Origin of the sequence: Novosphingobium indicum, from assembly GCF_014645195.1 — a bacterium.
GTDB classification, from domain to species: domain Bacteria; phylum Pseudomonadota; class Alphaproteobacteria; order Sphingomonadales; family Sphingomonadaceae; genus Novosphingobium; species Novosphingobium indicum.
This window is the reverse complement of the sequence record NZ_BMLK01000009.1, coordinates 113,124-170,271: the sequence shown is the minus strand read 5'-3', so window position 1 is coordinate 170,271 and position 57,148 is coordinate 113,124. Positions and strand designations below refer to the sequence as shown.

50 protein-coding genes and 1 riboswitch (2 of these 51 only partly in view) are annotated in these 57,148 nt (G+C 64.8%); of the genes, 31 read left to right on the top strand and 19 right to left on the bottom strand.

The genetic code is table 11. The annotated features are described in order from the left end of the window. A protein-coding gene (locus IEX64_RS11605; protein ID WP_188819825.1) for a sensor histidine kinase crosses the window boundary here: on the top strand, positions 1–46 show its 3' end. It extends 941 nt beyond the left edge of the window; only the last 46 of its 987 coding nucleotides appear in the window; its start codon lies beyond the left edge, outside the window; it ends in the stop codon at positions 44–46. A gap of 165 nt (positions 47–211) precedes the next feature. After that, positions 212–1,615, top strand: a complete 1,404-nt coding sequence (locus IEX64_RS11600; protein WP_188819824.1) for an OprO/OprP family phosphate-selective porin — start codon at positions 212–214, stop codon at positions 1,613–1,615. A gap of 12 nt (positions 1,616–1,627) precedes the next feature. Here the strand turns inward: IEX64_RS11600 and IEX64_RS11595 are convergent. Beyond that, a protein-coding gene (locus IEX64_RS11595) for an IS5 family transposase (RefSeq protein ID WP_373290140.1) occupies positions 1,628–2,382 on the bottom strand; the annotation gives its coding sequence in 2 pieces (ribosomal slippage) (positions 1,628–2,038 and positions 2,041–2,382; 753 coding nt in all). 433 nt (positions 2,383–2,815) lie between these two features. On the opposite strand from IEX64_RS11595, the gene IEX64_RS11590 reads away from it, so the two are divergent. The 9 genes from IEX64_RS11590 (at position 2,816) to IEX64_RS11550 (ending at position 12,025) form a co-directional block, all read left to right on the top strand. Continuing rightward, positions 2,816–4,198 carry an OprO/OprP family phosphate-selective porin gene (locus IEX64_RS11590; protein ID WP_188819822.1) on the top strand — a complete coding sequence of 461 codons (1,383 nt, stop codon included), beginning with the start codon at positions 2,816–2,818 and terminating at the stop codon, positions 4,196–4,198. A 255-nt stretch (positions 4,199–4,453) separates the two neighbouring features. After that, on the top strand, positions 4,454–5,500 hold the full coding sequence (locus IEX64_RS11585; protein WP_188819821.1) for a substrate-binding domain-containing protein: 1,047 nt from the start codon (positions 4,454–4,456) through the stop codon (positions 5,498–5,500). Between the two features lie 20 nt (positions 5,501–5,520). Continuing rightward, on the top strand, positions 5,521–6,894 hold the full coding sequence (gene pstC, locus IEX64_RS11580) for a phosphate ABC transporter permease subunit PstC (protein WP_188819820.1): 1,374 nt from the start codon (positions 5,521–5,523) through the stop codon (positions 6,892–6,894). After that, positions 6,887–7,774, top strand: coding sequence for a phosphate ABC transporter permease PstA (pstA, locus tag IEX64_RS11575; RefSeq protein ID WP_188819819.1), 888 nt, complete (start codon positions 6,887–6,889; stop codon positions 7,772–7,774). Before pstC ends, pstA begins: the two co-directional genes overlap by 8 nt. Positions 7,775–7,778: 4 nt before the next feature. After that, on the top strand, positions 7,779–8,540 hold the full coding sequence (pstB, locus tag IEX64_RS11570; RefSeq protein WP_188819818.1) for a phosphate ABC transporter ATP-binding protein PstB: 762 nt from the start codon (positions 7,779–7,781) through the stop codon (positions 8,538–8,540). Positions 8,541–8,553: 13 nt separating this feature from the next. Continuing rightward, positions 8,554–9,249 carry a phosphate signaling complex protein PhoU gene (gene phoU / locus IEX64_RS11565; RefSeq protein WP_188819817.1) on the top strand — a complete coding sequence of 232 codons (696 nt, stop codon included), beginning with the start codon at positions 8,554–8,556 and terminating at the stop codon, positions 9,247–9,249. Continuing rightward, positions 9,246–9,932 carry a phosphate regulon transcriptional regulator PhoB gene (gene phoB, locus IEX64_RS11560; protein ID WP_188819816.1) on the top strand — a complete coding sequence of 229 codons (687 nt, stop codon included), beginning with the start codon at positions 9,246–9,248 and terminating at the stop codon, positions 9,930–9,932. The genes phoU and phoB overlap by 4 nt, the downstream gene beginning before the upstream one ends. 268 nt (positions 9,933–10,200) lie before the next feature. Continuing rightward, entirely contained in the window at positions 10,201–11,211 is a 1,011-nt protein-coding gene (locus tag IEX64_RS11555) for an LLM class flavin-dependent oxidoreductase (protein ID WP_188819815.1), read from the top strand. Positions 11,212–11,218: 7 nt separating this feature from the next. Beyond that, positions 11,219–12,025, top strand: coding sequence for an IclR family transcriptional regulator (locus tag IEX64_RS11550; RefSeq protein ID WP_229710208.1), 807 nt, complete (start codon positions 11,219–11,221; stop codon positions 12,023–12,025). 148 nt (positions 12,026–12,173) lie between these two features. Here the strand turns inward: IEX64_RS11550 and IEX64_RS11545 are convergent, their stop codons facing one another. The 4 genes from IEX64_RS11545 to IEX64_RS11530 all read right to left on the bottom strand — a co-directional run bounded on the left by IEX64_RS11545 (position 12,174) and on the right by IEX64_RS11530 (position 17,405). Then, entirely contained in the window at positions 12,174–13,469 is a 1,296-nt protein-coding gene (locus tag IEX64_RS11545; RefSeq protein WP_188819814.1) for a hypothetical protein, read from the bottom strand. Further along, on the bottom strand, positions 13,466–15,361 hold the full coding sequence (locus tag IEX64_RS11540; RefSeq protein WP_188819813.1) for an outer membrane protein assembly factor BamB family protein: 1,896 nt from the start codon (positions 15,359–15,361) through the stop codon (positions 13,466–13,468). Before IEX64_RS11540 ends, IEX64_RS11545 begins: the two co-directional genes overlap by 4 nt. Before the next feature lie 74 nt (positions 15,362–15,435). After that, the gene (locus IEX64_RS11535) at positions 15,436–16,506 is read right to left on the bottom strand and encodes a glycosyltransferase family 4 protein (RefSeq protein WP_188819812.1); all 1,071 of its coding nucleotides are present in this window, start codon (positions 16,504–16,506) and stop codon (positions 15,436–15,438) included. Then, positions 16,503–17,405, bottom strand: a complete 903-nt coding sequence (locus tag IEX64_RS11530) for a UDP-2,3-diacylglucosamine diphosphatase (RefSeq protein ID WP_188819811.1) — start codon at positions 17,403–17,405, stop codon at positions 16,503–16,505. The genes IEX64_RS11535 and IEX64_RS11530 overlap by 4 nt, the downstream gene beginning before the upstream one ends. Positions 17,406–17,591: 186 nt before the next feature. Here IEX64_RS11530 and IEX64_RS11525 point away from each other — a divergent pair, with 186 nt between their 5' ends. Continuing rightward, on the top strand, positions 17,592–18,266 hold the full coding sequence (locus IEX64_RS11525; protein ID WP_188819810.1) for a response regulator transcription factor: 675 nt from the start codon (positions 17,592–17,594) through the stop codon (positions 18,264–18,266). A gap of 128 nt (positions 18,267–18,394) precedes the next feature. Here the strand turns inward: IEX64_RS11525 and IEX64_RS11520 are convergent, their stop codons facing one another. From IEX64_RS11520 to IEX64_RS11500, 5 genes are all read right to left on the bottom strand, one after another. Further along, complete coding sequence (locus IEX64_RS11520; RefSeq protein WP_188819809.1) at positions 18,395–18,706, bottom strand: hypothetical protein; 312 nt, start codon at positions 18,704–18,706, stop codon at positions 18,395–18,397. 24 nt (positions 18,707–18,730) lie between these two features. Beyond that, positions 18,731–19,186: a YaiI/YqxD family protein gene (locus tag IEX64_RS11515; protein WP_188819808.1), complete on the bottom strand. Its 456-nt coding sequence runs from the start codon at positions 19,184–19,186 to the stop codon at positions 18,731–18,733. 43 nt (positions 19,187–19,229) lie between these two features. Then, positions 19,230–19,802 carry a TMEM165/GDT1 family protein gene (locus IEX64_RS11510; RefSeq protein ID WP_188819807.1) on the bottom strand — a complete coding sequence of 191 codons (573 nt, stop codon included), beginning with the start codon at positions 19,800–19,802 and terminating at the stop codon, positions 19,230–19,232. Positions 19,803–19,813: 11 nt separating this feature from the next. Further along, a riboswitch (yybP-ykoY riboswitch) is annotated at positions 19,814–20,010 on the bottom strand. Between the two features lie 99 nt (positions 20,011–20,109). Beyond that, entirely contained in the window at positions 20,110–22,788 is a 2,679-nt protein-coding gene (locus IEX64_RS11505) for a TonB-dependent receptor domain-containing protein (protein WP_188819806.1), read from the bottom strand. 90 nt (positions 22,789–22,878) lie between these two features. Next, positions 22,879–24,462: a beta-helix domain-containing protein gene (locus IEX64_RS11500; RefSeq protein WP_188819805.1), complete on the bottom strand. Its 1,584-nt coding sequence runs from the start codon at positions 24,460–24,462 to the stop codon at positions 22,879–22,881. A gap of 294 nt (positions 24,463–24,756) precedes the next feature. Between IEX64_RS11500 and IEX64_RS11495 the strand changes: the two genes are divergently transcribed. The 8 genes from IEX64_RS11495 to virB11 all read left to right on the top strand — a co-directional run bounded on the left by IEX64_RS11495 (position 24,757) and on the right by virB11 (position 32,721). After that, positions 24,757–25,134 carry a tetratricopeptide repeat protein gene (locus tag IEX64_RS11495; protein ID WP_188819804.1) on the top strand — a complete coding sequence of 126 codons (378 nt, stop codon included), beginning with the start codon at positions 24,757–24,759 and terminating at the stop codon, positions 25,132–25,134. Between the two features lie 242 nt (positions 25,135–25,376). Continuing rightward, a complete protein-coding gene (locus tag IEX64_RS11490) occupies positions 25,377–25,721 on the top strand; it encodes a TrbC/VirB2 family protein (RefSeq protein ID WP_188819843.1) in 345 nt (114 codons plus the stop codon). After that, the gene (locus IEX64_RS11485; RefSeq protein ID WP_188819803.1) at positions 25,721–26,002 is read left to right on the top strand and encodes a VirB3 family type IV secretion system protein; all 282 of its coding nucleotides are present in this window, start codon (positions 25,721–25,723) and stop codon (positions 26,000–26,002) included. Before IEX64_RS11490 ends, IEX64_RS11485 begins: the two co-directional genes overlap by 1 nt. 25 nt (positions 26,003–26,027) lie before the next feature. After that, entirely contained in the window at positions 26,028–28,463 is a 2,436-nt protein-coding gene (locus IEX64_RS11480; protein WP_188819802.1) for a VirB4 family type IV secretion/conjugal transfer ATPase, read from the top strand. Positions 28,464–28,468: 5 nt separating this feature from the next. Further along, positions 28,469–29,695, top strand: a complete 1,227-nt coding sequence (locus tag IEX64_RS11475) for a TrbL/VirB6 family protein (protein WP_188819801.1) — start codon at positions 28,469–28,471, stop codon at positions 29,693–29,695. Then, the gene (locus tag IEX64_RS11470) at positions 29,692–30,543 is read left to right on the top strand and encodes a TrbG/VirB9 family P-type conjugative transfer protein (protein WP_188819800.1); all 852 of its coding nucleotides are present in this window, start codon (positions 29,692–29,694) and stop codon (positions 30,541–30,543) included. The genes IEX64_RS11475 and IEX64_RS11470 overlap by 4 nt, the downstream gene beginning before the upstream one ends. Positions 30,544–30,546: 3 nt before the next feature. Beyond that, positions 30,547–31,635 carry a TrbI/VirB10 family protein gene (locus tag IEX64_RS11465; protein ID WP_188819799.1) on the top strand — a complete coding sequence of 363 codons (1,089 nt, stop codon included), beginning with the start codon at positions 30,547–30,549 and terminating at the stop codon, positions 31,633–31,635. A 57-nt stretch (positions 31,636–31,692) separates the two neighbouring features. Beyond that, a complete protein-coding gene (virB11, locus tag IEX64_RS11460) occupies positions 31,693–32,721 on the top strand; it encodes a P-type DNA transfer ATPase VirB11 (protein ID WP_229710207.1) in 1,029 nt (342 codons plus the stop codon). A 135-nt stretch (positions 32,722–32,856) separates the two neighbouring features. Here virB11 and IEX64_RS11455 read toward each other — a convergent pair whose 3' ends face one another. Further along, positions 32,857–34,338 (bottom strand): Ppx/GppA family phosphatase, encoded by a 1,482-nt coding sequence (locus IEX64_RS11455; RefSeq protein ID WP_188819797.1) that lies wholly within the window; start codon positions 34,336–34,338, stop codon positions 32,857–32,859. A gap of 54 nt (positions 34,339–34,392) precedes the next feature. Then, positions 34,393–36,573, bottom strand: coding sequence for an RNA degradosome polyphosphate kinase (locus IEX64_RS11450; protein WP_188819796.1), 2,181 nt, complete (start codon positions 36,571–36,573; stop codon positions 34,393–34,395). Between the two features lie 148 nt (positions 36,574–36,721). Between IEX64_RS11450 and IEX64_RS11445 the strand changes: the two genes are divergently transcribed. Genes IEX64_RS11445 through IEX64_RS11435 form a run of 3 tightly spaced genes read left to right on the top strand, consistent with a single transcriptional unit; the run spans position 36,722 to position 43,458 of the window. Beyond that, positions 36,722–40,090, top strand: coding sequence for a transglutaminase family protein (locus IEX64_RS11445; RefSeq protein ID WP_188819795.1), 3,369 nt, complete (start codon positions 36,722–36,724; stop codon positions 40,088–40,090). Positions 40,091–40,093: 3 nt separating this feature from the next. Then, complete coding sequence (locus tag IEX64_RS11440) at positions 40,094–42,577, top strand: circularly permuted type 2 ATP-grasp protein (RefSeq protein WP_188819794.1); 2,484 nt, start codon at positions 40,094–40,096, stop codon at positions 42,575–42,577. Then, entirely contained in the window at positions 42,577–43,458 is an 882-nt protein-coding gene (locus tag IEX64_RS11435; protein ID WP_188819793.1) for a transglutaminase family protein, read from the top strand. The genes IEX64_RS11440 and IEX64_RS11435 overlap by 1 nt, the downstream gene beginning before the upstream one ends. A 12-nt stretch (positions 43,459–43,470) precedes the next feature. Here IEX64_RS11435 and IEX64_RS11430 read toward each other — a convergent pair whose 3' ends face one another. Beyond that, positions 43,471–43,917: a hypothetical protein gene (locus IEX64_RS11430; protein ID WP_188819792.1), complete on the bottom strand. Its 447-nt coding sequence runs from the start codon at positions 43,915–43,917 to the stop codon at positions 43,471–43,473. A 280-nt stretch (positions 43,918–44,197) separates the two neighbouring features. Between IEX64_RS11430 and IEX64_RS11425 the strand changes: the two genes are divergently transcribed. Beyond that, on the top strand, positions 44,198–46,678 hold the full coding sequence (locus IEX64_RS11425; protein WP_188819791.1) for a bifunctional diguanylate cyclase/phosphodiesterase: 2,481 nt from the start codon (positions 44,198–44,200) through the stop codon (positions 46,676–46,678). A 105-nt stretch (positions 46,679–46,783) separates the two neighbouring features. On the opposite strand, the gene IEX64_RS11420 is transcribed toward IEX64_RS11425, so the two are convergent. The 5 genes from IEX64_RS11420 to ccmA form a co-directional block, all read right to left on the bottom strand. Then, entirely contained in the window at positions 46,784–47,182 is a 399-nt protein-coding gene (locus IEX64_RS11420; protein ID WP_188819790.1) for a cupin domain-containing protein, read from the bottom strand. A 72-nt stretch (positions 47,183–47,254) separates the two neighbouring features. Next, positions 47,255–47,881: a carboxymuconolactone decarboxylase family protein gene (locus IEX64_RS11415; protein ID WP_188819789.1), complete on the bottom strand. Its 627-nt coding sequence runs from the start codon at positions 47,879–47,881 to the stop codon at positions 47,255–47,257. A 35-nt stretch (positions 47,882–47,916) separates the two neighbouring features. Further along, positions 47,917–49,062, bottom strand: a complete 1,146-nt coding sequence (locus tag IEX64_RS11410) for a sulfotransferase family protein (protein WP_188819788.1) — start codon at positions 49,060–49,062, stop codon at positions 47,917–47,919. Positions 49,063–49,347: 285 nt separating this feature from the next. Continuing rightward, positions 49,348–50,007, bottom strand: coding sequence for a heme exporter protein CcmB (locus IEX64_RS11405; protein ID WP_188819787.1), 660 nt, complete (start codon positions 50,005–50,007; stop codon positions 49,348–49,350). Further along, positions 50,004–50,582 (bottom strand): heme ABC exporter ATP-binding protein CcmA, encoded by a 579-nt coding sequence (gene ccmA / locus IEX64_RS11400; RefSeq protein ID WP_188819786.1) that lies wholly within the window; start codon positions 50,580–50,582, stop codon positions 50,004–50,006. Before ccmA ends, IEX64_RS11405 begins: the two co-directional genes overlap by 4 nt. Positions 50,583–50,629: 47 nt before the next feature. On the opposite strand from ccmA, the gene IEX64_RS11395 reads away from it, so the two are divergent. The 5 genes from IEX64_RS11395 (at position 50,630) to IEX64_RS11375 (ending at position 54,962) form a co-directional block, all read left to right on the top strand. Then, a complete protein-coding gene (locus tag IEX64_RS11395; protein ID WP_188819785.1) occupies positions 50,630–50,920 on the top strand; it encodes a 4a-hydroxytetrahydrobiopterin dehydratase in 291 nt (96 codons plus the stop codon). Between the two features lie 92 nt (positions 50,921–51,012). Next, a complete protein-coding gene (locus IEX64_RS11390; protein WP_188819784.1) occupies positions 51,013–51,534 on the top strand; it encodes a DUF305 domain-containing protein in 522 nt (173 codons plus the stop codon). Continuing rightward, positions 51,531–52,025 (top strand): DUF6692 family protein, encoded by a 495-nt coding sequence (locus IEX64_RS11385; protein WP_188819783.1) that lies wholly within the window; start codon positions 51,531–51,533, stop codon positions 52,023–52,025. The genes IEX64_RS11390 and IEX64_RS11385 overlap by 4 nt, the downstream gene beginning before the upstream one ends. A 218-nt stretch (positions 52,026–52,243) precedes the next feature. Next, the gene (gene katG, locus IEX64_RS11380; protein WP_229710206.1) at positions 52,244–54,484 is read left to right on the top strand and encodes a catalase/peroxidase HPI; all 2,241 of its coding nucleotides are present in this window, start codon (positions 52,244–52,246) and stop codon (positions 54,482–54,484) included. Positions 54,485–54,557: 73 nt separating this feature from the next. Then, a complete protein-coding gene (locus IEX64_RS11375; RefSeq protein ID WP_188819782.1) occupies positions 54,558–54,962 on the top strand; it encodes a c-type cytochrome in 405 nt (134 codons plus the stop codon). A gap of 374 nt (positions 54,963–55,336) precedes the next feature. On the opposite strand, the gene IEX64_RS11370 is transcribed toward IEX64_RS11375, so the two are convergent. After that, the gene (locus tag IEX64_RS11370) at positions 55,337–55,954 is read right to left on the bottom strand and encodes a DNA-3-methyladenine glycosylase family protein (protein WP_188819781.1); all 618 of its coding nucleotides are present in this window, start codon (positions 55,952–55,954) and stop codon (positions 55,337–55,339) included. A gap of 106 nt (positions 55,955–56,060) precedes the next feature. On the opposite strand from IEX64_RS11370, the gene IEX64_RS11365 reads away from it, so the two are divergent. Continuing rightward, positions 56,061–56,378 carry a 2Fe-2S iron-sulfur cluster-binding protein gene (locus IEX64_RS11365; RefSeq protein WP_188819780.1) on the top strand — a complete coding sequence of 106 codons (318 nt, stop codon included), beginning with the start codon at positions 56,061–56,063 and terminating at the stop codon, positions 56,376–56,378. Between the two features lie 120 nt (positions 56,379–56,498). Continuing rightward, positions 56,499–57,148: the 5' portion of a cysteine synthase A gene (locus IEX64_RS11360; RefSeq protein ID WP_188819779.1), read on the top strand. 349 nt of this gene lie beyond the right edge of the window; 650 of the gene's 999 nt are visible here — the first part of the coding sequence; the start codon lies at positions 56,499–56,501; the stop codon falls past the right edge of the window.

Sequence of the window (57,148 nt, the reverse complement as noted above, 5' to 3'; positions counted from 1 at the left end):
CTCGGGTACGACAGCTTCCCTTATGTTGCCGCTTAAGGAAGCTTAGCTTCTTTCTGGCAGTGTCACCCTAGTCCGTTGTCACAGCGTGCGACAGCGGGGCGGGGGTCGGCACTGAATTTTCCTCAATGGTGGAAGGTTTTGACCTGCGTCAGCCGCGCATGCGCGGCCCTGTGCGCTGGAAAAAACAAGGTTCACGGAAGGAACCCGACTAGTGAGGAAAACCCTTCGCATTTCAGCGGTCGCGCTGGCGGTATCGGCCGGATGGGCCCTGCCGACGCAGGCGAGTGCCGCCGATGCGGCCTCGGTTCAGGAAGAACTGGCCGCCATGCGCGCGCAGATGCAGGCCATGGCGCAGCGGATAGATAGGCTCGAGAGCGAACTGGCCGCCGCCAACGCCAAGGCCGACGCCGCCAGTGAAGTCGCCCTGACCGCGACCGAAACCGCCTCTGCCGCCAAGGTGGCCGCCGAAAAGGCGCCGCCGGTAAAGGTGGCCTGGAAGGGGGCTCCGCAGATCGAGGGCGAAGGCGGCTGGAGCTTCAAGCCGCGCGGCCGCATCCAGATCGATGCGGCCAGCTACAACGGTCCTTCGGGGCTTTCGGGCGGCGGCAACGATCATCTCGGCACGATCACCGAAATGCGCCGCGCCTGGATTGGTGCCGAAGGCACGATGGCCGGCAATGTCGGCTATCTCCTGGATGTGAGCGTCGGCGGTTCGTCGATCTCGCTGGCCGATGCGCTCATTACCTACAAGGCCGGGCGCAAGGTGAAGGTCATGCTGGGCAACCAGCGGCCCTTCACCGGCTTCGAGGACATGACCGCGAACCTCTATTCCGGTTTCATGGAGCGCAGCTCGGTGAGCGAGGCCTTCGTCTTCGAACGCCGTCTCGGTCTCGCCGCGCAGTACAGCGACAAGATACTGACTGTTCAGGGCGGCGTGTTCAGCGATACGCTCTCGACCATCAGCGACGATGCCGCGCGCAGCTGGAGCATGGATGGGCGTGTCGTGGCGTCACCGCGCGTCGCCGGCGGCATCCTGCATGTCGGCGGGTCGGTCCACTACCGCGAGCAGGGGGGTACCGTGGTCACCTCCCGCTATCGCGCCCGTCCGTTCGTTCATCCGACAAACCTGCGGCTGGCCGACACCGGCACCCTGGCTTCCGACGGCGAGACCCAGCTCATGCTGGAAGCCGGCTGGATTTCCGATCGCTTCTATGTGGTCGCCGAATCGCGCTGGATGAAGGTCAGCCGTCCCGGCATGTCGAATCCGACCTTCAACGGCGGCTATGTCGAAGGCGGCTATATGCTGACCGACGACAAGATCGCCTATTCGAACGCCGCCTTCGGCCGCATCAAGCCGCGCAAGGGCATCGACAAGGGCGGTATCGGCGCCATTCAGCTGAATACGCGCTATGAATGGCTCGATCTCGCCGATGCCGGCGTGACGGGTGGCCATCAGCAGACGGCCGGCCTGTCGCTGGTCTGGATGCCGACTTCGCACCTGCGCTTCTATGCCAACTATGGCCATACCTGGGTCGATGACGCGGTCGTCACCGCCAACGGCGACGGGTCCTACTCGCTCGATACGATGGCCATGCGCGCCCAGATCGATTTCTAGGGTCCGGACTCGTTACAGCCACCAGATGACGGCGGCGGCGAGGGCGATGGCGCCCATGAAGTTTTTGACATTGCGGTCGAAGCGGGTGGCGATGCGGCGCCAGTCCTTGAGGCGGCAGAACATGCGCTCGATGACGTTGCGCTGCTTGTAGATGGCCTTGTCGTAGTCGTACTGGATTTTGCGGTTCTTGCGCGGCGGGATAACAGCCTCGGTGCCGCGCTCGTCGAGCCACTCGCGCAGAGCTTGGCTATCATAGCCCTTGTCGGCGACGAGTTGGGTGGATGGCGGCATCGCCTCGATGCAAAGCTGCGCGACCTTGCAATCGTGGACGTTGCCGGGCGTCAGGAGCAGAACGACGGGGCGGCCTTTCGCGTCGCAGACGGCATGGAGCTTGGTGTTGCGTCCGCCTTTGGTGCGGCCGATACCATGAGCCAAGGCCCCCCTTTTCCACCACCGGCGCAGCGGTGGACCTTGATGCAACTGCTGTCGATGAACAGTCGATCTGGAGCGCCGCCGGCTCCCGCCAGCGCGCTGAAAATGCCTTCCCAGATGCCGCGCTCCGACCAGCGGACGAACCGATTGGAGAGCGTCTTCTTCGGACCATAGACGTCAGCACAGTCCGCCCAGCGACCGCCGCAGCGAAGCGCGTGGACAATCCCGCTCAACACTCGACGATCATCCGCGCGTGGCTTGCCGCGAACATCCGTCGGCAAAAGCGGCTCGATCCGAGCCCACTGTGCATCGGAAAACCAAAAGAAATCAGACATCTCACTGCCTCCTCGCAGAGGCAATGAATCACAATCCTGTCGTGGTGGGAATCCGGTTATTGGGTCCGGACCCTAGGCGTCTCGGCGCCTGAAGGCCGTGCCGGTTTCCGGAACGGCCACGTGACATCGCCTTTGGCTGGGGACCTCGGAGGAGAGGGGGATTGGTTCCCTCTCCTCCGGGGGGAACCCCGGCCGGGGGCGATTTGCGTTGCAGCGCCTTTCCTGCGGGTTGCGACGCCCGTTCCGCCATCGTTGTGAAGCCGGACGCGCCTAACCGTGTGTGTGCGTGGCTTACCGGGGATTGGTAATACTATATTCCATGGTATATAGTTTAAGTAGATCGAACTGCAGGCGGAGTGTCATTTAGCCGTAACAATGCAGTCATACGGGCGTCAGCGAAATGTAATCGAAGGTTCATGGAGGACCCAAAAAAGTGAGGAAAACGCTTCGTATTTCGGCTGTGGCACTGGCGGTTTCCGCCGGGTGGGCACTGCCGACTCAGGCAAGTGCCGCCGATGCGGCATCGGTTCAGGAAGAGCTGGTCGCCATGCGCGCCCAGATGCAGGCGATGGCGCAGCGGATCGATTCGCTTGAGGCCGAGCTGGCCACCGCGCAGGCCCAGGCGGAGACGGCGAACAAGGTAGCGCAGGCTGCGACCGAGACCGCAGTTGCGGCAAAGGCTTCCGCCGACAAGGCACCGCCGGTGAAGGTCACGTGGAAGGGCGCACCGCAGATCGAAGGCGAGGGTGGCTGGAAGTTCAAGCTCGGCGGCCGCGTCAACATCGATGCCGGCGTGGACAACGCGCCGAATTCGACGGGTCGCGACGACGGCTTCGGCAGCGAAGTGCGCCGTGCGCGTCTGCGCGCCGAGGGCAGCATGCCGGGCGGTGTGGGCTACAAGATCGAAGCCGACTTCGCCGGTTCGACCACGATCCTGACCGACGCCTATCTCAGCTTCAGCCACAAGGACCTGACCTTCAAGATCGGGCAGTTCAACACGTTCCAGGGCTTCGAGGAGCTTTCGAGCAGCCTGCATACCTCGTTCATGGAACGTGCTGCATTGACGGACGCCTTCAACTTCGAGCGCCGCATCGGTGCATCGGTGGAATACGAAAAGGGCGACGTACTGTTGCAGGGCGGTGTGTTTACCGACAACTACACGGCGACGCCCAACAAGAACTGGAGCGTCGACACGCGCGCCGTCTACATGCCCAAGATCGGCGATACGCAGCTGCACTTCGGCGGTTCGTTCCACTATGCGGACTACGAGAACGGTTCGACCATCCGCTACCGCCAGCGTCCGTTCGAACACTTCACCAGCGAACGTTTCATCGATACGCGCGCCTTTTCGGCCAAGAGCGAACGCGGCATCGGCCTCGAAACGGCGATGATTTCCGGCCGCTTCCACGCGGCGGCGGAAACCTACTGGCAGAAGGTCGCGCGCACCGGAATGCCCGACCCCACGTTCTTCGGCGGCTATGTCGAGGCCGGCTACTTCCTGACCAAGGGTGACAGCCGCGGCTACAAGAACGGCGTCTATGATCGCGTGAAGCCGGTGAAGGGCTTCGACAAGGGCGGCATCGGCGCGATCGAGATCAACGCGCGCTACGACCATCTCGACCTTACCGATGCGGGTATCGTCGGCGGTACGCAGAACGCCTACCAGTTCTCGCTGAACTGGTCGCAGACGGCCTATACCAAGATCATGCTCGACTACTCGCGCCTGCAGTACAAGGACGCGATCTATCCGACTGCGAGCGGCGATACGTCTTACGCTGTCGACGTCGTGGCGATGCGCGCGCAGATCGATTTCTGATGCGAATCCGGCGCGGACGGCACCTGAAAATGCCGTCCGCGCTTGCAACCGGATCGTCCGGGACCTAGAGGCGGGGCCTTGCCGCTATCGAGTCAAAATGGTCCTGCCGCTCCGGTTCGCGCTTTGGAAAAATTGCTGAAAACCAAGGTTTCTCAATAAATTCAGGGACAAGAAGGCAATGTCACGTCTTCGTCATGGAAGTGTCATTGTACCCCAATAGGGGCGTTCCAGGATAAAGCCCAAGGGGTAAGACTTATGCGTTCCACCAAGACTATCATTTTCACCGCAGTGTCCGCGTTTGCGCTCAGCGCTTGTGGCGGTTCGGGCGGTACCGGCTCCGGCGCCCGCGACTATGTGACCGCCGTCGGTTCCTCGACCGTCTATCCCTTCGCCACCGCCGTGGCCGAACAGTTCGCCAAGACCAGCGGCTCCAAGTCGCCGGTGATCGAATCGACCGGCACCGGTGCGGGCATGAAGCTGTTCTGCGCCGGCGTCGGCGCCCAGCACCCGGACGTCGAGGATGCCTCGCGCCGGATGAAGAAGTCCGAATACGAACTGTGCCAGAAGAACGGTGTCACCGAGATCGTCGAAATCCAGGTCGGCATCGACGGCATTGCTTTCGCGGAATCGAAGGACGGCCCGGGCATGATGCTGACGCCGACCGACATCTACAAGGCGCTGGCCGCCAATCCCTATGGCAAGCCCAACACCGCCAAGACCTGGAGCGATGTGAACCCGTCGCTGCCCAACGAGCCGATCCTCGTTTACGGTCCGCCCTCGACCTCGGGTACGCGTGACGCACTCAAGGAGCTGATCCTCGAAGCCGGTTGCAAGACCGACGATGCGATGAAGGCGCTGAAGGACAGCGACAAGGAAAAGTACGAGCAGACCTGCCACCAGATCCGCGAAGACGGCCCCTATGTCGATGCGGGTGAGAACGACAACCTGATCGTTCAGAAGATCTCGCAGAACCCCAAGGCTATCGGCATCTTCGGTTATTCGTTCCTCGAAGAAAACGCCGACAAGCTCAAGGGCGTGCCGCTTTCGAACGTCGAGCCGACCTACGAGTCCATCTCGGATTTCAGCTATCCCGGCGCCCGTCCGCTCTACATCTACGTGAAGAAGCAGCACCTTGCGCCGATCCAGGGGCTGCAGGCTTACATCAACGAATGGCCCAAGGTCTGGGGACCGGACGGCCTGCTCAAGAAGAAGGGCATGGTCATTTCACCCGATGACGTCCGCGCGAAGAACGCGGAAGTCATTGCCAACATGACCCCGCTCGATCCTTCTGTGCTCAAGTAAGAAGGACTTGACGGCCAGTCATGATTCTCACGGGGGTTCTCCTGGCCGTTATCGGCCTGGGCCTTGTCGGCTGGTTTGCCGCACGAGGCCGGGCGCGGCTGCTATATTCCGGCCGGGGCTCGATGCATTCGATGCCCAATTACCACGGCTGGCATATGGCGCTGTGGATTATCGTTCCGGCACTGATCGCCTGGACCGCCTGGTCCGCGATCATGCCGGGGCTGGTCGACGGGGTGGTCATGGCCGATCCGGCTGCCGCCTCGCTGCCGGCCGACGCCATGCACCGCAATGCGATCATGGCAGAAGCCCGCACGCTCGCAGCCAATCCGGATGCCGCGGCCTTCAACCCGGAAGCGCGCACGATTGCCGAGCCTCTGCGTGCGGCGACGACGCGTTATGGCCTGATCGGGGCGCTGATCATCGGTATCGTCGCCTTTGCCGGCGGCGCTTTCGGTTTCACGCGCATCCGTCCGGATTTCCGCGCCCGAACCCATGTCGAGCGCGCCGTGCTTGGTCTGCTGCTGCTGGCCTCGCTGATGGCGATCCTGACCACGTTCGGCATTGTCGCCTCGCTGCTGTTCGAGGCCGGGATGTTCTTCAAGGACGTCTCGCCGATCGCCTTCCTCACCGGTACGCACTGGTCGCCGGGCAATGCCATCGGCACCGATATCGACGACAACTTCGGTGCGGTGCCGTTGTTCTGGGGCACGATCTACATCGGCGCGATCATCGCCATGGTTGTTGCCATTCCGCTTGGCCTGATGAGCGCGATCTTCCTGACGCAGTATGCCTCGCACCGGGTCCGCCGCTGGGTGAAGCCGATCCTCGAGATCCTCGCGGGCATTCCAACCGTCGTCTACGGCTATTTCGCGGCGCTCACCGTGGCGCCGATCATCCGCGACTTTGGCGCGACGCTCGGCATGGCCAATCCCTCGACCGAGAGCGCACTCGCGGCCGGTCTGGTGATGGGCGTGATGATCATCCCGTTCGTCTCCTCGATGGCCGACGATGCGCTCGCCGCGGTGCCGCGCGCGATGAGCGACGGTTCGCTGGCGCTGGGCGCGACCAAATCGGAAACCATCAAGAAGGTACTGCTGCCCGCCGCGCTGCCCGGCATCGTTGCCGGTGTCATGCTGGCGATCAGCCGCGCGATCGGCGAAACCATGATCGTGGTCATGGCCGCCGGCGCCGCTGCGCGCCTTTCGGCCAATCCGTTCGCCTCGATGACGACGGTAACCTACCAGATCGTGCAGATGCTCACCGGCGACCAGGAGTTCAACAGCCCCAAGACGCTTTCGGCCTTTGCGCTGGGGCTGGTGCTGTTCATCGTCACGCTGGTGCTCAACATCATCGCCCTTCGGGTCGTGAAGAAGTTCCGGGAAGCTTATGACTAATCCGCACTGGCAAACGGACGTGGCCACCAGGCGCATCGAGCGCCGCAACGCCGCAGAACGCCGCTTCAAGCTGCTCGGGCTCGGCGCCATCGTGCTGTCGCTGGCGTTTCTCGCGCTGCTGCTGTTCATCATGCTCAAGAACGGTCTGGGCGGGCTCGACTGGGACTTCCTGTCGGGCACGGATTCGACTTCGCCCGATGTCGCCGGCGTGTGGGGCGCGACCAAGGGCTCGCTGCTGACGATGCTCGTCACGCTGCTGCTCTCGTTCCCGATGGGCGTGCTCGCCGCGATCTATCTGGAAGAGTTCGCCCCGAAGAACCGCTGGATCGACCTCGTCGAGGTGTCGATCAACAATCTCGCCGCGGTGCCTTCGATCATCTTCGGCCTGCTGGGCCTCGCCGTGTTCATCAACACGCTCGACATGCCGCGTTCCTCGCCGCTGGTCGGCGGCCTGACGCTGGCGCTGATGACGATGCCGGTGATCGTGATTTCCGGCCGCAACGCGATCAAGGCCGTGCCGCCTTCGATCCGCGACGCCGCGCTCGCCGTGGGCGCGAGCAAGGTGCAGACGGTGTTCCACCACGTGCTGCCGCTGGCGCTGCCCGGCATCCTTACCGGCACCATCATCGGCATGGCCCGCGCACTTGGCGAGACCGCGCCGCTGCTGATGATCGGCATGCGCGCCTTCGTCGTTACGCCTCCGGGCGGGGTCACCGATCCTTCCAGCGTGCTGCCGATGCAGATTTTCCTGTGGTCGGACGAAATCGATACCGGTTTCGTCCAGAATACATCCGCCGCCATTATCGTCCTGCTGGTCTTCCTGCTGGCGATGAACGGCATCGCGATCTACCTTCGAAACAAGTTCGAAGTGCGCTGGTAGGGACATGAACGAAACCAAGCTTACAGCCCGAAACGTCGACGTTTTCTACGGCCCCAAGAAGGCCATCGACAACGTCTCGATCGACATCGACAACGGGATCGTCACGGCCTTCATCGGCCCGTCGGGCTGCGGCAAGTCGACGTTCCTGCGCTCGCTCAACCGCATGAACGACACCATCGCCGACGCCCGCGTGACCGGCGAGATCCTGCTCGACGGCGAGGATATCTATGCCGCCTCGATGGACCCGGTGGCCTTGCGCGCCCGCGTCGGCATGGTGTTCCAGAAGCCCAATCCGTTCCCCAAGACGATCTACGAGAACATCGCCTATGGCCCGCGCATCCATGGCCTTGCCGAAAACAAGGCAGACATGGACGCGGTTGTCGAAAGCGCGCTGACCAAGGCGGGCCTGTGGGAAGAGGTGAAGGACCGTCTGACCGACGCCGGCACCGCGCTTTCGGGCGGCCAGCAGCAGCGCCTGTGCATCGCCCGCGCCATCGCGGTGAGCCCCGAGGTCATCCTGATGGACGAACCCTGTTCGGCGCTTGACCCGATCGCGACCGCGAAGATCGAGGAGCTTATCGACGAGCTCAAGGAAAACTACGCGATCGTCATCGTGACGCACTCGATGCAGCAAGCCGCGCGCGTGTCGCAGCGCACGGCTTTCTTCCACCTTGGCAATCTCGTGGAATATGGTGAGACAAGCGATATCTTCACCAATCCGCGCGAGGAAAAGACCAAGGACTACATCACCGGCCGCTACGGCTGAGAAGGAAAACGCCATGGTAGATCATACCGTAAAGGCATTCGATTCAGAGATCGGCCAGCTTCGCGGTCTCGTCGCCGAAATGGGCGGCCTCGCCGAAGTCGCCATCCGCGATGCCATCACCGCGCTGACCCAGCATGACGATGAACTGGCCGACCAGGTCGTGGCCGCCGACGCCAAGCTCGATGCGCTGGAGGCCGAGGTGGACCGCCTCGCGGTACGCACCATCGCCCTGCGCGCACCGATGGCCGACGACCTTCGCGACGTGATCGCCGCGCTCAAGATTTCGGGCGTCATCGAGCGTATCGGCGATTACGCCAAGAACATCGCCAAGCGCGTCAATGCGCTGGAAGGCCGCAACAAGATCGAACCGGTCACGCTGGTGCCCGCGATGGCGGATATCGCCGAGAGCATGGTTCGCGACGTTCTCAACGCCTACGGCTCGCGCGATGCGCAGCTGGCGGTGGAAGTGATCCGCCGCGATGCCAAGCTGGACCAGTTCTACAACACCCTGTTCCGTTCGCTGCTGACGCACATGATGGAGAACCCGGCGACGATCACCAGCGCCGCGCAGCTGCTCTTCATCGCCCGCAATCTGGAGCGGATCGGCGATCACGCGACCAACGTGGCCGAGATGGTCTATTACGCCGCGACCGGCGAATACTGCACCGAGCGCGACAGCCAGACCGACGATACCGGAGGCTTCGCATGAACGGCACCGTGCTCGTCGTCGAGGACGACGTCGCGCTCTGCGAGCTGCTCACCTGGAACCTGAGCGCCGAGGGCTATGAAGTCCGCTCCACCGGCGATGGCGAGGAAGCGCTGCTGATGGTGCGCGAACAGACGCCCGACGCCATCGTGCTCGACTGGATGATCGAGCAGGTGCCCGGCATTGAGGTCTGCCGCCAGATCCGCAAGGACAAGGACACCGCGCAGATCCCGATCCTCATGCTCACCGCCCGCGGTGAGGAAGAGGACATGATCCGCGGCTTCAAGACCGGCGCTGACGATTACGTCACCAAGCCGTTCTCGCCGCGCGAACTGCTTGTCCGCATCGAAGCGCTGCTGCGCCGTTCGCGCCCGTCGCTCACCGGCAATGTGCTGCAGTGGGGCGACATTGAACTCGACGCCACCAGCCACCGCGTGCGCCGTGGCGGCGAGCCGCTGCATCTGGGCCCCACCGAATTCCGCCTGCTGCGCTATTTCATGGAGCGTCCGAACCGCGTCGTGTCGCGCCAGCAGATCCTCGACGGTGTGTGGGGCATGGACTCCGACATCGACGAGCGCACCGTGGACGTCCACATCCGCCGTCTGCGCAAAGCGATCAACCGCCCGGGCGACACCGACCCGATCCGCACGGTGCGCGCCGCGGGCTATGCAATGGACGTGACCTGAGGGGGTAACCATCCATCGCGGACTAGCCGGGGTTCCCGTTCGACACGAGCGGATGGTAAAGTTCCAAACGCGAGGATAGTCCAACAATTCGTCATTGCGAGGCCCGCAGGGCCGCGGCAATCCAGAGCGTGCGTAAACCGCCCTGGATTGCTTCGCTCTGCTCGCAATGACGAAGGGGGCGGGTTGCCACTGATCGCTCCCGCGCCTTGCGGGGCGGAACGAGCGCATTAAGGTCGCGCCCACAACGACAATCGCGGGAAGGGCGTCCATGACTGGCAAACTCGGCTTCGGCTATCTCTACGATTTCCGTAATCCCGCGCCGTGGCACCGCGCGCCCGAAGCGCTCTATCGCGACGTGCTCGATGCCGTGGTGGAAACCGAGGCGCTGGGCTTTGACGGGGCCTGGGTCCCCGAACACCACCTTGCCGCCGACGGCTACATGCCATCGCCGATGGTGGCGCTTTCCGCGATCGCCACGCGCACCAGCCGGATGCGTTTGGGCGCGGGCATAGCGCTGGGCCCGCTCTACGAGCCGTTGCGGTTTGCCGAGGATTGCGCGGTGCTGGATATTCTCTCCGGCGGCCGCCTCGCGATGGGCATGGCGATCGGATACCGCGCCCGCGAATATTCCGCCCACGGGCTCGACTTCAAGAAGCGCGGCGCCCGTTTCGACGAGTTCCTGCATGTCGTGCGCCGCCTGTGGGACGGTGAGACGGTCGATTTCGAAGGCACGTTCTTCAACGTGCAGGGCGCCAGCGTGAATCCGCTTTCGAGCCGGGGCCAGATTCCGCTCTACATCGGCGGTTTCGCCCCCAAGGCGATGGAGCGCGTCGCGAAGTACGGCGACGGCTATTTCGGCAATGCCGATATCTGGCCGCTCTACCGCGAGAAGCTGGAAGCGCAGGGCAAGGACCCGGCAGACGCCAAGATCTGGATTCAGGGCCTGATGATGGTCGTCGCGCACGACAAGCAGGCGGCGATGGACGAGCTTGCGCCCTACTTCCTTCACGTCAACAATTCCTACGGCGAATGGATGAACGAGGACAAGGCCATCGGCATCGACGATGCGGCGATCAAGCCGATGGACCTCGATGCCTTCAAGGCCAGCGGCATCCTGCAGATCCTCACCCCGGACGAGGCCATCGCCTATTTCAAGCGGTTGCTGGACAAGGCGCCGGTGGAGCATTTCACCATGATGATGCCGCCCGGGCTTCCGGCAGAGCGCTTCCTCGAATATGCGGGCATCTTCGCAAGGGAAGTGATACCGGCATTCCGGTGAGGGCATTTTGACGAACGAGGCACAGGACATCGGAGCGGCCGAGGAACGCCGGGCGGGCAGTCCGCAGTCGGTGACACGCGTGATCCGCCTGCTCGAAGCCCTATGCGCGAGCAACGAGCCGGTTTCGCTCGCCGACCTCAGCCGCCGACTGGGCACGCCCAAGAGCAGCCTTGCCGCCCTGCTGCGGGGCCTGGCCGACGAGGATCTGGTCGTCGCGTCCGACGGCGCCTGGCGGCTTGGTCCCGGCGCTTTCGGCCTTGGCAGCGCGCTCACCGAAGCGCGCCGCCGCTTGCAAAGTTCCGACCTCATCCGCGAAGGCATGCGCCGGCTGTGCGAGCGCACCGGCGAGACCGTTCTGCTCGCGGTGGGCGACCACGAGGGCGACATGGTGACTTATGTCGATCTCGTCGAAAGTCGCAATGTAGTGCGTTATTCGGTGACGATCGGCGATCGCCGCCCGTTCTATGCATCCGCAGGTGGCCGCGCGCTGCTGGCAACGTGTTCGCCCGAGGCCGTCTCGGCCTACCTCAAGCGCGTGGCGCCGGCGCGCCTTGCCAAGACCACCGAAATCGATCCCGATGCACTGACCCAGGCCATCGAGCAGTCGCGGATCGACGGCTTTGCGCAGACCGTCGATCAGGCCGCCGATGGCGTGACCGGCACGGCGAGCGTGATCCGCGATGCCGCCGGCGGCGTGGTCGGCGCGCTCGTCGTCGCCGCCCCGACCGAGCGGGCGCAGGGCAGGCTGGACGAACTGGCACGGCAGACGCTGGAAGAAGCGGCGGCGATCTCGCGTAGTCTGGGGTTTAGATAGAATTGGCCGTTCTCGACGGGATCGAGGGCCTGCAAAGGAACAACTTCAAGCAAGACCCGCTCACCCTGAGCTTGTTGAAGGGTGCTGATCGCAGCGCCGTGCCAGCGTCCTTCGACAGGCTCGGGACGAGCGGGAGTGGCGCCAAATTTCAGGGGGATGTTCCTTGGCCCAGCATGCGATGCAGGCTGCCGCCGAAGTCGCGTTCGGCCCAGAGCGTCAGGAAGTTGGTCGCGACCAGCAGGAAGCCTTCGACCACCTTGTCCTGTCGCAGCAGCGGATCGAACGGGCCCGTTGCGGCGCCGATTTCGGGGAGGCGGGCGCCGATCAGGGCTGGCAGGTCCATCATCATCGACAGTCCGGTGAGGGTCAGCGAAAGGTCGAAGTGCAGAGCCATTAGGTCGGCGGGTATCTCTGGTCCGCCATGCGCGGCCAGTTCGCCGCGATAGTGGTCGAGCAGGCCGCCAAGTTCCTTCGCGATGAAGGCGGTGGGCGAGGCGGAGAGGCCACCCCACAGCCCCGTCGTGACGTTCATCGGCCGGACCATGCCCCAGTCGAGCAATCCGCAGTGCAGGGTGCCGTCAGCCTCGCGCCAGAACCAGGCGTTGTCGATATTGGTGTTCCAGTGACACACCGCCACGAACCGCGGGTCCGCCTGCAGGAAGCTACGCACCGTGGCCTCGTTCTCGAGGAAGGCTAGCGCATCGGCTTCGAGCCGGGCGGGAAAGGCGCCGTCGGTCAGCGCGGCGGGAAAGAGTTGCGGGTGGCTTGAGAGAAAGGCGCCCAGTGCTGCAACTTTCTCGCGCAGTTCACCGGGACCGTAGCCGATCGGCAGGTCCGCTTCGGCGGCTGCCCGGTCGTAGGGAAACAGCGCTTCGAGTTGCGGCGACAGCGCGCCGCGATGCTGTGCCGCTGCCAGCCGGGCCTGCGCGGAGACCAGTACGCGGTAATATTCGAGCGGATCGGGCAGCAGGTGGTCCATGCACTTCTCGTGCAGCGGCTCGATAGCGCCTTGCCCGAAGGCCACGCGCTCGGTCACGAGCATGCCAGTGCCGCTCGCGGCCTCGAAGTCTGCGAAGACGGGGCGCGGCACGGCCACCGGGAAGGCGGGCAGGCGCGACAGCGCGGCAAGCCGGACTTCGCCGTCGATCTCCGTGCGGCGGCGGTCGCGGAAAGGGTCCTCGAAATCGCGCGAGAACTTGGCGAAAAGCTGGCGCGGGAGGTCGGTGTCGGGCTGCGCATAGGTGACGTCGAGCAGCGCCTTCTGTCCGGAGTTCCCGCCGGAGAATACCTCCAGCCGGTCGACCGACGCGACGCGGTTGTCCGGCGCCAGCGTGCCATAGGCATGCATTGCCCGCGTCAGGAAGGCTTCGGGCGCTTCGCGCAGGTCCGCGACGCTGGCCGGCATGACCACGCCGGTCGCATCGCCGACGGCTGTACGCCTCATTCGGGCTCGAACACCATCAGCACGTTACCGGGGATCTTCGAGACGAAGCCGTAGCCCGAAGAGACGACGACCTGTCCGTGATCGACGATGGGCGCCGCACCGCCGCTCATCGCGCCGCCCTTGGCGGGCACGCCGTTGACGGTGGGAACGTCCTGCACCGTGTCGAAGATCCAGAGCTGCTTGCCGGTCTCGGCGTCGAGCGCGCGTACATATCCGTCGTCGCCGCCTGCGAGCACCAGTTCGGGCGTCACGGTGAAGGCGCCGCTGTTACCGGGAATGCAGAGCGGGCGGCCTTCGCAGACGTTCTCGGGGGGCGGGGTGTACCACAGCTCCTCGCCCGTCTTGAGGTCGAGCGCATGGATGCCCGGCGCGGCGGGGAAGGGGCGCTCGACGAAATCGGGCATGTCGCTGATGGCGACATAGACGCGGCCACTGTCCTCGGCGAGGCCGAAGTGCACGCCGCCCGCCATGCCGCCGCGACCGACCTGCCGCTTCCAGATCAGCTTGCCGGTCTCGGCATCGACGGCCCAGGCAATGCCCGATTTCTGGCCGGCGAGGATGTAGTCCCTCCCGTCTTCATCGGTCGCCAGGACCGGGATCGCGCCGAAATCATAGTCGGGGCCTGCATCCTCGGGGCAGTTGTCGGGATCGGGGGTGACGCAGTCGACGTTCCAGGCATCGCCTTCCAGCGCCTGGAAGTGCCACTTGATCGCCCCGGTATCGAGGTCCAGCGCGACGAGCGCATCGGACAGTTCGGTGGCGGGATGCGTGTAGTTGTCGCCCGTCGCGACGACGAGGCTGCCGCGCTTGGTATCGATGGCGATCCCGGCCCAGACGGGCACGCCCGAAGGACCGAGGAACTTGCCGCCGGGTTGCTCGACGGGCTGATCGACCAGCCACGTGCGCCATTTCTCCTCGCCGGTGCGGGCATCTAGAGCCAGCACCGAACCGCGGAACGAGCAGCACTTGTACCCCGGCGTCGCCGCTGCGGCTTCTTCCAGCGAGGAGATCGGCACGTAGACCGTATCGCCGTAAAGCGCCGGGCTGGCGGTGATCACCGAAGCTGGATGTTCGTCGGCGCGGACTTTCCAGACCAGCTTGCCGGTGAAGGCCTCGATGCCATAGGCATTGCCGGTCCAGTCGCCGAAGTAGGCCATCGGCACCGCGTCGGCATCATCCGCGTCCCAGGGCGAAAGGACGATGCCGGTGCGCACTTCCGAGCCCGCATCGAACGTCCAGCGCGTGCAGCCGGTTTCCCGGTCGAGCGCATAGACCTTGCCGCCGTGGCTGCCGACGAAGATCGCGCCGCCGCCCAGCGCGGGCTGCGACCGCGCGCGGTTGGCCTGCGGGAAGCCGAACGCCCACTTTAGCTTGAGCTTGCCGACGTTCTGCCGGTCCAGCCCGGCCTGCTCGGACGAGACCGAATGGGTCGCGGCCAGATCGAGCCCGGCGCCTGCGAAACCGGGCACCTGCTCGCGGTCGAACAGGGCGTGGTCGGGCGTGCAGGGCGGCGGCTCGGGCAGGTCCGCTTTGGCCATGCCCAGTTCGTGGCCGGACAGGTACTGCGCTACCTGTTCCTTCTGATGCTGGTCGAGCGCGGTGCCCTGCGCCTTCATGGCGCCGCTGGTCAGCGCGGTGACGATCGCGTCCGGGGTCATGTAGCCGAGGATGACGCGGGCCGGCGCGCGTCCGGCGCCGGTGTTGTGGCAGGCGGCGCAGGTCTGGTTGTAGATCTGCGCGCCTTCGGGGAATTTCTCCTGCTTGGCGCCGATGCCGGGGGTGTTCTCCACGGTCTCGCCGAGCAGGGCCGAGGGAAGCGCTATGGCCAGTGCCAGCAGAACGAAGGCCAGAGCCACGAGCCTGGGCGGACGCAGCGCCATGTGCGAGTGCATGAAATTCCCTCTCCCGAATCCTTATCCGGCGGGAAGGAACAGCAATTCTGGACAGTCGTCAAATACGACGAGGCTCAGGCGGCGTCTTTCAGCCGGCGCGCGCTGCCATTGACCGCGGAGGCGATGGCGCAAAGGAACTGGTCCGTGGCGCGCTCCCACGAGTAGAGCTGACCAAGGGCAGCGGCATCGGCGCGGTCGATCGTGAGCGCGGCAGAAATCGCCACATCAAGGTTCTCGTCGATGGCGCCAGCGGGGCGGGCCAGCGGCGTTTCGACACCGCAGCCGTCCGCGCCGAGGATGTCGATCGGGCCGGTGACCGGATAGGCCGCAACCGGCGTGCCGCAGGCGAGCGCCTCGATGACGACGAGGCCGAAGGTGTCGGTCAGGCTGGGGAAGACGAAGCAGTCGGCGGCGCGGTAGGCCGACGCCAGCTCCTCGCCCGACAGCGCGCCGAGGAACAGCACATCGGGATAGCGGCGCTGCAGGCTTTCAAGCGCGGGGCCATCGCCGACAACGACCTTGCTGCCGGGCACATCGGCCGAGAGGAACGCTTCGAGGTTCTTCTCCGGCGCAACGCGGCCCACGTTCAGCAGGACCGGGCCGGGCAGAGCGGCCATGGCCGGGTGCCGTTCGCCTTCGGGACGGAACAGCGAATGATCGATGCCGCGGCTCCAGGACCGGGTGTGGCCGATGCTGCGACCGGCCAGTTCATCGGCCAGGCTGCGGGTGGAAACCAGCACGGCGCTGCTAGGCGCATGAAAGCGCTGCAGGATCGGCCAGAAGTACTCGGCGCTCAGCCCGGTACGCACGGCGGCATATTCGGGAAAGCGGGTGTGGAAGGCCGATGTGAACGGCACCCCGCGCGACAGGCACCAGCCGCGCGCGGCCCAGCCGATCGGGCCTTCGGTGGCGATATGGACGATTTCCGGCTGCGCCTTGTCCAGCATGCGCCGCACGCCGAAGCGCGGCGCCATGGCGAGGCGGATCGAGGCGTAGCCGGGCATCGGCACCGTCAGGAACCGGTCGGGCGTGATCGTTTCCACCGCGTGGCCGCGCCGGGTCAGTTCCTCCAGCGTCGCCGAAAGCGAGCGGACGACACCGTTGACCTGCGGCAGCCAGGCGTCGGTGGCGAGCGCCAGTCTCACGTGCCCGTTTCCATTGCCGCGTCAGCCGTCGCGCCCATGGCCGGGAAGGCGGAATCGTGCCCACCGGTCTCGGCCACCCAGTCGATGATCGCGATGTGTCCGGTCATGTCCTCGGCCAGAGCCGTGCAGCTCTCTACCCAGTCGCCGTCGTTGTAGTAGGTGATGCCGCTGAATTCGCGGATTTCGGCGCAGTGGATGTGGCCGCACACGACACCGTCGAACCCGCGGCTGATCGCTTCGCTGGCCACGGCTTCCTCGTAGCTGCAAACGTACTGGACCGCGTTCTTCACCTTCTTCTTCATGTAGGCGGAGAGCGACCAGTACGGCATCTTCAACCGGCGGCGCACCGCGTTGAAGGCGATGTTGGCGCGCAGCAGCATCGAGTAGGCCTTGTCGCCCAGGAACGCGAGCCACTTGTGGTAGAGCACCACGCCGTCGAAGGCATCGCCGTGGGTGACCAGCAGCTTGCGTCCGTCGACCGTCTCGTGGACCGCTTCGAGGACCAGTTCGACGCCGCCGAATGTCATGCCCGCATAGTCGCGCAGCATCTCGTCGTGGTTGCCGGCGATGAACACCACGCGGGTGCCGCGATGCGCCATCTTGAGAATGCGGCGGACCACTTCGTTGTGGGCATCGGGCCAGTACCAGCCCTTGCGCAGGCGCCAGCCGTCGACGATGTCGCCGACGAGATAAAGCGTCTGGCACTCCACCGAACGCAGGAAGTCCACTAGCAACTCGGCGTTGCAGCCGCGCGTGCCCAGATGGACATCGGAAATCCAGATCGTGCGGTACTTGCGCTTGGGGCGAAAGCCCTTGGGATCGGGAAGATCGAGCCATTCCGGAATGCGAGTGCCGGTGCTCGTGGTCTGTTCGAGAAGAGTATCCATTTGCGTACGCATCGCTCGGTAGCCCCCGTTGCTAGCGCTCTTCCCTATCGCATCGGGGCGTTGCGTCGGCGTGACGGTTGCGGGTCAGTTTCGTGACACATCCGACAAGTGTGCGACTTTCACGGTCTCGTCACCGATATGTCACCCGTTCGTCATATACGGCGGGCAGACAGCCGCCTTACCAACCGGGCAGGGGCGATGCGGCGGATCGATATATTGCTGGCGAGTGAGCTTTCCGGAGGGCTGGCAGCCTTTCGGCACGACGAGTTTGACGTGGTTCTCCACCGCTGGACCGACTTTGCCGAACTGCCGCTGATCGAAGGCGCGCTGTGGGTCTTCATCGACTGGGTTCTGCCCGAGATGTCGGGGCTGGAGCTGTGCCGCCGTCTGCGCGCCGATCCGCTGACCTCGCACGCCCATGTCACCATGGTGCTCGAGGAAGACAACATCGAGGACCGCAAGCGCGCGCTGCGCATGGGCGCGGACGACTACATGGTCGGGCCGCTCACCCGCACGGGTCTGCTGGACCGAGTGCTGGGCGCCAATCTGGGCGATCAGGAAGGCGCGGGCATTCGCGTTGTGGCGCAGGGTGATCTGACCGTGGACGTCGCGGCTTTCCAGGCCCGCTGGCAGGAAAAGCCGATCCCGCTGATGCCCAACGAGCTGCGCCTGCTGCGCTATTTCATCGAGCACCCCGGCCGCGTCTTCAGCCGCGCGCAGCTGATCGCCGCGCTGGGCAAGCAGGACCCGCCGGTGGACGAGCGTACGGTCGATGTGTGGATCGGCCGCCTGCGCCGCGCTCTCAAGTCCGCCGGGGCGGGCAACCCGCTGCGCACCGTGCGCTCGCTGGGATACGTCTTCGACGCGATCTGAGGGCGCTGGTTAAGGTCAGTACCTTGAGGGCGCGTGGGCAGTTTCAGCCGAGACTGATTGTCTGCTTTAGGCAAACCGATCCGGTGGCTTGAATGGCCGAAAAGTCCGGGGAAGCGGAGGTTGTCGTTTTAGTCGGAGTTTCGGACGAACTGGCTTGCGAACTTCACGTTGTAGGCGTGAAACTCACCTTCTGGTGTAATAACTAGTCCCGTGATGTTGGAGCGCTGGAAGCTGTCCTCGCTAGCCGCATCGTTGACCATGAGGTTCACGGTAAGAGTGCCATCCTCCTCCTCGATTGATTTATAGTCGTATTCGACTGTTCGACCAAAACAGGCGACCGCTCCACCATCGATGACCAGTTCGACCGAAGGGTCGTCTACGTCAATCCAGCGCCCTTGCATCGCTGCTGGGATTGGCTCGTCCCGGCCAAGTTGTGTCATAGATGTAAGACCTCCTTATTCGCCTTATCCGACCTGCCGCCGCAGCCGCACCAGCGTTTCGTCCAGAGCCGAGAGAAGCCGCGAGCGGTCGGCCTTGCTGAACGGCGGCGGGCCGCCAATCGCGTCTCCGCCTGCGCGCAAGTCCGCCATGATCGCTCGTGTGGCGATGGCCCCGCCGATGGATGCCTCGGTGAAGGGCTTGCCGGTCGGGGCGATCACAGTCGCGCCCTGCTTCAGGCAGCGGTCGGCCAGCAGGATGTCCGCAGTGATGACGACGCTGCCCTTTGTCGCTTCTTCGGCGATCCAGTCGTCGGCGGCGTCGAAGGCATCGCTCACGATCTTGCGGGTGACCAGCGGATCGCGCGGGATGCGCATGGCGCTGTTGCTGACGACAACCACGGGCACCTTGTAGCGCGCGGCGACCTTGTAGATTTCGTCCTTCACCGGGCAGGCATCGGCATCGATCAGAATTCGGATCATGCCGCCCCCATAGCGGGGCCGGGCGCACTTGGCGAACCCGCGATCAGATCCACCCGGCGGTCTGCGCCAGAAGCCACAGGCCGATGGCGAGGAACAGCAGCGCCGCGATAATGCGTACGGTGGCGAGCGGAACGCGCTTGATGATCTCGTGGCCGAGGAACACGGCGGGCACATTGGCGATCATCATGCCCACCGTCGTGCCGGCCATCACCGGGAGCACGCTCTGGAAGCGGGCACCCAGGGCGATCGTGGCAAGCTGGGTCTTGTCGCCCATCTCGACGAGGAAGAAGGCGATGGTCGTCGCAAGGAACGGGCCGAAGCGGCTGGGCTTGGCTTCCTCGTCCTCGTCGAAGCTGTCGGGGATCAGCGTCCAGCCCGCCATCAGGATGAAGCTGGCGGCCACGAGGTAGCGGAACCAGCGACCGTCGAGGAAGGCTGCAGCCTGCTCGCCCACCAGCGCTGCCAGGAAGTGATTGGCGAGCGTCGCCACGAGAATGCCCGCAATGATCGGCCAGGGACGGCGGAAACGGGTGGCCAGGACGATGGCGAGCAGCTGTGTCTTGTCGCCGATCTCGGCGAGCGCGACGACCGCGGTGGAGGTGAGGAGGGCTTCCATGCAAATTCTCCGGGCCGGGCGAAACGACACAACGACGCGAGCGAAACCCCGCCCGGCCGAACGGTGCCGCAAGCGTCATTGGTCTTGCCCGAACGGTGGCCCGTCCTCCCGTGCGCCATGGCCTCTCGGCCAAGTATGTTGACGACGGGTTCTGCCGGGGCGGCAGACGGCTACTCCCCAGATGACGGAACCCTCCTAGAAAATTCGGCGGCGGGTGCAAAGGACGAAAAAAATAGCCCGGCCGCATTGCTGCAGCCGGGCTGTAAAGGTGCCGTCGGGAGAGCAGGGTCTCCCGGTGAGGATGGGGTCAGAAGTTCACGGAAGCCGACAGCGAGAAGGAGCGGCCGACGTCGTAGGTGTTGACTTCGATGCGTCCGGATTCGAACTGCTGGTATTCTTCGTGCTTGCGGCCGGTGATGTTGCGAGCCTCGAACTTCAACTCAAGTTCGGTGCCGGCCAGTTCGATGCCCTGACGGGCGACGAAGTCGAGCGTGAAGCCGGGCTTCTCAAGGACGTCGGGCTGGCCCACACCGTTCAGACCGCGGCTGATCGCACGCTCGCTGGCATAGTTGATCAGGAATGTCTGCTGCGACAGGCCGCCCTGCTGCTCCAGGCCGATCTGGACGTTGGCGATGTGTTCGGACTGGCCCGTAAGCGGCGCACCGTTGCGGAAGTAGTCGGATGCCAGAGCCGTACCCGAAGCGCCATAGACCTCGGTGGTGTCGGAGGCGCCGACTTTAATCTTGGACTTCGTATAGGTGTAATTCGCACCGACGAGCAGGCGGCGGTCGGCAAACATGTCGAAGTACTTCTGCAGCTCCAACTCCACACCGTAGAGGTCCGCCTTGGGCGCGTTGGCAAAGCTGGTGACGAGCACGTTGCTGCCGGTCAGGAAAGACTCGATCGGGTTGTCGAGACGCTTGAAGAACGCGCCGAGTGACACCTTTTGCTCAGGGGCGAAGTACCATTCGAAACGGCCCTCGAAGTTATAGAGCTGGCTATCCTTTAGCAGCGGGTTGCCGCGGTAGGTGCGGTTACCGTCAGGATCGAAGAACGTCTGGTACAGAAGTTCGCGGAATTGCGGACGTGCGATCGTCTTCGAGGCGTTGAGACGAACCTGCATGCCTGGTTCCAGCTCATAGGTGAGTGTCACCGCCGGCAGCCAGTATTCGTTCTTCAGGCGCGTGTCGGGAATGGAGTTGGCAATGTCAGCTACGGGAACCACTCGCGATTCCTCTTCGGCCCATTCCCACCGTACACCGAGATCGATTGACAGCGATTCTGTCAGCGAACCTGCCAGCTTGGCGTACCATGCGTGGTTGTTCAGACGGGCAGCGAACTTGGCGCTGGTGGCGTCCGTTTCTGTCACGAGGATTGAATAGTCGACCGGCGGGTCCACCACGTCGGGATCGCTCAGGTAGAACGTGCCCGGCTGGAACAGCACATCGGGGCGCAGCATGCCGAAAGCGGCGACATAGGCATTGCTGCCCTCTGCACGATACTGGAAGTTGCGACGCGAGCTGACGCGGTCGTTCAGCTGATAGGCGTAACCTACGGTACCCGACCAGCTCAGGCCGAACTTGTGCGTCAGGTCGACGCCGGCGGACCACACGTCTTCATTGAGCTTGGAAAATGCCACCGTGGCATCGCCGGTCTGTCCGCCGTCGAGATAGTTGACGTACTGATCGCCGTAGGCGCCCGAGCCGAGACGCGAATAGAGCAGCGAGATCTCGTAGGGCGCATCGCGCTTGGAGTTCGCATAGCTGCCGCGCACGTTGAGCTCGGTATCGGGGTCGAGCTTGAACTCGCCGACGAGCTGGGTGTTCATCAGCTGGCGTTCGTACCAGGACGTGTCCTGATACATGTAGCTGATGTTGGTGTTACCTTCCTGCTCGCCGACGCGCAGTGCAGCGCGCTTAAGGGTGTCGTGGATGTAGACATTGGTCCAGCGGATGCGGTTCTCGCCCCATTCCATGCCCAGGCCGACCAGGCCGTTGGTGACGATACGCTGGTTGGTGATGACCGAGCGGAAGTCACGGTCGGGCTGATCCGCGTCGAGTCCGAGTGTGCGCTGCTGGATAACGTCGCGGGTCTGCCACTTGTTCGAATAGCCACCGGCCGCGATCACACCGACGCGGGCGCCGCCCATGTCGAATGCCGTACCGCCGGAGATGTTGGCGGAGAAATTCACCGGAAGGTTGTCGTCGCGCTGAACGACCGCATTGCGGCCGGTGATCAGCTGGCCGCCGATGGCACGCGCAAGGTCGCTGGACCCGTCGGACAGAACTGTTCCGCTATCGAAGTATTCCTTTACTTCGACCGGCAGGTTGCGGTTGCCGTTGTCGTAGCCCGTCCAGTCGGTCTTGCTGCCGTAATAGGTGTAGCCGAGTTCGTTGGTCGTCTCGGTATCCCAGGTGGCGCCGCCGCCTATCTTGAGGAAGCTCTCGTCGGGAATAGCCTTGGTGGTGAGGTTGATCACACCGCCGCCGAATTCACCGGGGAAGTTCACCGAGTAGCTCTTCTGCACCAGCGACGATGCGATGATGCTCGTCGGGAAGAGATCGAGAGGAACGACGCGCTTGAGCGGCTCGGGGCTGGGAAGGGCCGAGCCGTTGAGCAGCGCCAGCGAGTAGCGATCGCCAAGGCCGCGCACAAAGACGTAACCGTTGCCGACAACCGAAAGGCCGGTCACGCGGCCCAGAGCGCCGGCTATATCGCCTTCGCCGGTGCGGGCGATCTGCTCGGTCGACAGGACGGTGAGAACCTGCGGCGCGTACTGCTGGATGTTGCGGTTGCGCTGACCCGTAACGACGATCTCGCCGCCCGGCAGCGAAACTTCGGGTGCGTCGTTCTCGTCGGAGTACTGGTCTGCGTCCTGCGCAGAGGCATCAGCGTTCTGCGCGTTGCTGTCCTGCGCCCATGCAACTGAAGGCATGGCCATCGCGGTGGAAAGCAGCAGCAGCGATACAAGCCGCGGCTTGGTCATTTGTCGTCCCCCTGGAACATATTGGAATGCAGGGAAGGGGGCGGCCTGAAATGGACCGCCCCCCTCAAGTTTTGATTAAGGGCGGCCTTCTCAGGTCGTGGGAAGGGCCGTGCAGGCCGAGCCCGAACCGAAGTCGGCAGTCGAGTTGTCGCAGGTCCAACCGCGGTACCAGGTGTCCGCAGCGTTTTTCACAGCGCCGATGTAGTCGGTGGTGTCGAAGAAGCTGTTGAGCGTCTTGGCATCGAACGCCGGCACGCCGGTCTCGTTGGTGCCGTTCACGAACGTGCTGGCCAGCGTCGAGGTGAACGTGTCGTTGTTGTTGGTGCCTGCGGTGAACTGGGCTTTGGTATCGGCGGCGGTGTAGGAACCGGTGCCGAGGTAGATGGCCGAGTTACAGGTCATGACCACCGAGTTGGCGGTGATGGTGGCCGGGACAGTGCCCGAACCGTTGAGACGCAGACATTCGTTGTTGGGAACGTTGATGATACCGTTAGCCCAGGTGATGTCCGAGTTGCCGCGGATGAGGACAGCAGCATCGTCGCTGTTCGAGTTGTCGGAGGGCTGCACGCCGGTGAAGTTGGCGAGGATGGTCTTCTGACGCGGGGTGTCGCTTTCGGCACCGTTCGAGTCGATTTCCATCAGCGCGTCGCCGTCACCGTCGCGCTGCAGCAGCAGCAGGTACTGGAAGTAGCCTTCTACACCGGTGTCGAGGTCGATGCTGTCGTCGTCGGCATTGACCGCGATGTAGTGCTTGAACATCGGCTTGCCGCCAAAGAACTCCGAACCGTCGTCCGAGCTGTTCACGCTCTGGAAGTATTCCAGCGTGGTGCCGCTGCCAATGCCTTCAGCCGTCAGCGACTGCAGTTCAGAGTTGGCACCCAGCACATAGCCGGAATAGCGGATCTGAAAGTACTTCATGGTACCGGCGTTGTAGGTGTTGTCGCGTCCTCCGAAGACGGCCGGGTTCACCGAACCTTCGGTGTCGCGCTCGCACGTCTTGGCAGCGGTCGTTCCCAGCGAGCAGTCGGTGACGATGCCGCGGCCCATCAGGACGACGCCGCCCCACTGGCCCTGCGATGCGTCGTCATTGGTGCCGACGACGTTCTGGCGGCTGGTGAAGATGATCGGTGCGCTGACGGTGCCGACAGCGTTGATCTTGTTGCCGCGGTTGACGGCAAGCCAGGCCGGCTCAGCGCCGTTTTCACCGTAGACGATCACGCCCGGATCGATGGTCAGCGTCACGTCGGTGTCGGAAGTGAGGGTGCGGCCACCGCAGCTGGCGGTCGTGGTGTCAAACGGCGCGGCCGAGGTCGGAGCGGAGAAGCCGCCGTCGCAGCCTACGTCCACCCGGCCGTTCAGGCGATAGAGAACGCCGGAAACCTTCGGAAGGCTCGAGCTGACGTCGACGAGTGCGGGCAGCGTGCAGACGCGCCATTCGCCTTCGGGGCCCGTGATCGTGCCGCTGTCGGTAAGACCGCCGGTGGCGTTGAAGGAGGGGCAGCTTGCCGCCGGCGTCACGACGCCGGACGTCGGCGTCGGCGTGGGAGTCGGCGTCGGAGTCGGATTGTTGATGGTAATGCTGCCGGCGCCCGGCGAAGAGATATCGTCAGCGCCGCAGCCGGCGAGAGCGAGTGCGCTGCAGCCAACAAGCAGCAGACCTGAAATTTTCTTCACGTTGAATCCCCCGTGTTCTGGTCGGACGAGGCGGCGAGTCCGCCCTCGTTGACCGCGGCGTCTAGGCCGGGGGGGTGACAGTTTGTTGGCGATACAGTGACAGTAATATTCACTTATGCGACGGCAATATGACAACGGTCACATTTGAGCGAAACGCGCTTCTCCGACTCGCCCTTTGAGGCGGCCTTCACGCTTAGATTGCAGTTTTATGACACTTGCGTCATTTTGTTGCGAAATGTCGTCGAGAGCCGGATAGTCGGCCTGCAAACGATAATCGCAAACGGGAGAACCGCTATGTCCCTTACCGCCCTCATGACCGCAGCACTGCTTGGCCAGTCGGCTTTCTCGCTCGGAATGGAGACGCCCGCCGCCGACCGGATGCACGACGTAGCTTATCAGGAATTGTCTGAAGGTCGTTCCGAAGCCGCGTTGCGCAAACTGGAAAGCAGCAGTGCCGTCGAAGCCGGTGATCCCGCGGCGCTGATCAACCTGGGTTCGGCCTATGCGTCGGCTGGTCGCACGGACAAGGCCATCGCAGCCTATCGCGCCGCGATCGCCACGCAGGATCGTTACAGCCTCGAACTGGCGGACGGGTCCTGGGTCGATTCGCGCCACGCGGCTCGCACCGCGCTCAAGAACCTGCTCACCTCGACGGCGCGCGCTTCGCGCTGATGCCGTTGGAGGCTGCCGATCCATTTCGGCAAAGCTGATATTTCCCCATCCGGAGCGCTTCGGGTCGCACGCATTATTATACGCTAGCGTAAGGGGTGGCTGAAGGCGTCGGGATTCCGGCGCCTTCTTCTTTTCTGCATGGGCGCTGTGAAAAAATTCGCGGTCCCATGTGCGCATCTTTCGCCGTGTCATCGTCACATAGTTGTCATCAGCATGGCGCAATGCGCGCTCATACGGAGGGCATGGTGATTCGATACGCTCAGATTTCGCGCCGCAGGATTGGCGGCGCCTTCAATGCATTTGTCGCTATAATCGCGGCGCTTTTTCCAACGCTCGCGCAAGCGCAGGCGGTTGCTCAGGATCCCGCAGGTAGCGGTCCGATCGTGGCCGCACTCGGCTGGCTGCAGGGCACGCTGCTCGGTAACGTTGCGACTGCCGTTGCGGTGATGGCCGTGGCTGCCGTCGGCTTCATGATGCTGACCGGCCGGATGAACTGGCGCTTCGGCGCGACCGTCATCATCGGCGTCTTCATCCTGTTCGGTGCCGGCGCCATCGTTTCGGGCATCCAGCAGGCGGCGGTGGGCTGATGGCTCTGGCGCGCTTTCCCGTACATCGCGCGCTGACGCGTCCGCAAATGTTTGCCGGCGTGACCTACAGCTACTTCATCATCAACGCGGCGGTGACGACCGAGATTTTCCTCATAACCAAGAGCTTCTGGGCGTTGCCCGCGGCTCTTGCGATTCACGGTGTGGGATATCTGGCGTGCCTGCGCGAACCGCGCGTGTTCGACCTCTGGATTGCCAAGGTCAGCAAGTGTCCGCGGGTCGCCAACTGGCAGCGCTGGGGCTGCAATAGCTACGCGCCGTAAACAGGACGGGGTGGGAAGGACTATAATGGCCACGAGCAAGAAATCGCCGTTCAAGGGCTGGGGCGCGAAGGAAGTGCTTGTCGGCGACCGGCTGCCGTATTCGGCGCTGGTCGACGAGAACGTGCTGCTGATGCGTGACGGCTCGGTGATGCTCTCGCTGATGGTGCCGGGTCTCGCTTTCGAGACCGCCGACACCGATGAGCTCAATGCCCACGTGGCCACGCGCGAAGTGCTGCTGCGCTCGACGCTCGATGCGCGCTTCGTCATGTACCACCACGTGATCCGCCGCCGGGTGGAGATCGAGCTGGACGGCCATTTCGAGGATCCGCTTGCCGGGCATATCGATGCCCGCTGGCGGGCCCGCACCGGTTCGGGTGCCCTCTTCGTCAACGACCAGTTCATTACCCTGGTGCGTCGTCCGGCGCGTGGCAAGGCAGGCTGGGCGGACAAGCTCTCGCGCCTGATGAAGAACAAGGGCAATGCCCCGGTCGAGGCCGATCCCGCTGACGTGCGCGCGCTGCGCGCCGCTGCCAATGCCATGGTCGCCTCGCTCGGGGCCTACGGCGCGCGGCTCCTTGGTGAATACGAAGGTCAGGCCGGGCCCTGTTCGGAAGTGCTCGAACTGCTGAGCGCGCTCTACAACGGCGAGATGCGCCCGGTGCGCCGTCCGTCGGAAGAGACCGACATCGGCCACATGCTGCCCTATCGCCGGGTCAACTTCGGCATGGACGCGCTCGAACTGCGCGGCGCCAACGGGCGCGGCTCGGTCGGTTCTATCGTCAGCCTGAAGGACTATCCCGATTCGACCGCGCCGGGGCTGACCGACGCCCTGCTGCGTCTGCCCTGCGAACTGGTGCTGACCGAGACCTATTCGCCCTGCGACCGCCAGATCGCGCGCGAGCGAATCGATCTCGCCATCCGCCGCCTGCGCTCCGCCGACGAGGAAGCCGTGGCCGAACGCCGCGAAATGAACGCGGCGCGCGATTCGCTGGGCACCGGTGCAGTCGCGTTTGGCGATCATCACCTTTCGGTGCTGGTCCGCGCCAATTCGCTCGAAGCGCTCGACGAAGTGACGGCCTCCTGTGCCGCCGCGCTAGCCGATGCCGGTGCCGTGGCGGTGCGCGAGGATGTGAACCTTGAGCCCGCTTTCTGGGGACAAATGCCCGGCAACGAGAGTTTCCTGGTTCGCCGCGCGCTGATTTCCAGCGCCAACATGGCCTGTTTCGGCAGCCTGCACGGCTTTGCCATGGGACAGGCGAGCGGGAATCACTGGGGGGATGCGGTCACGCTGCTGTCCACCACCAGCTCGACGCCGTTCTTCTTCAACTTCCACCAGGGCGACCTTGGTAATTTCACCGTCATCGGTCCGTCGGGTTCCGGTAAGACGGTGGTCATGAACTTCCTCGCCGCGCAGGCGCAGAAGTTCGCGCCGCGCACGATCCTGTTCGACAAGGACCGCGGCGCCGAGGTCTTCTTGCGCGGGATCGGCGGTACTTACAGCCGCATTGCCGCGGGCTATCCCACCGGCTTCAACCCGCTGTCGTTGCCCGACACCGCGACCAACCGCGCGTTTCTGCGCGACTGGCTGGCGGTGCTGCTCGACGCCAAGGGCCCCGAGGAGCTGGCGACGCTCGCCAATGCGGTAGACGCGGCCTATCATAACGACCCGTCGCTGCGCCGCCTCTCGCATTTCCGTGAACTGCTGGCCGGCGCCCGCCGTCCGGAGCCGGGCGATCTCGCTTCGCGTCTCGATGCCTGGATCGCCAATGGTCCAAATGGGGGCGGCGAGCATGGCTGGCTGTTCGACAACCAGCAGGACCGTCTCGACTTGTCCCAGCGCGTGCTCGGTTTCGACATGACCGCGCTGCTCGAAAGTCCGCGCCTGCGCACGCCGGTCATGATGTATCTGTTCCACCGCATCGAGGAACGCCTCGACGGCGAACCGACGATGATCCTGATCGACGAGGGCTGGAAGGCGCTGGACGACGAGGTCTTTGCCGCCCGCATCCGCGACTGGCTCAAGACGCTGCGCAAGCGCAATGCGCTCGTCGGTTTCGCCACCCAGTCCGCTCGCGACGCGCTGGACAGCAAGATTGCCACCGCGCTGGTAGAACAGACCGCGACGATGCTGTTCATGCCCAATGCCCGCGCGCGCTACGAGGATTACTGCGAGGGCTTCGGTCTCACGCAGCACGAACTCGACGTGATCCGCACGCTGCCCGCGCAGTCGCGCTGTTTCCTGATCCGCCAGTCCGATGCCTCGGTGGTGGTCCGCCTTGACCTTTCGGGGATGCCCGAAGTGCTCACCGTCCTGTCGGGCCGCGAAAGCACGGTGCGCAAGCTGGACCATCTGCGCGAACGCTACGGCGACGAGCCTTCGGCCTGGTATCCGGTACTCACCGGCATGCAGTGGCCGGGTGATGCCGAAGACGGCGAGCTCTGGATCGAGGCGGCCGAGTAAGCGTGATGGCCGGTGCCTGCGATCAGCTGACCGAAGTCGCTTCCGCCGGGGTCGCCCCCGCACTGCGCGCCGTCGACTGCGTGGCCAACGAGATGGCCGCCAGCGCTTTCGGCCGCCTGTTCGGCGCGGGCGGTGCGATGGCGCCGGTGCTGACGATCCTGCTCACGCTCTATATCGCCTTCTTCGCCTATTCGCTGCTGACCGGTCGCTCGGCGCTGGGTGTCTCCGCACTCACTCCGCGCATGCTGCGCGTCGGCGTGGTGCTGACCTTCGCGACGAGCTGGATTGCCTATCAGAGCGTGGTGTGGAACCTCGCGCTCGGCGGGCCCGACTGGATTGCCGGCATCCTGATGGGCGTGAAGGGATCGGCGACGACGATCTTCGGCGACCGCATCGACATCGTGTTCGGCGCGATTTCGGACATTGCCTCGAACGGGGCCGGGCAGGGCGGTGAAGGCGGCGGTCAGGCGGCTGCGGCTGCCGGTGCCGGTATGCTCACGCCCGAAACGATCATGTGGATGGGTGCGTTGCTGCTGCTGCTTGGCACGGTCGGTGTGCTGCTGACGGCGCGCATTGCCCTGGCGGTGCTCCTGGCGATTGGCCCGATCTTCGTGGTGCTGGCGCTGTTCAACGGCACGCGCGGACTCACGGCTGGCTGGCTGCGCGGGCTTGCGCTCACGGCGATCACGCCGCTGTTCGTGGTGCTGGGCGGCGGGATCACGCTGGAACTGCTGGTGCCGATCATCTCCGGTCTCGTGCAGAGCGCCGCGCTTGGCGAGATCGATGGCCGCGCGGCCATGGCGTTCTTCCTTGTCGCGGCGGTGCATGTCGCGCTGATGATCATGGTGGTGAAAGTCGCTGCGACGATGGCGGCGGGCTGGAAGGTCTTCGGCCTTGCTGGCGAAGAGGGCGAGCGCGGAGCGCGCGGCGGTCAGGAATCGCCGGCTCCGGCTCCTGCCGCGCCGGCTCAGGCCTACGCCACGCCTGCCCATCAGAGCCGTACGTCCGGCATTGCGACTGCAGGCGCTTCGGCCATGGCCGAGGCACCGGCGCAGGATGGCGGCGGTGCACGCGCCAGCGAACGACGCACGGTAATTACCCAGGTGAGCGGCGGCGGGATCGAGCCGCTGCGCTCGGGCGACAATGCAGCGCGCACGCGCGGGATCGGCAGCCGGTTCCGCAGCGCCTCGAACGATGCCGGCAGGCTGCCGGTCAAGGAGAAGACACGATGACCCGCAAGCCGAACCGGCTGCGCGCCCTGACGCCGCTTCTGGCCCCCATGCTGCTGGTGGGTGTTGTCCCGCCCGCGCACGCCGAAGGTGTGAAGGCGAATGATGACCGCCTCGTCCAGCATCCCTACAGCGACAGCGAAGTGGTGCGCATCGATGGCAAGGCCGGCATTCAGGCCGCTATTGCCTTTGGCGACGGCGAAGCCATCGAGAACGTGGCCGTGGGCGACTCGCAGTCATGGCAGATCACGCCCAACAAGCGCGCCGACCTGCTTTTCGTGAAGCCGCTCGAAGCCACCGCCCGCACCAACATGACAGTGGTGACCAACCGTCACACCTATTTCTTCGACCTCGTCGCCTCGCCCAAGGCGAAGCCGCTCTACATGCTGCGCTTCACCTACAAGGACGAGCCTGTCGCCGCGCCCACACCGGGCGAGGCGCTGGCCGCGCTGACCCCGGCGGAGCAGGCCCTCGCGACCGGCGATCCGGTAGCCGCCCCGGCCGATCCGGCGATCCTGAACTTTGCGTGGAAGCGCACCGGTTCGGACAAGCTGATGCCCGCGCGGGTCTATGACGACGGCGATGCGACGTATCTGCTCTGGCCGGAGAAGGCTTCGGTCCCGGCGATCCTGATCGAGAACGAGAAGGGTGAGGAAGGCCCGGTCAACTACGCCGTGCGCGGATCGACCATCGTCATCTCGGACGTTCCGAAAAAGATTATCCTGCGATCCGGCAAGGCCAGTGCGGAGCTGGAGAATACCCAGCCCGAGCGCGTCCACACTTCGGCGGCGATGGCCGCGAACACGTCCAATCCTGCGGTTGCCCCGGCAGCCGCGAACGGGGGGAACTGATCCATGGCACCCAATTCGTCCCTGCGTGAACGCCTCACGCCCGAAGCCAGCACCGATCCGCGCGAAGGCGACGGCGCGCAGGTCATCGATCTCGCCACGCGCAACGTCCTGCCGCAGGTTTCGCAGCGCAAGAAGGGCGACGGCCTCGGCCTGGCCGCCGGAATCCTGATCGTCGGGGCGCTGGGCGGGCTTACCCTGTTGACGATGAACTCGGCCCGCAATGGCCCGAGCGGCGATGCCGCCCCGCAGCCTGCCGCGGCGCCGCAGCCTGCACCGTCTCCGGCCGCGGTCGCGCCTGCGCCGCAGCCCGAACCTCGCCCGGCCGCGCTTCCCGCACCGGCGCCGTCGCCGGTTCTCGCGGCTCCGCCCGCGCAGAACCCCTCTGCCATGCCGCAGTCCAATCCCTATGCCAGCCCGACGGTCGTCTTCGACGCGGGCGCCAACGGCACGGGCGCTGCCCCGGCTGCCGGTGAGGCCTTCAAGAGCAGCGGCAATGCCAACGAGGATTTCGCCGCGCGTCTGGCGGGCACCGGCTCGACCGCAACGGCGGCCAGCTCTTTCGACCCGGCGACCACGGTGACGCAGGGTACGCTGATCCCGGCAGTGCTGGAAACCGCGATCGATACCGACGTGCCCGGCTACGTGCGCGCCATCGTTTCGACCGATGTGCGCAGCTTCGACGGCAAGAACGTCCTCGTCCCGCGCTCCTCGCGCCTGATCGGCCAGTACAAGAGCGGTCTCTCCGCAGGCCAGAAGCGTGCCTACGTGATCTGGACCCGCCTGATCCGTCCGGACGGCGTCTCGGTGAACCTCGGTTCGCCCGCGATCGCGTTCGGCGGCGAGACCGGCCTGCCGGGCAAGGTGAAGAGCCACTTCTTCGAGCGCTTCGGCTCGGCCATGCTGCTTTCGGTCGTGGGCGGTCTGTCCTCGCTCGTTTCCAGCGGCGCCAATGTGGTGATCGGTGGCGGCCAGTCGGCGGCAGCCGCGGCGGTGCAGAACAGCGCCAGCGTCGGCCCGACGATCCGCGTGCGTCAGGGCGAACCGATCCGCGTGTTCACCGCCAAGGACCTCGATTTCAGCAAGGTCCAGTGATCGGCAATGGCAGAAATCCTTCCCCTGCAGCCGGAACGAAACGCCGGACCACTGGCCATGTCTGAGCCTCCCATCGGCGGCGGCAGCGTGCCGGAGGTACAGGCACCGCGCTCGGTCTATCTCGACGCTTATCTGGCCCCGCTGCGCCCCTGGCTCGACCGCGAGACGGTGACGGAAATTCTCGTCAACCGGCCCGGCGAAGTGTGGATCGAGGATGCCGCGTATCCCGGCATGCAGCACATCGCGCTGCCGGAGATGGACAACCGCCTGCTGCAGCGTCTGGCTGAGCAGGTCGCGCGCATCAGCCACCAGGGCATCAACCGCGAGCACCCGCTGCTCTCCGCGACGCTGCCGGCTTATGGTCCCGGGCCCAATGCACAAGGAGGGGGCGGGGCGCGTATTCAGCTCGTCGGCCCGCCGGCGACGCGCGCCAACTGGGCCATGGCGATCCGCCGTCACCGCCTGCTCGAACTGCCGCTTGACGCCTACGACCGCGGCCCGATCACGCCGCCGCGTGAGGAGCCTGCGCCCGATGCCATGGCCGAGCCCATCGCCTTCCTGCGCGACGCCATCCGCCGCCGCCGTACGATCCTGATCTCGGGCGGTACCTCGACCGGCAAGACGACCTTCCTCAACGCCATGCTCTCCGAAATTCCGGAGCACGAGCGCGTGGTGCTGGTGGAAGACACCGCCGAACTGCGGCTGCCGGGCGCCAATGGCGTCGGCCTCATCGCCGTGAAGGGCGAACTCGGCGAGGCCAAGGTCTCGGCCAACGATCTGCTGCAGGCCGCGCTGCGCCTGCGCCCCGACCGCATCGTACTGGGCGAGCTGCGCGGCACCGAGACCGTGTCCTTCCTTCGCGCGATCAACACCGGCCACCCCGGTTCGTTCTCGACCGTCCACGCCAACACCCCGCGCGGTGCATTGGAGCAGATCGGGCTTATGGCGATGCAGTCGAACATCGGCCTCACCCGCGCGGAGACGCTCGAATACGCTGCCTCGGTGATCGATATCGTCGTCCAGCTGGACCGTCAGGACGGCAAGCGCGGCATCAGCCAGATTGCGGAGACTTCCACGCTGGTCTGAGGTTTCACCAGCGTTTCAACCCAAACAGCCGCTTGTCCTGAGCTTGCCGAAGGGCGCCTGTGCAACCTCGGTTCTGCATCCTTCGACAAGCTAAGGATGAGCGGTGTTTGAAGTGCAGACATTTCCAGTAGAGGCTCACCCCTCGGCGAGAACGTCGCTTTCGCTTCTTATGCACCACTGCAAGCCCAGGCAGTCGGCAAGCGCCCTCAGGTCCTTGGTCGTGCTGCTGGCAAACAGCGGAAGCGCTCGCTCGGACAGAGTGAGCGTAATCTGCTTTCCGTCGCGCTTCAGCGAGGTCCAGGCGAGGGCCTTGGGACTGCCGCCATGGAGCCGGCGGCACAAGCGCACCGCGAGCCCCCAGGCGATGGCGCGGTTGAAGTCCTTCGGGGTGGCGAGGCGGGAAAGCTGTTCGGGCACATCGGTGAGCCCTGAATTGGCGAAGATCGTCATCGCCATCATCCCGCGCCCATGCATGTCGAGGCCGATCCAGCGCTTGCGCAGCGCCCAGGTCATGGCTTCCTCGGTGCGCAGGTTCGGTTCGGTGCGCATGGCGGCGAGCGCCAGCAGGGTCGCGGCCTGACGCAGCTTGCCTTCGCTCGGGTCCTCGTCGCACACGGGGCCGGTCCAATCGCATACCGCTACGGCATCTGCCGCCGTCACGCGCGCACCCATGGTGAAGCCGGCGACACTTGCCAGCATCGGGTCCTGCGCCTGCACTTCGGGTTCGAGCTGCGCGTGGAGCAGGCCTTCGCGCAGGCCCCATGATGAGAAGACCAGCCGCGACGGCGAAAGCTGCGTTACGACTTCCGCCATAAGCGCGGCGGCATCGGGCAGCGTGCCGAGGCGCGAATTGGAAATGCGCGGGTCGGGGTTCTCCACCTTGCCCTTGGCGAACAGGCGCGCGATCTTGAGCGCTTCGGGGGCGGTGAGTTCGAAGCCGTGCGGATCGTCCACCGGCCAGTTCAGCACGCGCATCGCCTGCAGTGCGAGCGCACGCCAGGAACCGCCGACGATATAGAGCGGCAGGTCCACGCCCTGATGCCAGGCGACGCGCTCCAGCCCCTCGCGGACGGTTTCGGCGAATCTGGCAGGCCCGTCCGCGCGCAGGTCGGCGAGGCGCAGGGTGCCGAAGGGCAGGGTGATGCCGCTGCCGCTGGTACCGCGGTCGACTTCGACCAGTTCCAGGCTGCCGCCACCCAGATCCGCGACGACGCCGTGGGCGCCGGGGAAGGCAGCGATCACGCCCATGGCGCTGGCGCGGGCTTCCTCCTCGCCCGACAGCAGGCGGGGCGAAAGGCCGAAGCCGCGGACGGCGTCGAGGAACCGGGGCCCGTTGCTGGCATCGCGTGCGGCCGCGGTGGCGACGCATTCGACCGTCTCCACCTCCAGCAGCTTCAGCAGTTCTGCAAAGCGGGCGAGGGCAGGCAGCGCGGTGCGCATGGACTTGTCGGAAATGGCGCCGGTACGGCCGAGGTCCTTGCCCAGCCGCGCGTTCACCTTTTCGTTGAGGATAACCACCGGCGCACGGGGAGGGCCGTTGTACACGACAAGGCGCACCGTGTTCGACCCTATGTCGATGATGGCGCGCTTCCGGGTGGAGTGGCTGATGCCGATCATTCAATCCAGACGAATCACTGCGCCCGATGTTCCAGGCTACCTGTCGCCCCTATGTCAGATATGCCCGCGCCTTAGCGAGAGCTTCGGCACTTTTCGTCCACTGCCAATTGCCGCGCCGCGTCCCGACAGCGACGGATTCGTCATGAAGTAACGGTGCAGGTTGAAAGGCTTTTCGACCTTGCCCACGCGCTCGTAGGTGCCGTCCGGGTTGAGCAGCCAGCTCTGTTCGGTGTCCAGCAGGTTGGCCATCATCACCTGGTCGAGGATCTGGTCGTGCACCGTCTTGTTGCGCATCGGCACCATGATCTCGACGCGGCGGTCGAGATTGCGGCTCATGCCGTCGGCGGAGGTGATCAGCACCCGCGCGCGGCGGTTGGGCAAATGGGCGCCGTTGGCGAAGGCCCAGATGCGGCAGTGTTCGAGGAAGCGCCCGATCACCGATTTGACCGCGATGTTTTCCGAAAGCCCGGTAATGCCCGGCCGCAGGCAGCAGATGCCGCGGATGATAAGGCTGATTTCCACGCCTTCCTGGCTGGCGGCATAGAGGCGGTCGATCAGGTCCGGATCGGTCAGCGAATTCATCTTGGCCCAGATCGCCGCAGGCTTCCCGGCCTTGGCATGGGCGATTTCGGCATCGATCAGTTCATAGAGACGCGAGCGCAGCGAGATCGGCGAGATCGAAAACAGTTCGGTGCGCTTGGGCTCGACGTACCCCGTGATGAAGTTGAACAGCTTGCCCGCGTCGCGTCCGGCCGCCGGATCGGCGGTGAAATAGGAAATGTCGGTATAGATGCGCGCGGTGATCGGGTGATAGTTTCCAGTGCCGAAGTGGCAGTAGGTGCGATAGCCCCCGGCATCGCCGTCTCCCTCGCGGCGCACGACCATCGAGCACTTGGCGTGGGTCTTCCAGTCGACGAAGCCGTAGATCACCTGCACGCCGGCGCGTTCGAGCTGGCTGGCCCAGAGCAGGTTCTGCTCCTCGTCGAAGCGCGCCTTCAGCTCGACGACGGCGGTGACCGACTTGCCCTGTTCGGCAGCGGCGATGAGGGCATTGATGATGCCCGATTGCTTGCCTGCACGGTAGAGCGTCTGCTTGATCGCGATCACGTCCGGATCGCGTGCGGCCTGACGCAGGAAATCGATCACCACCTCGAAGCTCTCGTAGGGGTGCTGGATGACGATGTCCTTTTCGCGGATCGCCGCGAAGATGTCGCCATCGTGTTCGAGAATGCGCTCGGGATAGCGCGGGGAATAGGGTTCGAACTTGAGGTCGGGCCGGTCCTCGTCGCAGATCGCGGAAAGGCCGGTGAAGCCGATGAGCCCCTCGGTCTTCATCACCAGTGCGCGGTCGAGCCCGAGCTGGGTGCGCAGCAGTTCTTCGGCCGCAGGGTCGAACTTGCCCTGCAGTTGCAGCACGATCACGAGGCCGCGGCGGCGGCGCTGGATGGCGGTGCGGAAGTAGCGCACCAGATCCTCGGCATCTTCCTCGATCTCGAGGTCGCTGTCGCGCAGGACGCGGAACACGCCGTGTCCGTTGACGCGGAAGCCCGGGAAGAGCTGCGTCGCGTGGCGGCAGATCAGATCTTCGATAGAGATCCACGCGGCATCCTCGCCGGGAATGCGGATAAAGCGCGGCAACGGTGTGGGGATGAGCACCATCTCCATCACCGGCGCGTCATCGGCGGTGCGGGTCAGCGAAAAGAGAATGCCGATGCCCTGGTTGGCGACGAACGGGAAAGGGTGCGCCGGGTCGATCGCCTGCGGCGTGATTACCGGCATGATGTGTTCGAGGAAGTAGTCCTTGAGCCAGCGTTCGCGTGTGTGATCCAGCTTCTGGTCGCCCACGACGGTGATGCCTTCGCCAGCGAGTTCGTCCTTCAATCCGCTCCAGATCGTCTGCTGGACTTCCTCGAGCGCGAGAACCTTTTCGTGCGTGGCCGAGAGCGTCTGCGACGGCGTCATCCCGTCGATGGAGGTTTCCTCGATCTGGCGGCGCACCTGCCCGGCCAGCCCGGCGACGCGCACCATCAGGAATTCGTCGATGTTGCTTCCCGAGATCGAAAGGAACCGCAGCCGTTCGAGAAGCGGATAGTTCGGGTTGGTCGCTTCGGCGAGAACGCGCTCGTTGAAGGCCAGCCAGCTCAGTTCGCGATTGTAAAAGCGTTCGGGCAAGGCTGCGAGCTGCGAAGTCTCGCAGAAGTCGTCACCACTCGATTCGTCGCGAATGTTAAGCATGTCCTCGGTTTTCACTCGGCGGTCCCTTGCATGCCATGATGACGGTTTAGCGGCAATTGCTCGCAGCTGGAGGGAATCTAGCGATTTTCGCTATGATGCAAAGTGAACATCGTTGCGGTGCAGCAATGTTTGGCGCATCATCGCTTCGATGATCAAAGCGGCTCTGCACCACCTCACTCGCTACCGCTACTCGCGGCGCATAAAGCTTGGCCCCCAGGTGATCCGGCTGCGACCGGCGCCGCACAGCCGCACGGCGGTGCCGAACTACTCGCTCAAGATCAGCCCGCCAGAGCACTTCCTGAACTGGCAGCAGGACCCGCACGGCAACTGGCTGGCGCGAATCGTCTTCCCCGATCCGATCGACCATTTCTCGATCGAGGTGGACCTGCTGGCGGAAATGGCCGTCATCAACCCGTTCGATTTCTTCGTGGAGCCGGACGCGGAAGAATATCCCTTCACTTATTCGGACACGATGAAGGCGGACCTTGCCGCCTATTTCGATATCGAGGCGCAGGGGCCGCTGTTCGAGGAACTGGTGGCCCAGCACGCCGATTATGAAGGGCGCACGGTCGATTTCCTCGTCGATATCAACAGCAAGCTGCAGCAACGCATCAATTATGTGATTCGCATGGAGCAGGGGGTGATGACCCCGGAGGAGACGCTGGAAGCCGGGATCGGCTCGTGCCGCGATTCTGCCTGGCTGCTGGTGCAACTGCTGCGCCGTCTGGGCTTCGCCGCGCGTTTCGTGTCGGGCTATTCGATCCAGCTGGTTGCGGATGTCATTCCCAAGGAAGGCCCCCAGGGCGTGCAGCAGGACGTCACCGACCTGCATGCCTGGGCGGAGGCCTATGTGCCCGGCGCGGGCTGGATCGCGCTCGATGCCACTTCGGGCATGTTCGCGGGCGAGGGGCACATTCCGCTCTGCGCCACGCCGCACTACCGTTCCGCCACCCCGATCGAGGGCATGGCCGAACCCGCCGAAGTCGATTTCCATTTCGAGATGGATGTCTCGCGCATTGCAGAGGCGGTGCGGATTACCAAGCCCTTTACCGAGGATCGCTGGAACGCGCTGCTCGATCTGGGCGACAAGGTCGATTTCGATCTCGATACCGGCGGTGTAAACCTGACGATGGGCGGTGAGCCGACGTTCATCGCCGCCACCGATCTCGAGGCGCCCGAATGGAACAGTGCCGCAGTGGGGCCGACCAAGGCGGCCTATGCCGACGAGCTGATCCGTCTGCTGCGGCAGAAGTTCGCGCCCGGCTCGCTGCTGCATCATGGGCAGGGCAAGTGGTATCCGGGCGAGACGCTGCCGCGCTGGGGGTATTCGATCTACTGGCGCAAGGACGGCGTGCCGATCTGGCGCGACGACAGCCTGCTTGCCGGTGAAAAGCCGCTGGAAGAAGGCGGCGATCCCGATCCGGTGCCCACGCTCGATGTCGATCAGGCCGCTGCGCTTCTCTCGAAAGCGGCGGCAGGCCTCGGCGTGTCGCCGGATTACGTCCAGCCCGTCTTCGAGGACAGGGGCGTGTGGCAGGTGCGCGAGGACGAGCTTCCGGTAAATGTCACCCCGCTGGACCCGCATATCGAGGACGAGGAGCTCGCACGCCGCTTCAAGCGTACGTATCGGCGCGGGCTCGACAAGCCGGTGGGCGTGGTCCTGCCGGTGCAGCGCTGGAATGCGAAGCAGGAGCCGGCACCGCGTTGGCAGAGCGAACTCTGGCGCGTGCGCAAGGGCGTGCTGACGGCGGTTCCCGGCGATTCCGCGCTCGGCTATCGCCTGCCGCTGGGCGCGCTGCCGCATGTGCCGCCATCCGAATTCCCCTATATCCATCCGCGCGATACGGCCGAGGAGCGCGAGACGCTGGCCGATTTCCGCAAGCAGGTGGTCGAACGCGGCAGCCAGTCGCGCGAAAGCCTTGCCGGGCAGCGTTTCGAGCATGTGCCCGAGCCGCACACGTTTCGCGAGCCCGTCGTCGAGCAGGACATCATCGAGGGCGCGGTGCGCACGGCGATTACGGTGGAGCCGCGCGGCGATTATCTCGCGGTGTTCATCCCGCCGACCGAGCGGCTGGAGGATTACCTGGAGCTGGTCGCCTCGATCGAGGTCGTGGCGGAAGAGCTGCAGCTGCCGATCCGCATCGAAGGCTATCCGCCACCCCCCGACCCGCGCCTGACCGTGCTAAAGATCACCCCCGATCCCGGCGTGATCGAAGTGAACATTCATCCCTCCGCCTCCTGGCGCGAGACGGTGGAGATTACCGAGACGCTTTACGACTGCGCGCGCGAAGTCGGGCTTACGGCCGACAAGTTCATGGTGGACGGACGCTCGATCGGTACCGGTGGCGGCAATCACATCGTGCTCGGCGGGCCCAGCCTGCTCGACAGCCCGTTCATCCGCCGTCCTGACCTGCTCAAGAGCTTCGTCATCTACTGGCAGCGGCATCCCTCGCTCAGCTACCTGTTCTCGGGCCTGTTTATCGGGCCGACGAGCCAGGCGCCGCGTATCGACGAGGCGCGTCACGATGCACTCTACGAGCTGGAAGTGGCGCTCGCGCAAGTGCCGGGCCCGGATGGGGAGCAACCCGCGCCGTGGGTGGTGGATCGGTTGTTCCGCAACCTGCTGGTCGATGTGACGGGCAATACCCACCGTACCGAGATCTGCATCGACAAGCTGTTCAGCCCCGATGGCCCGACCGGCCGGCTCGGCCTCGTCGAGTTCCGCGGCTTCGAGATGCCGCCGGACGCCAAGATGAGTCTGGCGCAGCAACTGCTTCTGCGCGCGCTGACGGCGTGGTTCTGGAACGCACCGCAGGACGGGTCGCTCGTGCGCTGGGGCACGCAGCTCCACGACAAGTTCATGCTCGGCCATTTCGTCTGGGCCGATTTCCTCGACGTGCTCGATGATCTGCGCCGGGCCGGTTACGACTTCGATCCCGCCTGGTTCGAGGCGCAGCGCATGTTCCGCTTCCCGGTGCACGGCGAGGTCGAGGGCGGCGGCGTCGTGCTCGAAGTCAGCCATGCCCTGGAACCGTGGAACGTGCTGGGTGAAACCGGCGCGATCGGCGGAACGGTGCGCTATGTCGACAGTTCGACCGAACGCTTGCAGGTCAAGGCGACAGGGCTGGTGAAAGGACGCCACGTCATCACCTGCAATGGTCGCAGGGTGCCGCTGACAATGGTAGCGTCGGGTGAGGGAGTCGGCGGTGTTCGCTACAAGGCCTGGGCCCCGGCCGAGTGCTTGCATCCGATGATGCAGCCTCATGCTCCGCTGACGTTCGACATCTACGACACGTGGAACGACCGCTCGCTGGGCGGCTGCGTCTATCAGGTCGCGCATCCGGGCGGGCGCAACTACGATACCGTGCCGGTCAACGACTACGAGGCCGAAGCGCGGCGCAAGGCGCGGTTCCAGGACTACGGACACTCTCCGGGCTCGCTGCCGGTTCCGCCCGAGGAACTGCCCGGCGAATTTCCCTACACGCTTGACTTGCGGCGGCCTGCCGGCCTGAAGTGAGCGATGCCGCAAACGCAGCCTGTCAGTGCCGTGGATCGCCCGTCGGGGTGGCTTGAGGGGTACCCGGTAGAAGTCGCCGGCGGCGATCTCTACGGCGATGCCGCGCAATCGGTGTCCGACCGCTGGCGGGCCGTCGCGGACGGGCTGGCGGGGATATCCGAAGGCGGCCCTGTGGCCGTCCAGGATATCGCCGCCCGCCACGCGGCGGACCTTGGTCTGGCCTTCCGTGTCACCGGTGACGAGGACGAACGCGCCTGGCCGCTGACGGTCATGCCGCTGATCGTCGGCGCGGAGGAATGGGCGCAAGTCGAACGGGGCCTTATCCAGCGCGCCAATCTGCTCGAGAAGCTGGCGGCCGACATCTATGGACCGCAGCGGCTGGTGAATGAAGGGCATCTGCCGGCCGCAGTGGTCGCCGGAAGCCCGTTCTTCGTGCGCAAACTGCTGAGCCAGGGACCTCGGCGGGGCCATTTCATCAACGTCTATTCGGTCGATCTCGCGCGCGGTGCGCGCGGGCAATGGCGCGTGCTGCAGGACCGGGTGCGGATCGCCAGCGGTGTCGGCTATGCGCTGGAAAACCGGCTGGCGATGAGTCGCACCGCAGGCAACCTGCTGGTCGACAGCCATACCCGGCGTCTGGCCGGGTTCTTCGCGCAGATGCGCGACGGGATGGCGGCCACCTGCGACCGCGAACAGCCGCGTATCGCGTTGCTGACGCCCGGCCGTTTCAACCAGACCTATGCCGAACAGGCGCATCTTGCCCGCTATCTCGGCCTGCCGCTGGTCGAGGGGCGCGATCTCTCTGTGATCGACAACCGGCTCTATGTCGGCACGATTGCCGGGCCGAAGCGCGTCGATGCGCTGTGGCGTTGGATTAACACGACCTCGCTCGATCCGCTGACGTTTGATGCCCGCTCGCAGATCGGCGTTGCCAACCTCTTCGATTCATGGGCCGGGGGCGGGGTCGAGATTACCAACTGGCCGGGCGCGGAAGTACTGGAATCGCCGGCCTTCGCCGCTTTCATGCCGCGGCTGTGCCGGGTGCTGCTGGGCGAGGACCCGATCCTGCCCAATATCGCGACGTGGTGGTGCGGACAGGCTGCGGAAAGCGCCACGGTTGCCGCCCGCTTCGACGAACTGGCGCTGCTGCCCGCCTTCGGAATGCCGGTGGAAGGGTTCTCCTCGCGTCAGCCGGTGGCAGGTGCCGACCTTCCCGAAGACGAGCGCACCGAACTGTTCGAGGCGCTGCGCCGCCGGCCCATGGACTATTGCGGGCAGGAGATCGTCCACCTTTCGACCACGCCGGCCATCATCGACGGCGAAATCGTGCCGCGACCCTTCACCGTGCGCGCGTTCGTCGCCCGCACCGCCGATGGCGACTGGACGGTCATGCCCGGCGGCTTTGCGCGCCTCTCGTCCAGCAATGCCTTGCCGACCTCGCTGATGGGCGCGGGTGATCTCTCCGCCGATGTCTGGGTGGTCGACGAAAAGCCGGTCGGGCACTCGGTCCCGCCGCGTCCCGCCGAAGAGCCGCCGATCTCGCGCGGCGGCGGTATCCTTGCCAGTCAGGCGGCGGACAATCTCTACTGGTTCGGCCGCTACAACGAGCGCGCGGAAACCGTGGTGCGCATCGTGCGTGCGCTGCTCGGCAGCTCGATGGAAGGCGACAGCGGCATCGAGGCGCAGGCAGGCGCCATGCCCGATCTGGTCGATTTGCTGATCCGCTTCGGCGCGGTCGGGCCGGCGATGAAGGACAAGCCTGCCGCGCAGGTCAGTGCGAAGGCGCTGACCGAGACCCGGCTCGCCGGCGGCGTGGCCGCGCTGATGCGTCGTCGGATGGAAGTCGGCATGTCCCTGCGGGAGCGTTTCGCCCGCGATTTCTGGCGTATCGTCAGCCGCCCGATGCCCTCAATCGACGTAAACCGGCCGCAGAGCATGCTCAGCAGCGCCCGCTGGCTCACCGAGCATTTCAGCGCGCTGGCCGGGCAGGTTTCGGAAAACATGGTGCGCTCGGCGGCCTGGCGCTTCCTGCAGATCGGGCAGCGCATAGAGCGGGCGCAGGCGATCTGTCAGTTTTCCCGGATGCTGGCTAGCGGGGACGGAGAGGCGCTGGGCGTCCTGCTCGACCTGTGCGACAGCAAGATCATCTATCGCAGCCGTTACCTCGCGGTGCCGATGACCAACCCGGTGCGCGACCTCGTGCTGCTCGATCCGGACAATCCGCGCGCGCTGAAATATCAGGTGGCACAGCTCGTCGACCATCTGGAGGCCTTGCCCAGCCTGCGCGACGACAACATTCCCGAGCCGCCGCTTCGGGCTGCCCGCGCTCTGCTGGGGGACCTTCAGGCTGCCTTGGCACCCGACATGACGGAGGCGCGGCTGCAGGGCATCTGCGCCCAGCTCAACGAGCTGTCTGACGAGATTTCGGCGCGCTACTTCCTGCAGTTCGACCGCGAAGAGGCGGAACGGCGAACCCGGCTTCTGTGATGCGCTACAGCGTTACCCACATGACCCGCCTCGAATATGCGGCTCCCGTCCGGCTCGCGCAGTTCAATGTGCGGTTGCGCCCGGCCGCATGGCCCGGCCAGACCGTGAGCGACTATCAGTTGTCCGTCGATCCGCAGCCGGCGCGGGTGTTCGAGGCGGACGGCGGTTACCACGTGAACGAAGCGCGTTTCTCGCTGCACAAGCCGATCAGCCAGTTGCAGATCGAAAGCCGCTTTACTGTGGAGCGGGAGGACCTCCCGTTCTTCATGGGCGAGGCAGATGGTCCCGGCCTTACCGACTTGCGCGAACTGGCGATGCGCACGCCCGATCTCTCCGCTCTGGCGCCGGCGTCCTATATCTTCGCCTCGCCGATTGCCGTGCCCGAGCATGACATTGCCCTGTGGGCAGGGAGCTTCCTCGACGAATCCATGCCGGTCATGGAAGCGGGGCGTACGCTCATGCAGGCGATCCATGACGAGTTCGCCTATGATGCCAAGGCGACGGCTACCGATACCCCGCCGATCGACGCCTTCCGGCGGCGGCATGGCGTGTGTCAGGACTTCAGCCACGTGATGATCATCGCCGCACGCGCGCATGGCATTCCCGCCGCCTATGTCAGTGGCTATCTGCGCACCCTCCCGCCGCCGGGGCACGAGCGGCTGGTCGGGGCCGATGCCATGCACGCCTGGGTCAACCTGTGGTGCGGCGAGGAACTGGGCTGGGTCGGCTTCGACCCCACTAATGCCAAGCTGGCCGACGCGGACCACGTCTTCATCGGCATGGGCCGCGACTATTCGGACGTCGCCCCGCTCGACGGCACGTTTCGAGGGTCCTCGCAGCAGCGGATGTTCTACTCGGTCGACGTCGCGCCGCTGGACTGACCGCAGGGCCGCTCAGTCGCGCGTATCCCTGGCGGCAGCGTGTTCGCCGGGAAAGATACCCGCGATGGCCAGCACGGCGCCAAGCTTCGACAGCGTTTCCAGCATCTCGCCCAGGCTTTCCTCTGCCAGCAGCAGTTCCAGCGTTTCGCGGGTCGCCTGGGCACCGCGATCGCGCAGCGAGGTGATGAGTTCGAGAATCACCGCCTCGTGTTCGGAGACGTGCGTGCAGGCGAGGGGGCAGAAGGCGAAAGTCTCCAGCCCGTCGCGGTTGAACAGCAGCATCGCGCGGTGGAACGGCTGGAGCCCGCCGATCATCTTCCACTTGGCGAAAGCCGGTGCGAGCAACTGCGCCGGGCAGCGCTTGTGGCCGATGGCCGTCACCCAGGCGCGCATCGACCAGACTAGGAAGCGACATCCCTCGTCGAGGGTGGTCAGAGGGCGATCTACGTACTGGTACATGTCCGAATCTCCGAGGGGTTGCATTTGCGAATGATTATCATTAGCTATTGATACGCGGCTTGGCTCTCCGGTCAAGCCCCTCCCGGACCCGGCGCTTGTCATGGGGCGTCCGGTTCACTCCTGTGACTGAGCCGGGGCGGTTTCTCCCTATTCTCTCCCAATCCGCCCCGGTTCCTTTTGATCCCGATTTCAAAGTGTTGCCCGCAATCTTCCGTGGTTTTCGTTAACGTAATTTTTCAAGTGACGTCCTAGGCCCGACGCTGAGGTCGAAGGACAATAAATGCTCAAAGTCTTCTCGTGTGTCGCAGATCAGCATAATCATGGACTGGTTCTGATAGCGGGCGTGATCTGCCTGATGGCGGCATTCACGGCGCTTTTCGCTTTTCATCATGCACTTGATGCGCGTTCGCGTCGCGGGCTGTTCGTGGTGGTCGCGGCGCTTTCTGCCGGCCTCGGCATCTGGGCGACTCACTTCATCGCCATGCTGGCCTACGAACCCGGCATTCCGTTAACGTATGACCTGCCGAGGACCCTGCTTTCGGTATTCGTGGCCGTTGCGATGTGCGGTGCGGGCCTGACTGTGGCGCTCAGCCCGCGGCGGGGCATGGGCCTGCTTGGCGGCGCGGTGATCGGCGCCGGCGTTTCCGCGATGCACTACATCGGCATGTCCGCCGTGCGCTTTGCTGGCGACATGGTGTGGGACGAAAACACGGTCCTCGTCTCGGTCCTGATGGGCGTGGCGATGACAATGGGCGCGGTCGGCATGTTCCGGCGCAATCCGCAGCCGATCCCGGTGAAGGCTGGCCTGTTGTTTACGCTCGCGGTCTGCTGCACGCACTTCGTCGGCATGTCGGCGGCCACCATCTATCCGAGCCCTGTGGCTTTCGCCGCCGAGCACACGATCGACAGCGCATACCTCGCCACGGTCGTGACCGCGGCGACACTGGTCATCATGATTCTGGGCGCCGGTATGGCCCTGTTCGATCGCCGGATCAGTGCCGAGCGCCTCGCGCAGGCGCAAGAACGCGCGGCCCTGGCCGAGGAAATCGTGCGCGGTGCTGCCGAGCGCGAAAAGCTTCTGGCCGAACTGCGCCAGCAGGCCGACATCAGTTCGGCGGCGCTCGACAACATGGCGCAGGGTCTGACGATGTACGATGCGGAGGATCGCCTCGTCATCTACAATCGCCGCTACCTGGAACTTTACAGCTGCCCCGAAAATGCCCTTCAACTGGGGGCGACATACCTGGAGATCCGCGAACGGCTTATGGATCGTCTGGGTGCGCCCAGGTCGACATTGGCGGACATTTCAGGGCCAGACGATCCGGACTGGAACAGCGAGCACGAAGTCCTCCTGCCCAATGGACGTGTCATCAAGTACGTTCGCAGAAACCTGCCCGCCGGCGGCTGGGTGGCAACCCACGAGGACGTGACCGAAGCGCGGCGCACGACCCGCCAGATCGCCTATCTGGCGGCGCACGACACATTGACCGGCCTGCCCAACCGCGCGACGTTCTCGGCTCATCTCGAGGCCCACGCGCAAACCGAGCAGCCTTTCGGTCTGTTCACGGTCGATCTCGACCGCTTCAAGGAAGTCAACGACACGCTCGGCCATTCGATCGGGGACGAACTGCTGCGCGCCACGGCTACGCGTCTTCGCGAGGCGACCGGCAGGCATGACATTGTTGCGCGCCTCGGCGGTGACGAGTTCGCGATCATTAGCGCCAGCGCGGCTGACGCGGAGACTGCCAGCGGCCTAGCCGAGAGGATCATCGATCGCCTGTCGGAACCCTTCGAATTCGACGGGCACACCGTCGTCGTTGGCTCCAGCGTCGGCATCTGCCTGTCTTCGGAATGCACCGAGGAGTCGGACGAGATGCTCAAGATGAGCGATCTCGCGCTCTACTGCGCCAAGGACGAGGGCAGGGGGACCTTCCGGTTCTTCGAACCCGGCATGGATTCGCGTCTCACCGAGCGCCGCCAACTTGAGACGGACCTGCGCACGGCTATCGCGGAAGGCCAGTTCGAACTGCACTACCAGCCGCTGCTCGACATGAAGAAGGGCGCGATCAACTGCTTCGAGGCCCTGGTGCGCTGGCGCCATCCGGCGCGGGGGCTGGTCCCGCCGGCGGACTTTATCGGGCTGGCCGAGGAAAACGGGCTGATCGTACCCATCGGCGAATGGGTTATGCGTCAGGCCTGCAAGGACGCAGCCGACTGGCCGGACGATGTCAGTGTCGCGGTGAACGTGTCTCCGGCGCAGCTCAAGCGCGGCGACCTCATCGCCATGACCATGAATGCGCTGAGCGCGGCAGGCCTTGCACCGCACCGGCTGGAACTGGAGATTACCGAAGCCGTCCTCATTTCGGATGAATCGGATGTGCGCTCGACGCTCGACAGCCTCACGACGCTCGGCGTGCGCATCGCCATGGACGACTTCGGGACGGGCTATTCCAGTCTAAGCTATTTGCGCACGTTCCCGTTCAACAAGATCAAGATCGATCGCAGCTTCATCGCGGAGCTGGTAGGCACGTCCGATGCGCTTTCGATCGTGCAGGCCACGATCCAGCTCTCGCAGAAACTGGGCATGACGATCACCGCCGAGGGCGTGGAATCCGAGGAACAGCTTGCCATTCTCTCGGCCGAAGGGTGCACGACGATTCAGGGCTATCACATCAGCCGTCCGGTGCCGCTGGCGGAAGTCGGCAGCCTGCTCGATTTCTATAACGGAGCCGCTGCAATACGCGCCCGCGCCGCAGGATAATCGCCTTCCACAGGAGCAGGCGGAGAAGCGTTCTCCCCCGCCTGTCCCGGAATTGTCCGCAAGGTTGTCAACAGCACGGCCGGGCTGGCTCGACCGTGTGAAGGCCTATTCGGTGGTCTTGCCGTCGAAGTGTTCGTGTGCTGCACCGGCTTCTGCACAGGTCTTGTGGACGGTGCCGTCCAGGTGCTCGGGCGGGCCGTAGATCGTGTAGAGCTTGAGCGGCTCCTTGCCGACGCTCACCACGTTGTGCAGCGCACCCGCGGGCACGATCACGCCATCGTCGGCTTTCACCTTGTGCACGACACCGTCGATCGAGATCTCGGCTTCGCCGGCCTCGATGCGGAAGAACTGGTCGATGTCGTCATGGACTTCGGCGCCGATCTCGTCGCCGGGCTCGATGGACATCAGCACCAGTTGCAGATTCTGGCCGGTGTAGAGTACCCGCCGGAAATCGGTGTTCTCTTCGGTCCGTTTCTCGATGTCGTCGACGAAACCCTTTTTCATGCGCTTTGCCTTTTCCAATGATGGGTATGCCCGCACTCTAGATCAGGTGCGGGCACCGGCAATTGATTTGCATCAGCGATAGTCGAATCCGGGGCCCTTGGGCTGGATTTTCAGGCTGTTCTGCTGCAGCGCCGTCATCAGGTACGAACCGACCAGCATGGGCAGTTCCAGCATCTGCTTTTCGTCGTAGGTCCTGGCCAGCGTGTCCCATGTCGCATCCGACATGCAGTGATCGGCGATCATCTCTTCCACCGCGCGTAGCAGGGCGGCTTCATGCTCGCTCCAGTCGGCGGCGGAGGAGCCTTCGATCACGCGCTCGATCTCTTCGGGGGTGACGCCGAAGGCCTTGCCGATATCCACGTGCTCGCACCATTCGAACGGGGCGCGGGCCAGCAGGGCGATGCGCAGGATCGCCAGTTCTCGCTCGCGCGCCGGGATCGTGCCCCTGGCGGCGATTTCGAGGCCGAGCACCATCTGCGCGCGGAACATGCCGGGATGACGAAGCGTGATCAGGCTGACATCGGGAAAGGGGCGATCCTCGGGAATGTTGAAGGCGGTGCGCATGGCGTTCACCTGCTCGTGCCCTTCCGGGCTCACTTCATCGAGCGTCAGTGGCGCATAGCGCGGGCCATTGGTGACGGTCTGTGCCATGCGGGCATCGGCATCGAAATCGAACTTGCCGGTAATCGGGTCTGCCATCTTGGTGTTTTCCGGGTGCTGGATGTTGAAGAGTGTCAGGCGACCGTTTCGCTGAACGGGGCCCAGGTTTCCATGTGCTTGAGATAATCGGCGAACTGCGCGCGAACCTGATCGAAGTCGAGCCCGAACTTGGACGGGTCGGGCTTGGTCATGCGCTCGGCGCTCTGGTTGCTTTCCCACCATGCGGTCATGGCATCGGCGAAGGCCGGGGAGACCTCTTGCCCCAGCCATTCGTAGAGGCCGCGCACTTCGCCCAGCGGGTCGCGCTGCATGGCGCGGAAGTGGATGTCGTAGAAGCGCGCATCGTTACCCCGCTCGCGGAAATCGATCGCGCGGCGCATGCCTTCGGACCAGCAGCGCACGTTGAGTTCGCCGATGTAGTGATAGTCCACATCGTCGGTGAACTTTTCGATGATGTCCGCATAGACCGTCGCGACGGATAGCATCACGTCCGTCGGGTCGCGGTGCGTCATCACGAAGCGGGCATCGGGAAATGCCGTGTCCAGCGCATCGAGGTAGAGCAGGTGCGTCGGCGCCTTCAGCCGCCAGGGCTTTGCCGGTGCGCCCCATTGAAGCAGCTTGAGCACGCGCCTTTCGTAGAGGTAGGTCTCGGTGTGGTCGGCCTCGAGATCCCACTCGGAATAGCTGGGAATCTGCGCGAAAGCCTGGAATATCTGGCTCTTGAAGTCGAGCGCCATCAGGTCCTGGCACTCCATGGCGCCGTCGATCCCGGTAGGGGTACGCTTGCTGCCCTTCAGCTCTTCCTCGGTGGCGCTGGCGGCAACGCCGCGGCGCGGGTCCGGGCCTTCGACCGTCGAGGGTGGCGGGCAGGGCTGCGAGCTTTCCCAGGCGCGCAGATAGCGGATATCCGGATCGCTCGAGAGCAGGAATGACAGCGCGGTCGACCCGGTGCGCGGGAGGCTGACGCCGAACAGCGGCTCGCGGATTTCCTCCTCCGCGATCTCCGGGTGGCGCTGGTACCAGTCCTCGATCATCAGCCGCTGGCGCAGGTAGAGCAGGATGCGGTCGCGCAGGGCGTATTCGCCGGTGGCGTTGAGCTTCGCCTCGGTGTTGAGCGCCTTGACCAGCCGCTCCAGCCCCTCGCGGAAGCCGTCGCCGCCGAAGTCGGTGAGGCCGACCTGGCTCTGCGCCGTGGCGATCAGGTCCTTGTAGTCTTCCATCGGCTTTGCCTCTCCCGGGGAATACGCGTCCGGCTGTTCCGGATCGGCGCGCACTATGCGGGGGGATCGTGCGACATGCCAACCGCTGCGGCGATGATCTATTTTTGGTTTCACGCGGAGACGGGGAGGCGCGGAGAAGAAAAAAAGGGCCCGCGCGCAAAGGGGGCAGGGTCGCGCCGCAGGCGCTTTCACTCATCCAACGGCGCGTTTGGCGGTATGGTGGGAATTTAAAGCGGCTTCGCCGCAAAGGGAGAAATCTTTGCGTCTCCGCGCCTCCGCGTGAACCTACCCGCGCGCCGCCCGAACCGCAGCTCCGCCCGCAAAAGGTGCAATGGCCAGCAGGACAAGACTGACAGCGCCCGCAAGCGCAAGACCGCTTTCACCGCCCATGCCGAGGCTGCCCGCGCCGAAGATCAGGATCGGCACGGCCATCGGGATCACCAGCAGACCCGACAGCGCCGCGCCGCCGCGCAGGCCCGCGGTCAAGGCGGCCACCGTCACACCCAGCGCCGCGAGGCCTGGCGTGCCGGCCAGCAGGCCGATCTCGACGATGCGCAGCGTCTCGCCGTCGAGCCCGAGCAGGGCGGCGGCGGGCAGGGCGGCCAGCATCAGCGGCGGGCCGAAGCTGAGCCAGTGCGCGAGCACCCGCACCGCAATCACCAGTTCTTCCGAAATGCCGCGCAGGGCCCACTGGTCGAACATGCCCAGTTCGATGTCGGGCTCCACCAGCCGGTCGAGCGGGAGGATCGCCGCGAGCAGCGCCGCCACCCAGATCACGCCGCCACCGGTGCGCGCCAGCAGCGGCGCATCGGGCCCGACCGCAAAGGGATAGAGCATCGCCACCGAAAGGAAGAACAGCACCGGCATTATCGCGCCGCCGCCGCGTCCGCCCAGCAGAAGCCGCGCGAGATCGCGTTTGAGCAGAGGGCCGATGCGTCCGCTCATAGCGCGTAGTCCGCCAGCGCCATCGCCTGCATGTGCCCGAGCCGGAACGGCTGATGCGAGGCGATCAGCGCGATGCCGCCTGCGGTGCAGTGCTCGGCCACCAGCGTCTCGGTCAGCTCGACCGCATGGATATCGAGCCCGTTGAGCGGTTCGTCGAGCAGCCAGACCTGCGCCTTCTGCCCGATCAGCCGGGCAAGGGCGGCGCGCTTTTTCTGTCCGGTCGAAAGGTAGCGCACCGGCACGTCGAGCAGGTCCGACAGGCCAAGCCGCGCCAGTTCGTTATCGGCCGCGCCGTCGATCCGCTGCCAGAAGCCCAGCGCCTTGCCCAGCGGCTGGCCCGGATCGAGTGCGTGGCGCTCATCGACAAGCCCGATATTGCCCTGCGTTTCCACCGTGCCGGCAAAAGCCGGGGCCAGCCCGGCGACGATCCGCAGCAGGCTCGACTTGCCGATACCGTTGCTGCCGGTGACCTGCAGCGCCTCGCCTGAGGCCAGACGCATCGACAGCCCCTTGAACAGGATTCTGTCGCCGCGACGGCACGCGAGATCGGACACGGCGATGGAGCACCCTTGCATGACGGCGTGCGATAAGGGAAACCGCGCGCACTGCCAAGGAGAGTGAAATGGCCATCCCCCGCCTGACCGAGACCGAACGTGACGACGCCCTGAAGGGCCTTTCCGGCTGGACGCTGAGCGAGGACGGCCTCGCCATCGAGATCGAACTGGAATTCGCCGATTTCAACGAGGCTTTCGGTTTCATGGCCCGCGTCGCGCTCTATGCCGACAAGGCCGATCATCACCCCGAATGGTTCAATGTCTACAACAAGGTCCGCGTGCGGCTCACCACCCACGACGCCGACGGGCTGAGCGCGCGCGACGTGGCCATGGCGCAGTTTATCGACGGGATCGTCTAGCCCGGAACCGGCTGCACAAACCTTCCCGCGGAACCCTCCTGCCGGTCTGTCGTTGCAACAGTACGTTACAAAGCGGCGACAGGAGGACCGCGATGGCCGAGAGCCAGCACAGCGGCAAGGGCGACGGCCCTTACTGGAAATTCATGGCGATGATCGGGACGAGCACGGCAGTGATGCTCTTCCTGATGTACCTCAACACCTACAGCATCGATCACGTGTTCTGGAGCGAGACGCGCTTCTGGATGGCCTTCGTGATGGGCGCGGCGATGATGGTGGTGATGCTGCTGTTCATGTGGGGGATGTACACCAACCCCCGGAAGAAAATGATCATTCTGGGTGTCGCGGTCGTCGTGTTCGCCGGCGCCTTGTGGCTGGTGCGCAGCCAGACGACGGTCACCGGCGTCGAATACATGCGCGCGATGATCCCGCATCACTCCATCGCCATCATGACCAGCGAGCGCGCCCACATTCGCGATCCGCGGGTGCGCAAGCTGGCGCACGACATCATCGTCGCGCAGCGCCGGGAAATCGCGCAGATGAAGTACCTGATCGCGGATATCGAGAAGAACGGCGTCCGCTCGACCAAGCGCCTGCCGCAGGAGGTGCAGCCATGAGGGCGATCCTGCTTCTGGGCGTAGCAGCCCTCGGCCTCACCGCCTGCAACCGCAATACGGCGGTCGGCAACGACCGGGAAGCACAGCTCGACCCGGCGCCTGCAGCCGCCCCGATAGAAAGCGCGTCCGCGGCGCTGGAGAACGTCTCCACCGCCATCATCAAGCCCGAAACCATGAGCAAGGCCGATGTGGACGCCCTCGGCGGCAAGCGAGGCCGCTGCGAGGTCGTGCTGACCGAAGTCGCTTTTCCCTCGTTCCTCTATGAACCGGGCCGATCGGGCGCGATCAAGCTCAACGGCAAGCTGATCCCGCTTACCGCGAACGGCGACAACCGGTTTGCCGATGGCGGGCTCTCCGTCACGCTGAGGCAGCTCGAGGAAGAGGGCAACGTCGGCAGCCAGGGTATCGAGATGATCGTCGTACCACCGGGCGCGAAAGACGAAATCGGCTATCACGGCTATATGCGGTGCTACCAGGGACGTGAGGCATGAGCGGCGGGCTGGTCTCATCAGAGGCCGGCTCGCACGGTTAATGCGACGCACACACATTATGAAACTTCTGTAACATTCCATTTCTGATCGGGTGGGGCGATTACTCTAACGAGCCGGTCCTGTTTCTCTGCGATGGAAAGCGGGAGTATCCCCTCTGCAGGCGTTTATCCGCCGTTCACGCAACAGGAGAGGGTCCAATGCTCAGGAAATCCCCGAAAATGCTTGTGTCCATGCTGATGGCGACGACCGCCACGCTGATGGCTGCACCGGCATTTGCCGAAGTCGAAGCCGAAACCGTAAGCGAGGCTCCGCAGCCCACGACCACCAAGCCCGGCGGCCTTACCAACGAGGACTGGTGGCCCAGCCGGCTCGACCTTACCGCGCTGCGCCAGCACGAGGCCGTGTCCAATCCCTATGGTGCCGATTACGACTACGCGGAGGAATTCGCGTCGCTCGATCTGGACGCGGTGAAGGAAGACATCCGCAAGGTCCTCACCACCTCGCAGCCCTGGTGGCCGGCGGACTATGGCCACTACGGGCCGTTCTTCATCCGCATGGCCTGGCACAGCGCGGGCACCTACCGCGTCGGTGACGGCCGCGGCGGCTCGGACGGCGGCGAGCAGCGCTTCGATCCGCTCAATTCCTGGCCCGACAACGTCAGCCTCGACAAGGCGCGCCGCCTCGTCTGGCCGATCAAGCAGAAGTACGGCCGCAAGCTCTCCTGGGGTGACCTCATGGTGCTGGCCGGCAACGTCGCGTTGGAAGACATGGGCTTCAAGACCGTGGGCTTCGCAGGTGGCCGTATCGACGCCTGGCAGCCGGACATGGTGTTCTGGGGCCCCGAGACCAAGATGCTCGGCTCGGAGCGCATGAAGGAAGGCGGCAAGCTGAAGGGCCCGCTGGCAGCCACGCAGATGGGCCTCATCTACGTCAACCCGGAAGGTCCGGGTGGCAGCCACGATCCGATCGCTGCGGCTGCGGCGATCCGTACAGCCTTCGGCAACATGGCGATGGACGATGAAGAAACGCTTGCCCTGATCGCCGGCGGCCACACTTTCGGCAAGGCGCATGGCGCGCACAAGCCCGACAAGTGTCTCGAGGCTGAACCTACTGCGGCCGGGCTCGAGCAGCAGGGCTTCGGCTGGAAGAACAACTGCGGCAAAGGTAATGCCGAGGATACCATCACCAGCGGCCTCGAAGGCGCCTGGTCGGCAGCTCCCACGCAGTTCACCACGCAGTACATCGACAACCTGCTGAACTTCGAATGGGTCAAGACCAAGAGCCCGGCCGGTGCCACGCAGTGGATCCCCACCGATCCCGCGGCGGCCAATCTTGTTCCCGATGCGCATATCCCGGGCAAGACGCACGCGCCGATCATGTTCACCACCGACATCGCGCTGAAAGAGGATCCCAAGTTCCGCGCCGTGCTGGAAAGCTGGCAGAAGGACCCGACGCTCTTCGCCAAGGCCTTTGCCCGTGCGTGGTTCAAGCTGACCCACCGCGATCTCGGCCCCGAGGCGCGTTACCTCGGCAAGGACGTGCCCAGCGAGAGCTACTCGTGGCAGGACCCGCTGCCCGAGGCCGACTACGCCATGATCGACCAGAGCGATGAGGCGAAGCTCAAGGCGCAGATCCTGGCGTCGGGCCTGACCAGCACCGAACTCGTGCGCACGGCCTGGGCTGCGGCTTCGACGTTCCGCGGCACCGATATGCGTGGCGGGGCCAATGGCGCCCGTGTCCGCCTGCAGCCGCAGATCGACTGGGCGGTCAACGACAAGGCCGAACTGACCAAGGTGGTCGGCAAGCTCGAAGCGATCCGCAAGGACTTCAACAAGAGCGCTGCCGGCGGCAAGAAGGTCTCGCTGGCCGATCTGATCGTGCTGGGCGGCAATGCCGCCATCGAGCAGGCAGCGGAGAAGGCGGGCTACAAGGCCGACGTGCCCTTCACGCCGGGTCGTGTCGATGCCACGCAGGCGCAGACCGACGTGGCATCCTTCGCCTACCTCGAGCCCAAGGCGGACGGCTTCCGCAACTTCTACGCCGCCGATGCCTATGATGCGCCGGCTCCGGCGCTGGTCGACAAGGCGGACATGCTGAACCTCACCGTGCCCGAGATGACGGTCCTGGTAGGCGGCATGCGCGCGCTGGGCGCCAATGCCAACGGCACCAGGCACGGTGTCTTCACCAGCCGTCCGGGCACGCTGTCGAATGACTTCTTCGTCAACCTGCTGTCGATGGACACGGTTTGGTCGAAGTCGTCGAAGGCGGGCCTCTACGAGGGCAAGGACCGGGCGACCGGTGCGGCCAAGTGGACGGCGACGCCTGTGGACCTGATCTTCGGTTCGAACTCCGAACTGCGCGCCGTTTCGGAAGTTTACGCTTCGAACGACGCGGGCCAGCTCTTCGTCGACGACTTCGTCGCGGCGTGGACCAAGGTCATGGACGCGGATCGCTTCTGAGCAAGCGGGGCGGGCGGCCGACGCGAGCGGCCGCCCGCCTTCTTCCATTTCCATCGATCGCATGAACCAGCAGATGAAGACATTGTTCAAGACGACTTTGCCCGCCGCGGCCGTTCCGCTGCTGATGGCGTTGGGCGCTACCGGCACCGATCCGATCGCGGCAGAGGCATCCGCAGCAGCTTCGCCGGACCGGCCGCAGGCTTTCGCCGTCTGCGCCGGGTGCCATTCGACGGAGCCGGGGCAGATGCGTCTCGGTCCCAGCCTCGCAGGTGTGGCTGGGCGCCAGGCTGGCACTTTGCCGGGCTATACCTACAGCGAAGCGCTGAAGGCCTCCGGCCTCACCTGGAACGCGGCTACGCTCGACAAGTGGCTGACGTCGCCTCAGAAGACCGTTCCCGGCACCAAGATGCCGTTCATGGGGATTTCGGACCCGGCCCGGCGCAAGCAGGTCGTCGACTATCTGCTGACCCTGAAATAGGCGCCCCGCACCATCCGGCAGGGGCTGGCAGACGATCCTTGCGCCGGACATGGCTGGCCTGAGGCGCCCGAGATGTCGACCCCGATGGCGGATGAGACCGAAATCCCGGCCAGCTGCTGCCGCGTTACCGTAGGGCGCTATCCGGCAGCGGAGCGCCGCGGGTGTTGCGAATAGGGCCGGCGCTTTCCTACACTCCTGCCGGACGTCACACTGCGCGCGGCACTCGTGTTGCCGCGCTCCTTGAACCGTCCATTTTCATGATCTCGCCGCGTTGTTGTGGCGCGATGATATCGACTTTCTAACAGGCTGAGATCACGGGGGATTTCCGAAACTTGCCGTGGCCGGAGTCGACAAACTTAGAGAAGTTTGCGGTGTTACAGCGCCGCGTTGTTGTAGCAGTGCCAGGTGAAGATCGCCGCCGATCCGCGATGGGGGCGCCAGTCTTCGGCGAGCTGGCGGGTTTCCTTCTCGCTCGGGCGGGCGTCCAGCTTCAGGATCTTGTGCAGACCGGCCTGCACCGCGAGGTCCCCGGCGGGCCAGATGTCCGGGCGGCCCACGGCGAAGAGCAGGTAGATCTCGGCGGACCAGCGGCCGATGCCCTTGATCTGCACGAGTTCGGCGATCGCTTCCTCGTCGTCTTCGGGCAGCGCTTCGAGGTTCAGGCTACCGGCGACGACCAGTTCGCACAGCGAGCGGGCATAGCCCTGTTTCTGGCGCGAAAGGCCGCAGCCGCGCAGCGCGTCGAACTCGGCGGCAAGCAGGTCTTCGGGGGGTATTCCTTCGCCCAGCAGCGCCTCCAGCTTGGCCCAGACCGAGGCTGCGGCAGCCACGCTCACCTGCTGTCCGACGATCGTGCGCAGCAGCGTTGCATAGCCCGTCGGGCGGATGCGCGGCTCGGGATAACCGGCGATCGAGAGCGCGCGCGCCATCTCCGGCTGCGTTGCCGCGATGGCGTCGAGACCGGATTTTAGTTGTTCGGCGGAGAGACCCATGATTTCGGCTACCTTGCAAAAGCGGGTTGCAGCCTTTAGCAGCCTGCGGCAAAAGCGCCTATCATTGCATTTGTGATACACAGTGTATCAAAGGGGACTTGTGAGCATGCCGCAGATCATTGTCGTAAATCAGTCGGGTGAAGAATCGAGCCTGGAGGCCAACGAAGGCCGCACTCTCATGGAGACCATCCGTGACGCCGGCTTCGATGAGCTGCTGGCGCTGTGCGGCGGTTGCTGCTCGTGTGCGACCTGCCACGTCCACATCGACCCGGCCTACATGGACAAGCTGCCGGCCATGAGCGAGGACGAGAACGACCTGCTCGACAGCTCTGACCACCGCAACGAATATTCGCGCCTGTCCTGCCAGGTGCCGGTGACCGCAGCCCTCGAAGGCTGCAAGGTCACCATCGCTCAGGAAGACTGAGGAAAAAGCCGGCCCTCGGGCCGGCTTTTCTTGCCTTTCGGGGGCGGTGGAAGTTTCTCTTGCGAGGGGCAAAGGCGCATTTCAATTGCGCCTTTCGTCTGCACTTCCTAATTCCGCCCCATGACTGCACCAAAACCCAAGCGCTCCACGCTCGATCTTATCGGCAACACGCCGCTCGTCCTGCTGAAGGGACCGAGCGAGGCGGCCGGTTGCGAGATCTGGGGCAAGTGTGAATTCGCGAATCCCGGCGCCTCGGTGAAAGACCGCGCCGCGCTGTGGATCGTGCGCGATGCCGAGGCGAAAGGGCTGCTCGAACCGGGCGGCACGATCGTCGAAGGCACTGCGGGCAACACGGGAATCGGCATTGCGCTGGTTGCCAATGCGCTCGGCTACAAGTCCGTGATCGTGATGCCGGAGAACCAGTCCAAGGAAAAGATGGACACGCTGCGGGCGCTCAAGGCCGAGCTGGTCCTCGTTCCGCCCACGAAGTTCTCCAATCCCGGGCACTTCGTCCACACCTCGCGCCGTCTCGCCGAAGAGACCGAAGGCGCGGTTTGGGCGAACCAGTTCGACAACATCGCCAACCGCAAGGCGCACATCGAAAGCACCGCGCCCGAGCTGTGGGCACAGCTGGAAGGCCGCATCGACGGCTTCACCTGTGCGGCGGGCACCGGCGGCACGATTGCCGGCACCGGCATGGGGCTGAAGGCGTTCGACGAGAAGATCACCATCGCGCTCACCGATCCGCATGGCGCCGCGCTCTACAACTA

Coding starts and splice junctions, on each gene's coding strand:
- IEX64_RS11420 (WP_188819790.1), bottom strand. CDS start 47,182: ATGAAAAAGGGTTTCGTCGACGACATCGAGAAACGGACCGAAGAGAAC.
- IEX64_RS11405 (WP_188819787.1), bottom strand. CDS start 50,007: ATGAGCGGACGCATCGGCCCTCTGCTCAAACGCGATCTCGCGCGGCTT.
- IEX64_RS11480 (WP_188819802.1), top strand. CDS start 26,028: ATGGCCACGAGCAAGAAATCGCCGTTCAAGGGCTGGGGCGCGAAGGAA.
- IEX64_RS11510 (WP_188819807.1), bottom strand. CDS start 19,802: ATGGAAGCCCTCCTCACCTCCACCGCGGTCGTCGCGCTCGCCGAGATC.
- IEX64_RS11410 (WP_188819788.1), bottom strand. CDS start 49,062: ATGGAAGACTACAAGGACCTGATCGCCACGGCGCAGAGCCAGGTCGGC.
- IEX64_RS11415 (WP_188819789.1), bottom strand. CDS start 47,881: ATGGCAGACCCGATTACCGGCAAGTTCGATTTCGATGCCGATGCCCGC.
- IEX64_RS11440 (WP_188819794.1), top strand. CDS start 40,094: ATGCCGCAAACGCAGCCTGTCAGTGCCGTGGATCGCCCGTCGGGGTGG.
- IEX64_RS11515 (WP_188819808.1), bottom strand. CDS start 19,186: ATGATCCGAATTCTGATCGATGCCGATGCCTGCCCGGTGAAGGACGAA.
- IEX64_RS11395 (WP_188819785.1), top strand. CDS start 50,630: ATGGCCATCCCCCGCCTGACCGAGACCGAACGTGACGACGCCCTGAAG.
- IEX64_RS11520 (WP_188819809.1), bottom strand. CDS start 18,706: ATGACACAACTTGGCCGGGACGAGCCAATCCCAGCAGCGATGCAAGGG.
- katG (WP_229710206.1), top strand. CDS start 52,244: ATGCTTGTGTCCATGCTGATGGCGACGACCGCCACGCTGATGGCTGCA.
- IEX64_RS11365 (WP_188819780.1), top strand. CDS start 56,061: ATGCCGCAGATCATTGTCGTAAATCAGTCGGGTGAAGAATCGAGCCTG.
- IEX64_RS11490 (WP_188819843.1), top strand. CDS start 25,377: ATGGTGATTCGATACGCTCAGATTTCGCGCCGCAGGATTGGCGGCGCC.
- IEX64_RS11445 (WP_188819795.1), top strand. CDS start 36,722: ATGATCAAAGCGGCTCTGCACCACCTCACTCGCTACCGCTACTCGCGG.
- IEX64_RS11545 (WP_188819814.1), bottom strand. CDS start 13,469: ATGAGGCGTACAGCCGTCGGCGATGCGACCGGCGTGGTCATGCCGGCC.
- IEX64_RS11390 (WP_188819784.1), top strand. CDS start 51,013: ATGGCCGAGAGCCAGCACAGCGGCAAGGGCGACGGCCCTTACTGGAAA.
- pstC (WP_188819820.1), top strand. CDS start 5,521: ATGATTCTCACGGGGGTTCTCCTGGCCGTTATCGGCCTGGGCCTTGTC.
- IEX64_RS11540 (WP_188819813.1), bottom strand. CDS start 15,361: ATGCACTCGCACATGGCGCTGCGTCCGCCCAGGCTCGTGGCTCTGGCC.
- IEX64_RS11555 (WP_188819815.1), top strand. CDS start 10,201: ATGACTGGCAAACTCGGCTTCGGCTATCTCTACGATTTCCGTAATCCC.
- phoU (WP_188819817.1), top strand. CDS start 8,554: ATGGTAGATCATACCGTAAAGGCATTCGATTCAGAGATCGGCCAGCTT.
- IEX64_RS11495 (WP_188819804.1), top strand. CDS start 24,757: ATGTCCCTTACCGCCCTCATGACCGCAGCACTGCTTGGCCAGTCGGCT.
- IEX64_RS11370 (WP_188819781.1), bottom strand. CDS start 55,954: ATGGGTCTCTCCGCCGAACAACTAAAATCCGGTCTCGACGCCATCGCG.
- IEX64_RS11385 (WP_188819783.1), top strand. CDS start 51,531: ATGAGGGCGATCCTGCTTCTGGGCGTAGCAGCCCTCGGCCTCACCGCC.
- IEX64_RS11470 (WP_188819800.1), top strand. CDS start 29,692: ATGACCCGCAAGCCGAACCGGCTGCGCGCCCTGACGCCGCTTCTGGCC.
- IEX64_RS11530 (WP_188819811.1), bottom strand. CDS start 17,405: ATGCGTACGCAAATGGATACTCTTCTCGAACAGACCACGAGCACCGGC.
- IEX64_RS11450 (WP_188819796.1), bottom strand. CDS start 36,573: ATGCTTAACATTCGCGACGAATCGAGTGGTGACGACTTCTGCGAGACT.
- phoB (WP_188819816.1), top strand. CDS start 9,246: ATGAACGGCACCGTGCTCGTCGTCGAGGACGACGTCGCGCTCTGCGAG.
- IEX64_RS11430 (WP_188819792.1), bottom strand. CDS start 43,917: ATGTACCAGTACGTAGATCGCCCTCTGACCACCCTCGACGAGGGATGT.
- IEX64_RS11465 (WP_188819799.1), top strand. CDS start 30,547: ATGGCACCCAATTCGTCCCTGCGTGAACGCCTCACGCCCGAAGCCAGC.
- IEX64_RS11375 (WP_188819782.1), top strand. CDS start 54,558: ATGAAGACATTGTTCAAGACGACTTTGCCCGCCGCGGCCGTTCCGCTG.
- ccmA (WP_188819786.1), bottom strand. CDS start 50,582: ATGCAAGGGTGCTCCATCGCCGTGTCCGATCTCGCGTGCCGTCGCGGC.
- IEX64_RS11505 (WP_188819806.1), bottom strand. CDS start 22,788: ATGACCAAGCCGCGGCTTGTATCGCTGCTGCTGCTTTCCACCGCGATG.
- IEX64_RS11425 (WP_188819791.1), top strand. CDS start 44,198: ATGCTCAAAGTCTTCTCGTGTGTCGCAGATCAGCATAATCATGGACTG.
- IEX64_RS11485 (WP_188819803.1), top strand. CDS start 25,721: ATGGCTCTGGCGCGCTTTCCCGTACATCGCGCGCTGACGCGTCCGCAA.
- IEX64_RS11525 (WP_188819810.1), top strand. CDS start 17,592: ATGCGGCGGATCGATATATTGCTGGCGAGTGAGCTTTCCGGAGGGCTG.
- IEX64_RS11455 (WP_188819797.1), bottom strand. CDS start 34,338: ATGATCGGCATCAGCCACTCCACCCGGAAGCGCGCCATCATCGACATA.
- IEX64_RS11475 (WP_188819801.1), top strand. CDS start 28,469: ATGGCCGGTGCCTGCGATCAGCTGACCGAAGTCGCTTCCGCCGGGGTC.
- pstA (WP_188819819.1), top strand. CDS start 6,887: ATGACTAATCCGCACTGGCAAACGGACGTGGCCACCAGGCGCATCGAG.
- pstB (WP_188819818.1), top strand. CDS start 7,779: ATGAACGAAACCAAGCTTACAGCCCGAAACGTCGACGTTTTCTACGGC.
- IEX64_RS11435 (WP_188819793.1), top strand. CDS start 42,577: ATGCGCTACAGCGTTACCCACATGACCCGCCTCGAATATGCGGCTCCC.
- IEX64_RS11585 (WP_188819821.1), top strand. CDS start 4,454: ATGCGTTCCACCAAGACTATCATTTTCACCGCAGTGTCCGCGTTTGCG.
- virB11 (WP_229710207.1), top strand. CDS start 31,693: ATGTCTGAGCCTCCCATCGGCGGCGGCAGCGTGCCGGAGGTACAGGCA.